At 67.8% G+C, this 50,227-nt stretch carries 49 protein-coding genes and 5 tRNA genes; 37 read left to right on the forward strand and 17 right to left on the reverse strand.

Annotated elements, in window-relative coordinates:
* Nucleotides 1–231, forward strand: a 231-nt coding sequence (locus tag G510_RS16460; RefSeq protein ID WP_211219181.1) for a transposase, incomplete at its 5' end; no start/stop codon positions are given.
* A gap of 79 nt (nucleotides 232–310) precedes the next feature.
* On the opposite strand, the gene G510_RS0110265 is transcribed toward G510_RS16460, so the two are convergent.
* A complete protein-coding gene (locus tag G510_RS0110265; protein WP_342664731.1) occupies nucleotides 311–1,264 on the reverse strand; it encodes a LysR family transcriptional regulator in 954 nt (317 codons plus the stop codon).
* A 71-nt stretch (nucleotides 1,265–1,335) separates the two neighbouring features.
* Between G510_RS0110265 and G510_RS0110270 the strand changes: the two genes are divergently transcribed.
* A complete protein-coding gene (locus G510_RS0110270) occupies nucleotides 1,336–3,099 on the forward strand; it encodes an FAD-binding protein (RefSeq protein WP_029153562.1) in 1,764 nt (587 codons plus the stop codon).
* 53 nt (nucleotides 3,100–3,152) lie between these two features.
* On the opposite strand, the gene G510_RS0110275 is transcribed toward G510_RS0110270, so the two are convergent.
* From G510_RS0110275 to G510_RS0110285, 3 genes are all read right to left on the reverse strand, one after another.
* Nucleotides 3,153–3,228, reverse strand: a tRNA-His gene (locus G510_RS0110275).
* A 39-nt stretch (nucleotides 3,229–3,267) separates the two neighbouring features.
* On the reverse strand, nucleotides 3,268–3,891 hold the full coding sequence (gene orn / locus G510_RS0110280; protein WP_029153563.1) for an oligoribonuclease: 624 nt from the start codon (nucleotides 3,889–3,891) through the stop codon (nucleotides 3,268–3,270).
* 37 nt (nucleotides 3,892–3,928) lie between these two features.
* Nucleotides 3,929–4,000, reverse strand: a tRNA-Arg gene (locus tag G510_RS0110285).
* A 180-nt stretch (nucleotides 4,001–4,180) separates the two neighbouring features.
* Here G510_RS0110285 and G510_RS16465 point away from each other — a divergent pair.
* The 3 genes from G510_RS16465 (at nucleotide 4,181) to ettA (ending at nucleotide 7,753) form a co-directional block, all read left to right on the forward strand.
* On the forward strand, nucleotides 4,181–4,708 hold the full coding sequence (locus tag G510_RS16465) for a single-stranded DNA-binding protein (protein ID WP_051216671.1): 528 nt from the start codon (nucleotides 4,181–4,183) through the stop codon (nucleotides 4,706–4,708).
* Between the two features lie 137 nt (nucleotides 4,709–4,845).
* Complete coding sequence (locus tag G510_RS16470; protein WP_051216672.1) at nucleotides 4,846–5,931, forward strand: ThuA domain-containing protein; 1,086 nt, start codon at nucleotides 4,846–4,848, stop codon at nucleotides 5,929–5,931.
* A gap of 139 nt (nucleotides 5,932–6,070) precedes the next feature.
* Nucleotides 6,071–7,753 (forward strand): energy-dependent translational throttle protein EttA, encoded by a 1,683-nt coding sequence (gene ettA / locus G510_RS0110300; RefSeq protein ID WP_029153564.1) that lies wholly within the window; start codon nucleotides 6,071–6,073, stop codon nucleotides 7,751–7,753.
* A gap of 64 nt (nucleotides 7,754–7,817) precedes the next feature.
* On the opposite strand, the gene G510_RS0110305 is transcribed toward ettA, so the two are convergent.
* From G510_RS0110305 to G510_RS0110320, 4 genes are all read right to left on the reverse strand, one after another.
* Complete coding sequence (locus tag G510_RS0110305; protein WP_029153565.1) at nucleotides 7,818–8,714, reverse strand: glycine betaine ABC transporter substrate-binding protein; 897 nt, start codon at nucleotides 8,712–8,714, stop codon at nucleotides 7,818–7,820.
* 93 nt (nucleotides 8,715–8,807) lie between these two features.
* Entirely contained in the window at nucleotides 8,808–9,719 is a 912-nt protein-coding gene (locus G510_RS0110310) for a glycine betaine ABC transporter substrate-binding protein (RefSeq protein ID WP_029153566.1), read from the reverse strand.
* A gap of 101 nt (nucleotides 9,720–9,820) precedes the next feature.
* Entirely contained in the window at nucleotides 9,821–10,792 is a 972-nt protein-coding gene (locus tag G510_RS16475; RefSeq protein ID WP_051216673.1) for an ABC transporter permease, read from the reverse strand.
* Nucleotides 10,792–12,108 (reverse strand): quaternary amine ABC transporter ATP-binding protein, encoded by a 1,317-nt coding sequence (locus tag G510_RS0110320; protein ID WP_029153567.1) that lies wholly within the window; start codon nucleotides 12,106–12,108, stop codon nucleotides 10,792–10,794. The genes G510_RS16475 and G510_RS0110320 overlap by 1 nt, the downstream gene beginning before the upstream one ends.
* 290 nt (nucleotides 12,109–12,398) lie before the next feature.
* On the opposite strand from G510_RS0110320, the gene G510_RS0110325 reads away from it, so the two are divergent.
* Complete coding sequence (locus G510_RS0110325) at nucleotides 12,399–13,652, forward strand: SufS family cysteine desulfurase (RefSeq protein ID WP_029153568.1); 1,254 nt, start codon at nucleotides 12,399–12,401, stop codon at nucleotides 13,650–13,652.
* On the forward strand, nucleotides 13,649–14,083 hold the full coding sequence (gene sufU, locus G510_RS0110330; RefSeq protein WP_029153569.1) for a Fe-S cluster assembly sulfur transfer protein SufU: 435 nt from the start codon (nucleotides 13,649–13,651) through the stop codon (nucleotides 14,081–14,083). Before G510_RS0110325 ends, sufU begins: the two co-directional genes overlap by 4 nt.
* Here the strand turns inward: sufU and G510_RS0110335 are convergent.
* On the reverse strand, nucleotides 14,080–14,910 hold the full coding sequence (locus G510_RS0110335; protein ID WP_036322875.1) for an acyl-CoA thioesterase: 831 nt from the start codon (nucleotides 14,908–14,910) through the stop codon (nucleotides 14,080–14,082). The genes sufU and G510_RS0110335 overlap by 4 nt on opposite strands.
* Nucleotides 14,911–14,964: 54 nt before the next feature.
* Between G510_RS0110335 and G510_RS0110340 the strand changes: the two genes are divergently transcribed.
* Nucleotides 14,965–15,630 (forward strand): DUF8185 domain-containing protein, encoded by a 666-nt coding sequence (locus G510_RS0110340; protein WP_029153571.1) that lies wholly within the window; start codon nucleotides 14,965–14,967, stop codon nucleotides 15,628–15,630.
* A gap of 24 nt (nucleotides 15,631–15,654) precedes the next feature.
* Here the strand turns inward: G510_RS0110340 and G510_RS0110345 are convergent, their stop codons facing one another.
* Nucleotides 15,655–16,053: a globin gene (locus tag G510_RS0110345; RefSeq protein WP_029153572.1), complete on the reverse strand. Its 399-nt coding sequence runs from the start codon at nucleotides 16,051–16,053 to the stop codon at nucleotides 15,655–15,657.
* A gap of 2 nt (nucleotides 16,054–16,055) precedes the next feature.
* The gene (pepN, locus tag G510_RS0110350; protein WP_029153573.1) at nucleotides 16,056–18,614 is read right to left on the reverse strand and encodes an aminopeptidase N; all 2,559 of its coding nucleotides are present in this window, start codon (nucleotides 18,612–18,614) and stop codon (nucleotides 16,056–16,058) included.
* Nucleotides 18,615–18,787: 173 nt separating this feature from the next.
* Between pepN and G510_RS0110355 the strand changes: the two genes are divergently transcribed.
* From G510_RS0110355 to G510_RS0110370, 4 genes are read left to right on the forward strand one after another with little or no spacing between them, the layout of a single operon-like run.
* Nucleotides 18,788–19,978, forward strand: coding sequence for a ferrochelatase (locus G510_RS0110355; protein WP_036322855.1), 1,191 nt, complete (start codon nucleotides 18,788–18,790; stop codon nucleotides 19,976–19,978).
* Nucleotides 19,979–19,988: 10 nt separating this feature from the next.
* Nucleotides 19,989–20,489 carry a ribose-5-phosphate isomerase gene (locus tag G510_RS0110360; protein WP_029153575.1) on the forward strand — a complete coding sequence of 167 codons (501 nt, stop codon included), beginning with the start codon at nucleotides 19,989–19,991 and terminating at the stop codon, nucleotides 20,487–20,489.
* 3 nt (nucleotides 20,490–20,492) lie between these two features.
* Complete coding sequence (locus tag G510_RS0110365) at nucleotides 20,493–21,479, forward strand: Fpg/Nei family DNA glycosylase (protein ID WP_029153576.1); 987 nt, start codon at nucleotides 20,493–20,495, stop codon at nucleotides 21,477–21,479.
* Nucleotides 21,458–22,978 (forward strand): amidohydrolase, encoded by a 1,521-nt coding sequence (locus G510_RS0110370; RefSeq protein WP_245563307.1) that lies wholly within the window; start codon nucleotides 21,458–21,460, stop codon nucleotides 22,976–22,978. Before G510_RS0110365 ends, G510_RS0110370 begins: the two co-directional genes overlap by 22 nt.
* Nucleotides 22,979–23,045: 67 nt before the next feature.
* On the opposite strand, the gene G510_RS0110375 is transcribed toward G510_RS0110370, so the two are convergent.
* Entirely contained in the window at nucleotides 23,046–23,525 is a 480-nt protein-coding gene (locus G510_RS0110375) for a Dps family protein (protein ID WP_029153578.1), read from the reverse strand.
* A 181-nt stretch (nucleotides 23,526–23,706) separates the two neighbouring features.
* On the opposite strand from G510_RS0110375, the gene G510_RS0110380 reads away from it, so the two are divergent.
* The 7 genes from G510_RS0110380 (at nucleotide 23,707) to clpX (ending at nucleotide 28,810) form a co-directional block, all read left to right on the forward strand.
* The gene (locus G510_RS0110380) at nucleotides 23,707–24,237 is read left to right on the forward strand and encodes a gamma carbonic anhydrase family protein (protein ID WP_029153579.1); all 531 of its coding nucleotides are present in this window, start codon (nucleotides 23,707–23,709) and stop codon (nucleotides 24,235–24,237) included.
* 61 nt (nucleotides 24,238–24,298) lie between these two features.
* A tRNA-Gly gene (locus G510_RS0110385) sits at nucleotides 24,299–24,369 on the forward strand.
* A gap of 117 nt (nucleotides 24,370–24,486) precedes the next feature.
* Nucleotides 24,487–24,560: transfer RNA gene (locus G510_RS0110390), tRNA-Pro, on the forward strand.
* Between the two features lie 73 nt (nucleotides 24,561–24,633).
* On the forward strand, nucleotides 24,634–25,962 hold the full coding sequence (gene tig, locus G510_RS16480; protein WP_051216674.1) for a trigger factor: 1,329 nt from the start codon (nucleotides 24,634–24,636) through the stop codon (nucleotides 25,960–25,962).
* Nucleotides 25,963–26,117: 155 nt separating this feature from the next.
* On the forward strand, nucleotides 26,118–26,711 hold the full coding sequence (locus G510_RS0110400) for an ATP-dependent Clp protease proteolytic subunit (RefSeq protein WP_029153580.1): 594 nt from the start codon (nucleotides 26,118–26,120) through the stop codon (nucleotides 26,709–26,711).
* A gap of 14 nt (nucleotides 26,712–26,725) precedes the next feature.
* Entirely contained in the window at nucleotides 26,726–27,382 is a 657-nt protein-coding gene (locus G510_RS0110405) for an ATP-dependent Clp protease proteolytic subunit (RefSeq protein WP_029153581.1), read from the forward strand.
* 156 nt (nucleotides 27,383–27,538) lie between these two features.
* Nucleotides 27,539–28,810: an ATP-dependent Clp protease ATP-binding subunit ClpX gene (clpX, locus tag G510_RS0110410; protein ID WP_029153582.1), complete on the forward strand. Its 1,272-nt coding sequence runs from the start codon at nucleotides 27,539–27,541 to the stop codon at nucleotides 28,808–28,810.
* A gap of 92 nt (nucleotides 28,811–28,902) precedes the next feature.
* Here the strand turns inward: clpX and G510_RS0110415 are convergent, their stop codons facing one another.
* Together G510_RS0110415 and valS are read right to left on the reverse strand one after the other, a co-directional pair.
* Nucleotides 28,903–29,127: a hypothetical protein gene (locus G510_RS0110415; RefSeq protein ID WP_029153583.1), complete on the reverse strand. Its 225-nt coding sequence runs from the start codon at nucleotides 29,125–29,127 to the stop codon at nucleotides 28,903–28,905.
* Nucleotides 29,128–29,172: 45 nt separating this feature from the next.
* Nucleotides 29,173–31,740, reverse strand: a complete 2,568-nt coding sequence (gene valS, locus G510_RS0110420) for a valine--tRNA ligase (protein ID WP_029153584.1) — start codon at nucleotides 31,738–31,740, stop codon at nucleotides 29,173–29,175.
* 129 nt (nucleotides 31,741–31,869) lie between these two features.
* Here valS and G510_RS0110425 point away from each other — a divergent pair, with 129 nt between their 5' ends.
* From G510_RS0110425 to ndk, 6 genes are all read left to right on the forward strand, one after another.
* A complete protein-coding gene (locus G510_RS0110425) occupies nucleotides 31,870–32,214 on the forward strand; it encodes an ArsR/SmtB family transcription factor (protein WP_036322857.1) in 345 nt (114 codons plus the stop codon).
* Between the two features lie 2 nt (nucleotides 32,215–32,216).
* Entirely contained in the window at nucleotides 32,217–33,188 is a 972-nt protein-coding gene (locus tag G510_RS0110430) for an SRPBCC family protein (RefSeq protein ID WP_029153586.1), read from the forward strand.
* Between the two features lie 240 nt (nucleotides 33,189–33,428).
* Nucleotides 33,429–36,803 carry an isoleucine--tRNA ligase gene (ileS, locus tag G510_RS0110435; RefSeq protein ID WP_029153587.1) on the forward strand — a complete coding sequence of 1,125 codons (3,375 nt, stop codon included), beginning with the start codon at nucleotides 33,429–33,431 and terminating at the stop codon, nucleotides 36,801–36,803.
* Nucleotides 36,800–38,146: a bifunctional folylpolyglutamate synthase/dihydrofolate synthase gene (locus G510_RS0110440; protein ID WP_029153588.1), complete on the forward strand. Its 1,347-nt coding sequence runs from the start codon at nucleotides 36,800–36,802 to the stop codon at nucleotides 38,144–38,146. Before ileS ends, G510_RS0110440 begins: the two co-directional genes overlap by 4 nt.
* The gene (locus tag G510_RS0110445; RefSeq protein ID WP_029153589.1) at nucleotides 38,143–38,553 is read left to right on the forward strand and encodes a DUF4233 domain-containing protein; all 411 of its coding nucleotides are present in this window, start codon (nucleotides 38,143–38,145) and stop codon (nucleotides 38,551–38,553) included. The genes G510_RS0110440 and G510_RS0110445 overlap by 4 nt, the downstream gene beginning before the upstream one ends.
* A gap of 9 nt (nucleotides 38,554–38,562) precedes the next feature.
* Entirely contained in the window at nucleotides 38,563–38,979 is a 417-nt protein-coding gene (gene ndk, locus G510_RS0110450; protein WP_029153590.1) for a nucleoside-diphosphate kinase, read from the forward strand.
* A gap of 50 nt (nucleotides 38,980–39,029) precedes the next feature.
* On the opposite strand, the gene G510_RS0110455 is transcribed toward ndk, so the two are convergent.
* Entirely contained in the window at nucleotides 39,030–39,632 is a 603-nt protein-coding gene (locus G510_RS0110455; protein WP_029153591.1) for a vitamin K epoxide reductase family protein, read from the reverse strand.
* 238 nt (nucleotides 39,633–39,870) lie between these two features.
* Between G510_RS0110455 and G510_RS16485 the strand changes: the two genes are divergently transcribed.
* A complete protein-coding gene (locus tag G510_RS16485) occupies nucleotides 39,871–42,213 on the forward strand; it encodes an Rne/Rng family ribonuclease (protein ID WP_084644315.1) in 2,343 nt (780 codons plus the stop codon).
* Nucleotides 42,214–42,218: 5 nt separating this feature from the next.
* On the opposite strand, the gene G510_RS0110465 is transcribed toward G510_RS16485, so the two are convergent.
* A complete protein-coding gene (locus tag G510_RS0110465; RefSeq protein WP_029153592.1) occupies nucleotides 42,219–42,482 on the reverse strand; it encodes a DUF4031 domain-containing protein in 264 nt (87 codons plus the stop codon).
* 258 nt (nucleotides 42,483–42,740) lie between these two features.
* Here G510_RS0110465 and rplU point away from each other — a divergent pair, with 258 nt between their 5' ends.
* The 11 genes from rplU to G510_RS0110520 all read left to right on the forward strand — a co-directional run bounded on the left by rplU (nucleotide 42,741) and on the right by G510_RS0110520 (nucleotide 50,047).
* Nucleotides 42,741–43,049, forward strand: coding sequence for a 50S ribosomal protein L21 (rplU, locus tag G510_RS0110470; RefSeq protein WP_029153593.1), 309 nt, complete (start codon nucleotides 42,741–42,743; stop codon nucleotides 43,047–43,049).
* A 15-nt stretch (nucleotides 43,050–43,064) separates the two neighbouring features.
* Complete coding sequence (gene rpmA / locus G510_RS0110475) at nucleotides 43,065–43,322, forward strand: 50S ribosomal protein L27 (protein WP_029153594.1); 258 nt, start codon at nucleotides 43,065–43,067, stop codon at nucleotides 43,320–43,322.
* 93 nt (nucleotides 43,323–43,415) lie between these two features.
* On the forward strand, nucleotides 43,416–44,933 hold the full coding sequence (obgE, locus tag G510_RS0110480) for a GTPase ObgE (RefSeq protein ID WP_029153595.1): 1,518 nt from the start codon (nucleotides 43,416–43,418) through the stop codon (nucleotides 44,931–44,933).
* On the forward strand, nucleotides 44,930–45,781 hold the full coding sequence (gene proB, locus G510_RS16490; RefSeq protein WP_036322861.1) for a glutamate 5-kinase: 852 nt from the start codon (nucleotides 44,930–44,932) through the stop codon (nucleotides 45,779–45,781). The genes obgE and proB overlap by 4 nt, the downstream gene beginning before the upstream one ends.
* Nucleotides 45,778–47,031 carry a glutamate-5-semialdehyde dehydrogenase gene (locus G510_RS0110490; protein WP_029153596.1) on the forward strand — a complete coding sequence of 418 codons (1,254 nt, stop codon included), beginning with the start codon at nucleotides 45,778–45,780 and terminating at the stop codon, nucleotides 47,029–47,031. The genes proB and G510_RS0110490 overlap by 4 nt, the downstream gene beginning before the upstream one ends.
* A gap of 66 nt (nucleotides 47,032–47,097) precedes the next feature.
* Entirely contained in the window at nucleotides 47,098–47,292 is a 195-nt protein-coding gene (locus tag G510_RS0110495; protein ID WP_029153597.1) for a hypothetical protein, read from the forward strand.
* A 4-nt stretch (nucleotides 47,293–47,296) separates the two neighbouring features.
* Nucleotides 47,297–47,896 carry a nicotinate-nucleotide adenylyltransferase gene (gene nadD / locus G510_RS0110500; protein ID WP_036322863.1) on the forward strand — a complete coding sequence of 200 codons (600 nt, stop codon included), beginning with the start codon at nucleotides 47,297–47,299 and terminating at the stop codon, nucleotides 47,894–47,896.
* Complete coding sequence (locus tag G510_RS0110505; protein ID WP_029153599.1) at nucleotides 47,893–48,825, forward strand: hypothetical protein; 933 nt, start codon at nucleotides 47,893–47,895, stop codon at nucleotides 48,823–48,825. Before nadD ends, G510_RS0110505 begins: the two co-directional genes overlap by 4 nt.
* A gap of 17 nt (nucleotides 48,826–48,842) precedes the next feature.
* The gene (gene rsfS / locus G510_RS0110510; RefSeq protein ID WP_029153600.1) at nucleotides 48,843–49,205 is read left to right on the forward strand and encodes a ribosome silencing factor; all 363 of its coding nucleotides are present in this window, start codon (nucleotides 48,843–48,845) and stop codon (nucleotides 49,203–49,205) included.
* A 57-nt stretch (nucleotides 49,206–49,262) separates the two neighbouring features.
* Nucleotides 49,263–49,335, forward strand: a tRNA-Ala gene (locus G510_RS0110515).
* A 298-nt stretch (nucleotides 49,336–49,633) separates the two neighbouring features.
* Nucleotides 49,634–50,047: a hypothetical protein gene (locus tag G510_RS0110520; protein ID WP_029153601.1), complete on the forward strand. Its 414-nt coding sequence runs from the start codon at nucleotides 49,634–49,636 to the stop codon at nucleotides 50,045–50,047.
* On the opposite strand, the gene G510_RS16495 is transcribed toward G510_RS0110520, so the two are convergent.
* Nucleotides 49,993–50,227, reverse strand: a 235-nt coding sequence (locus tag G510_RS16495; RefSeq protein WP_157560548.1) for an integrase core domain-containing protein, incomplete at its 5' end; no start/stop codon positions are given. The two genes, G510_RS0110520 and G510_RS16495, sit on opposite strands and share 55 nt — an antisense overlap.

A 50,227-nucleotide genomic window follows, 5' to 3' on the forward strand; every position in this document is an offset into this window, starting at 1 on the left:
GGCTACTTCGTCCAGATCGCGAACATGCCCGAGGCCACGAAGCTCTACGACACCGTCGTGACCTGGTGGGACGCCATCGAGGTCCTCATCGTCACCGGCGCAACCACCGCGAAGGTCGAAGCGGGCAACACCGGCATCAAGAACATCAAACGCACCGGCCGCGGATTCCGCAACGCGGAGAACTACCGGACGCGTATCCTGCTCACCAGCGCCGCGAGAACCGTAGCGTGAATACCCGCCACAGCAGGGTCATTCACCACGAACCGCGAAGAGCCCGTTTGTCGGGCAACCTCGGTTCGTAGCCGGAGGGTCACCCCTCGGACGCGCTGGAGACGAACGGCGCGAGCGGGGATTCGGGCGCCGTGGCCCGGGCCGTCACCTCGCGAATGAGGTCGCGCAAAGCCGCGGCTGCGTGGGTCAGCGGCATGTCGCCGCGCCGCGCGAGCGAGATGGTGCGCGTCAGCGCGGAGTCTGAGAGACGGGTCGTGCGCAGCCCCGGGCGCCCGGTCGCGACCATGGCGGGCACGACCGTGACGCCGATGCCCCGCTCGGCGAATGTGAGCGCCGCGTCCATCTCGGCGCCCGTGACGGCGACCGGCGGCTGCAGGCCTGCTGCGTCGAAGGCCGCGTCCATGGCGGTGCGCAGGTCGTAGTCGTCGGCGAGTTCGACGTACGGCTCCGCCGCGAGGGACGCGAGTGAGATCGCATCGGCTCCGGCGAACGGATCCGGTCCGGCCGCGGACGTGACGGCGACGAGTCGCTCGGTGAGCAGCGGCTCGCGATCGAGCACGGCGCGCGCCGGCGCTGACGAGACCGTCGTGACGATCAGTGCGAGGTCGAGTCGGCCCTCCGACAGGTCGTTGATCAGGGTGCGCGAGCCGCGCTCGACGACCTCGATGTCGACGCCCGGATAGCGCTCGCGGTACGCGGCGAGCACGTCGGCGACGATGCTCGTCCCGAGAGTGGGCGTCATTCCGAGGCGGGCGGTGCCGCGCGTGAGGCCCGCGAGCTCGGCCATCTCCGCGTGGGCGGTGGCCGCGTCGGCGAGCATCCGTCGGGCGATCGGAAGGAGGTGTGCGCCGGCCGCGGTCAGCGAGATGTTGCCGCGGGCGCGATGGAACAGGTCGACCCCGAGAGCCCGTTCGAGTGCCGAGATCTGCCTGCTCAGGGACGGCTGCGCGAGGTGGAGGCGTTCCGCGGCGCGCGTGAAGTGACCGGTGCGCGCGACCTCGACGAAGCCGCGCAGCTGCTCGAGGGTCATCATGTCTACAGGCTATCGACACGACAGGAAGAATGCATTGGAGTAATGATGAAGATCTTCGTAGCGTGAAGGACATGAACGCGACGATTTCTTCACCCGAGCGGATCCTGTCCGCATCCGTCCTCGTCATCGGCACTGGGGGCGCCGGCCTTCGCGCATCGATCGAGCTCGCCGAGCGCGGCGTCGATGTGCTCGCTGTCGGTAAGCGTCGTGCACACGATGCGCACACGACGCTCGCGGCGGGCGGCATCAACGCGGCCCTCGGCACGATGGATCCCGAGGACAGCTGGCAGCAGCATGCGGCCGATACGCTCCGCGAGTCGTACTTCCTCGCGGATCCGGCCATCGTCGAGACTGTCGCACGCGGCGCGGAGCGCGGCATCGAGGACCTCGAGGGGTGGGGGATGCCGTTCGCCCGGGAGGACGACGGCCGGATCAGCCAGCGGTTCTTCGGCGCCCACACCTACCGGCGCACGTGCTACGCCGGTGATTACACGGGTCTCGAGATCCAGCGCACGCTCATGCGCCGCGCGGCGGAACTGCGGGTTCCGATCGTCGACACCGTGTACATCACGCGGCTGCTCGTGAGCGAAGGACGGATCTTCGGGGCGTACGGCTTCGACATCGTCGACGGCACGCCCGTCGTCATCCATGCCGACGCCGTGATTCTCGCGGCGGGCGGGCACACTCGGATCTGGCGCAACACCTCGTCGCGCCGCGACGAGAACACGGGCGACTCGTTCCGCCTCGCCGCACTCGCCGGGGCGCGGATCCGCGATGCCGAGCTCGTGCAGTTCCACCCGTCGGGCATCCTCGAACCGACGGACGCCGCAGGCACGCTGGTCTCGGAGGCGGCGCGCGGCGAGGGCGGCATCCTGCGGAACGCGTTGGGGGAGCGGTTCATGGAGCGCTACGATCCGGAGCGCATGGAGCTGTCGACGCGCGATCGTGTCGCGCTCGCGAGCTTCACCGAGATCGCGGAGGGACGCGGCACGGCGAACGGCGGCGTGCTGCTCGACGTCTCGCATCTGCCGCGCGAACAGATCCTCGACAAGCTGCCGCGCGTGTATCGAACGCTCATCGACCTGCAGATGCTCGACATCACGGAACAGCCGATCGAGATCGCACCGACCGCGCACTATTCGATGGGCGGCGTGTGGGTGCGCGCCGACGATCACGGCACCGGCGTCGATGGGCTCTATGCGATCGGCGAGGCCTCGAGCGGGCTGCACGGCGCGAACAGGCTCGGCGGCAACTCGCTCATCGAGCTGCTGGTGTACGGCCGCATCACGGGAGAAGAAGCGTCCGACTACGTGCGCGGGCTGACCGACGTGCGTCGGGATCCGGCTGCCATCGCCGAAGCACGCGCGGAGGTCTCGGGCCTGCTCGCCGCGGACAGCGACGGTGCGCGCACCGAGACGCCCCGGCGCCTGCAGCGGGCGCTGCGCGACCTCATGACGGAGTACGCGGGAGTCGTGCGAAATGAGCGGGGACTGGTTGCGGGACTCGAGAAACTCGCGGTGCTCGAAGAACGCGCGACGCGGATCACGGCGCACCCGGACATCGCGGGGTTCGATGACGTGGCGCACGCCTTCGACCTTTACGGATCCCTTCTGGCGGCGCGGGCGACGCTGGAGTGCGCGCTCGAGCGCCGCGAGACCCGCGGCTGCCACAACCGCTCGGATTTCCCGGAGGAGAGCGGCGACCTGCGCGGAAACTTCGTGTGGACGCCGACCGCGGGACCGGTCTTCGAGCCGCTTGCCGAGGCCCCGGAGTCGTTCCGCGATCTCGCCGCCGTCGTGGCGGACGACTCAGTCGACGGCAAGCTCGTGGAGTGAGGAGACGATCCAGCGTGAAAAGGCCCCAGCATCGAAATGCTGGGGCCAGAGCCTGGGGTGGCTGACGGGGTTTGAACCCGCGACCCCCGCGACCACAACGCGGTGCTCTACCTGCTGAGCTACAGCCACCATGCTTCCCGGCATCGCCGGGGCAACCCATCTAGTCTGTCACAGGTTCGAGGCGAACCCGTTCACGACATTCTCAGCTATGGCCTTCGCCTCGTCGCTGGTCGGGCCGGGCTCTGCCACGAACGCCGCCTCGCGGTAATAACGCAGCTCGCGGATCGATTCGAGGATGTCGGCGAGCGCGCGATGGCCGCCGTTCTTCTCGGGCGACTGGAAGTACACGCGGGGGAGCCACCGGCGCGAGAGCTCCTTGATGCTCGACACATCGACGTTGCGGTAGTGCAGGTACCCATCGAGCTTGGGCATATACCTCGCGAGGAACATCCGGTCGGTGCCGATGGTGTTTCCCGCGAGCGGAGCCTTCCGCTCCTGCGGCACGAACTTTTTGATGTAGTCGAGCACGCGCTTCTCGGCGTCCGCGAGCGCGACGCCGTTCGGGATCTCGAGGTCGAGCCCGCTCGTCTTATGCATGTTCGTGACGAACTCGCCCATGTGCTCGAGGGCGGCACCGGACGGCTTGATCACGATCTGCAGACCCGGATCCAAGATCTCGAGGTTGAAGTCGGTGATGACCACGGCGATCTCGACGAGCTCATCGATCGAAGGGTCGAGCCCGGTCATCTCGCAGTCGATCCAGACGAGTCTGTCGTTCTCAGCTGCGCCCACGTTCGACACTCTTCTTTCTCTTTGCGTATCTTCTTCGTCCCCCAGGGGCGAATCGAACACCCGACCAAAGGATTAGAAAGCCTCTGCTCTTCCTCTGAGCTACTGGGGGCAGCCCATCCAGATTAGCGCGTGATGCGCTCCGATGCCGACTCAGGGTGGGTCAGCGCGCTCACTTCCGCGGATCGTGCAGATTTATCCACAATCGGGCCGTTCCGAGCGCCGGCGGATCCGCGAGTGAGCAAGTCTGTCTGCACCGGCCGAATCCGGCCGCGTGGAGAAAGGACGAATCATGACCGAATACACCGCGATCACCGGCAACGTCGCAACAGAGCCGACGGTGCAGAAGACGCAGGCGGGAGCCACCATGACGCGGTTCCGCGTCGCGTGCCCGAATCGGCAGCGCGACGCGCAGACCGGCGAGTGGGTCGACCGCGAGTCGAGCTGGTTCACCGTGTTCGCATACGGATCGCTCGCCGAGAACGCGATGAAGACGCTGAGCAAGGGCATGCGCGTGATCGCGGCGGGCCAGCTCAAGGTCCGGGACTGGGCGAAGGACGACCGCTCGGGCACGAGCGCTGAGGTGCATGCCGATTCACTCGGCCTCGACCTGCGCTGGGGCAAGTCGACGTTCGAACGCACGGCGGGCGGCGGGCGCAAGAGCGACGAGAACTCGCCGCACCAGGACGAGCAATGGATGTCGGCCGTCGAGGCGGATGGAGCAGGGGAGGGTGCGGCTGTCTCGGCCGGAGACGAGGTGCCTATCGAAGCCGATGGGGTGCAGTCTGCCGACGCTGACGCGGTGCCGACACCGTTCTGATCGGTTCGACGCGCGATCGTTGACACCCCGTGGAAGCTCCCCTAGAGTCACCTCGACTGGATATGTCGCTGCCTCCAACTTATGTCGAGGCGGTGAGAACCCAATCACGAAGGTTCCGCTCAACGAGGAGAAGCCACATGAATAAGCACGTTCAACGCTCGGTCACCTGTCTGACGGCGATCGGTATGACGGTCGGGCTGGCGGCTCTCGCCGCACCCGCACATGCTGATGACGACGACTACAAGGTGCTCGTCGTCGGCGAGACGCTCGAATTCCGCCACTCGCACATCGATGACACGACGCTCGCCATGATAAAGCTCGGTGAGGAGAACGGCTTCAGCGTCGACGTGTGGGATTCGCAGCAGGCCGACCTCACGCTGACGAGCACGCCGTTCACCTCGGCGGAGGACCTTGACCAGTACGCGACGATCATCTTCGCGTCGCCGGTCGACGCGACGAACGACCTCGATCCCGAACGCCCTCGCCTGCTCGACGACAGCGAGCTCGAGGCGTTCCAGGGGTACATCCACGGCGGCGGGGGCTACGTCGGTCTGCATGCGGCGACCGACTCGATGCACACGGTGCCCTGGTACAGCGAGCTCACCGGCGGCGGCGCTCGCTTCATCGCGCACCCCCAGCAGCAGACCGCGACGATGCGGGTGGAGAGCCCGAACCACCCGTCGACGTCGATGCTCCCGGCAGAATGGGAACGCTTCGACGAGTGGTACAACTTCTCCACGAACCCGCGCGACGACGTGCACGTCCTCATCACGCTCGACGAGTCGACCTACGAGCCCGGCCGCGGCGCGATGGGTGAGGATCACCCGCTCGCGTGGTGCCAGAACTTCGAGGGCGGACGCTCCTGGTACGAGGGCGCGGGCCACACGGACGAGTCCTGGAGCGACCCGGTGTTCCTCGAGCACATCCTGGGCGGTATCGAGTGGACCGCGGGTCTCGTCACGGGCGGTGGAGACTGCGTCACCTTCAGCGAGGTCGATGAGATTCTGACCGACTTGGATGACGGCTCGATGAAGTACTCGAAGCTCTCCATGCAGCTGATGGCGTACTTCGATCAGGCGGAAGCTGCCGCCGATGCGGGCAGGCATTTCGCCTCGGCCCAGACGCTCCGCAAGGCACAGGGCAAGGCGCACGGCCTGCAGGACGATATTCTGGTCGACAAGATCGGCGACCTCATCACCTGGCAGAAGGGCCTCACCTCCTGACCTGAAACGGGTTCGGGCGCACCCTCTGCGGAGAGTGCGCCCGAACCCGTTTCATGCCCGCTCACCATCGGCAGACAGCCGGGCCGCGTAGTCTGGAGGCTAGCGTTCGAACTCCTAGCTCGAGAGGTTACTGAATAGAGTGGCTGAGTACATTTACCAGATGGTGCGCGCCCGCAAAAAGGTGGGCGACAAGCTGATTCTCGACGACGTCACGATGTCGTTCCTGCCGGGAGCGAAGATCGGCATGGTCGGCCCGAACGGCGCGGGTAAGTCGACGATCCTCAAGATCATGGCCGGCCTCGACACGCCGTCGAACGGCGACGCAATGCTCACGCCGGGGTTCTCGGTCGGGATCCTCATGCAGGAGCCCGAGCTCGACGAGTCGAAGTCGGTGCTCGAGAACGTGCAGGACGGCGTTCGCGACATCAAGGCGAAGGTCGACCGGTTCAACGAGATCTCGGCCCTCATGGCCGAGCCCGATGCCGACTTCGATGCGCTTCTCGCGGAGATGGGCACGCTGCAGGAGGCCATCGACAGCGCCGATGCGTGGGACCTCGACGCCCAGCTCGAGCAGGCGATGGATGCCCTCCGCACGCCGCAGGGCGATGCTCGCATCGAGAACCTGTCGGGTGGTGAGAAGCGCCGCGTCGCGCTCTGCAAGCTGCTCCTCGAGAAGCCCGACCTGCTTCTCCTCGACGAGCCGACGAACCACCTGGACGCCGAGAGCGTGCTGTGGCTCGAGCAGCACCTGAAGTCCTACGCCGGCGCCGTTATCGCGATCACTCACGATCGGTACTTCCTCGACCACGTCGCCGAGTGGATCGCCGAGGTCGACCGCGGTCGCCTCTACCCGTACGAGGGCAACTACTCGACGTACCTCGAGAAGAAGGCTGCGCGTCTCGACATCCAGGGCAAGAAGGACGCGAAGCTGCAGAAGCGTCTCAAGGACGAGCTCGAGTGGGTGCGCTCGAACACGAAGGGCCGTCAGGCCAAGTCGAAGGCGCGCCTCGCCCGTTACGAAGAGATGGCGAATGAGGCCGAGCGCACCAAGCGGCTCGACTTCGACGAGATCCAGATTCCGGCGGGCCCGCGTCTCGGCAGCCTCGTCATCGATGCGAAGAACCTCAACAAGGGCTTCGACGATCGCACGCTCATCGACGGTCTCAGCTTCTCGCTTCCGCCGAACGGCATCGTCGGTGTGATCGGCCCGAACGGCGTCGGCAAGACGACGCTGTTCAAGACCATCGTCGGCCTCGAGCCGCTCGACGGCGGCGAGCTGAAGATCGGCGAGACCGTCAAGCTCAGCTACGTCGACCAGACGCGCGGCGGCATCGACCCCGAGAAATCGCTCTGGGAAGTCGTCTCCGACGGGCTCGACATCATGATGGTCGGCAAGACCGAGGTGCCCTCGCGCGCCTACGTGTCGAAGTTCGGCTTCAAGGGGCCGGACCAGCAGAAGAAGGCGGGGATCCTGTCGGGCGGCGAGCGCAACCGACTGAACCTCGCGCTCACGCTCAAGCAGGGCGGCAACGTGCTGCTCCTCGACGAGCCGACGAACGACCTCGACGTCGAGACGCTGCAGTCGCTCGAGAACGCGCTGCTGGAGTTCCCCGGCTGTGCGGTGGTCGTCACCCACGATCGCTGGTTCCTCGACCGCATCGCGACCCACATCCTCGCCTATGAGGGCACCGAGGAGAACCCGGCGAACTGGTACTGGTTCGAGGGCAACTTCGAGGCGTACGAAGAGAACAAGATCGAGCGTCTCGGCCCGGACGCGGCCCGTCCGCACCGCGCCACGCACCGCAAGCTGACGCGCGATTGAGCCGAACCGATGAGAAGTGCCCCGAGGAGAACTCCTCGGGGCACTTCTTCTATCACCGAGCGCGCTACTCGATGATCCAATCGAACTCGTCCGCGTGGTCGGCGACCCACTGGTCGATCGCTTCCGGCTGTTCGTCATCGCCGAACTCGTTCACGACCGCGTTCTCGAGCGCGCCGTACTGCGCGTCATCGAGTCTGATCTGCTGAATCAGCTCGGTGGCCTCCGGGAAATCCTCGCTGAAGCCCTTGTGCGCCATGAAGTGGAGGCCCTCGGTCGCACCCATGCCTTCCTTCGGGTCGTCGAGGTCCTTGAGACCGAGCGCGTCGTACGCCCAGAACGGACGCCACAGGGTGACGACGATGTCCTCTTCGTCCGCGATCGCGCTCTCGAGGGTTGCGAGCATGGCCGCGAGCGACGAGGGAGTGAGCTCGTATTCGTCGCCCAGATCGTAGGCGGGGAACAGGCTCTCTTCCGCCATGGTCGCGGTCCCGGAACCGGGCTCGATCGTGTAGATCTTGCCGTCGAAGCGGTCGGCCTGACCGTGCAGATCCTCGACCGAGTCGATGTCGACGTACTCGGGCACGGCGAGCGTGCCGTGTGCGTTCTCGTAATACGCTCCGAGATCCTCGAGGTCATCGCCGTACTTCTCGACGTAGGCGGCCTGCGAGATGTCGGACCATGCCGAGGGATAGATGTCGACCTCGCCCTCGGCGAGCGCCGTGTACAGCACCGCCGGAGAGTTGAGCGCCTCCAGCTCGACCGTGTACCCGAGCTTCTCGAGCTGATCCTCCAAGAGGTACGCGTTGTTGACGGCGTCCGTCCACGAGGGGAGGAAGCCGACGGTGACCGTACCCAGATCCCCTTCGCCGCCTTCGGCGTCCTGGCCTGCGCAGCCGACGAGTGATGCGCACGCGACGGCCCCGAGGCTCGCGATAGCGGCAATGCGTGTGGGGTGATTCATACGTTTCCTTTCATCCAGGGACAGTGGGTGCACAGCACTGAGGGGGCCGCGGCAACGCCGCGGCCCCCTCAGACTCGCGTCAGCGAGAAACGGTTACTTCTGGACCCAGTCGAACTGGTCGCCGTTCTCCTCGAGCCATGCGTCGACGGCATCTTCCGTCTTGTTCTCGTAGTCCTCGCTCGTGACGAGGCCCTCGAGGGCGCCGTACTGGTCGTCGTCGAGCTTGATCTGCGACATGAGTTCTGCGGCCTCGGGGTACTCCTCGGCGAACCCGGCGTGACCGACGAAGTTGAGCGTCTCGGGCTCGCCCATCGCGCCCTTAGGGTCCTCGAGGTCCTTCACGTCGTACTCGTTGTAGGCCCAGAACGGACGCCAGAGCGTCACGACGATGTCCTCTTCCGAGGCCATCGCGGTCTCGAGCGATGCGAGCATGCCAGCCGTCGACGAGGTCGCGAGCTCGTACTCGCCGTCGAGACCGTACTCGGGCATCATCGATTCCTGAGTCTGCTTGGTGAGGCCGGCGCCCGGCTCGATGCCGGTGATGGTGCCATCGAAGCGGTCGCCCTGACCCTTGAGGTCCTCGATCGAGTTGATGTCGTCCATGTAGGACGGCACCGCGATCGTGAGCACGGCGCCCTCGTAGTACGCGCCGAGGTCCTCGAGGTCGTCCTGGTACTGCTCCATGTACGCCGCGTGGGTGACCTGGGGCCATGCCGACGGGAACACGTCCACGTCGCCACCGGCGAGCGCGGTGAACAGGGGACCCGCCTCGGAGAGCTCCTCCATCTCGACGGTGTAGCCGATCTTCTCGAGCTGGTCCTTGGTGAGGTAGGCCATGCTGAGACCATCGGTCCAGGACGGAAGGTATCCGAGCGTGATCTCGCCCAGGTCGCCCGAGCCCTCGTCGCCGGCGTCTCCGCCGTCTCCGTCTGACGAGCAGCCCGCCAGTACGAGTCCTCCGATGGCGCTGATGCCGACAATCGTGAGCAGCTTGTGCTTCTTCATCATGCTGGTCTTTCCTTTCTTCCGGCACTCTCGGTGCCGGGCGTTCATCTCTTGGGGAGTTCGGCCGCGTTCGCACAGCGGACGCGACCGGAAACTATGGGTCAGTAGGGCTGGCGATTGCCTCGGGCGACGGCGACGTCCGCATCCTGGCGCGCGGCGACCGCCGCCGCTTCCGCGTCCGCCGCGGCAGCGCGCCGCTGTGCGCGTCGGCGGCTGAGGATCCCGAGGAGGGACGAGCGATAGTCGCTCGGCGTTCCGGCCGCGGCCGTGACGCGGTCGAGGTAGACGGCGATGAACACGACGCTGAGGCCTGCGTCGACGCCCTTTGCGACGTCGATCGTCGACAATGCGGCGACGACCTCCTTACCAAGACCATCCGCGCCTGCCATACCGGCGATGACGGCCATGGACAGGGCGAGCATGATGACCTGGTTGACACCCGTCATGATGGTCGGCATGGCCTGCGGCAGCTGGATGCCGCGCAGGACCTGGCTCGGAGTGGCTCCGAACGCGTGGCCGGCCTCGACGGTCTCTGCGTCGACTCCGCGAATGCCGAGCTCGGTGAGCCGGACTCCTGGCGGGAAGGAGAAGATGACCGTCGCGATGACGCCGGGTACGAACCCGATGCTGAAGAACACGATGACCGGGATGAGGTACACCAGTGCGGGCATCGTCTGCATGAAGTCGAGAATCGGCTTCACGATCGCGCTGACGGTGTCGTTGCGGGCCGCCCAGATCCCGACGGGAATGGCGATGACGATCGTGACGAGCGTTGCGATCAGGACCAGCGCGAGCGTCTGCATCGCCGTGTCCCATTGATCGACGCCGATGATCAGGACGAACATCACCACGGTGCCGACCGCGAGCTGCCAGGAGCGCACGGCCCAGGCGATCAGCGCGAAGATCAGGATCATCACGATGGCGGGCGGCGCGATCAGGAGATCTGCGAGGCCCTCCACCAGGAAGCCGACGACCGTCGAGATGAGATCGAGGAGACCCTTGAGGTTGTCGCGGATCCAGTCCACGACGACCGACACCCAACTGCCGATGGGGAAGCTGAAGTTCTCGAACATCAGAAGGCCTCCTTGCTGTCGACGGTCCGCGCTTCGAAGGGCTGACCGTCCTCGCTATCGGCGAGCACCTGGTCGACGACAGTCGACGGAACAGGCTGCAGGGGCAGCGTGATCTCTTCGGTCGATCCCGGGCCGGGACCGAGCGCCGCCAACAGCGTCACGCGGGGGATCACGCCGACCAGCTTTTCGTTCTCGTCGGTCACGGCGACCGCGAGCTTCGACTCGACGGCCGGCACGAACAGATCCATGAGCACGTCGTCGGCGTTCACGGTCGTGGCGTCCTTCTTGATGACGCCCATGATCGATCGCTCGCCCTTGCGCACGAGCTTCAGCGCGTCGCGATCCTCGATCGTGCCGAGCAGCGTGCGCTCGCGGTCGATGACGTACGCGGCGCTCGAATACGCGTCGCGCATGGTCTTGAGTGCGGTGCGCGGGCCGGCGGTCGACGAGACGACCGCGACCGGCTTCTCCATGACGTTCGACGCGGTGAGCACGCGGGCGCGATCGACGTCCTGCACGAACTGCTCGACGTAGTCGTTGGCGGGATCCGTGAGGATGTCCTCGGGCGTGCCGATCTGAACGATGCGACCGTCTCGCATGACCGCGATGCGGTCGCCGAGGAACATCGCCTCGTTCAGGTCGTGCGTGATGAAGATGATCGTCTTGTGCAGCTTCTCCTGCAGCTCGACGAGCTGCTCCTGCATCTCGCGGCGGATCAGCGGATCGAGCGCGCTGAACGCCTCGTCCATGAGGAGGATGTCGGTGTCGGCCGCGAGCGCGCGGGCGATGCCGACGCGCTGCTGCATGCCGCCCGACAGCTCGCTCGGGAGCTTTTCGCCCCAGCCCGTGAGACCGACGAGATCGAGGATCTCGTTCGCCTTCGCGACGCGCTGAGACTGCGCAACGCCCTGCAGCTCGAGCGGGTAGGCGACGTTGTCGACGACCGTGCGGTGGGGGAGGAGGGCGAAGTGCTGGAACACCATCGACATGTGGTTCCGGCGGATCTCGCGGAGCTCCTTGTCGGAGATCTTCGTGATGTCCTTGTCGCGGATCGTGAGCGATCCGGCGGTCGCCTCGTGGAGGCCGTTGATCATGCGGATGAGCGTGGACTTACCGGAGCCCGACAGGCCCATGACGACGAATATCTCGCCGCGGCGCACCTCGAACGATGCGTCGATGACGGCGGCGGTGACGCCGTCGAGGCCATCTCGCGGGGTCCCGGCGCGGAGTTTCTCCACTGCGTCATGTGTGCGGCGGCCGAACACCTTATACAGGCCTTCGGCGCGTACCAGCACCTCGTTTTCATTTTCGGTCACGTTGTGATGCTGCGGGCGCGCCCTGTGACGCAACTTGCGCGCTCTGCCCTCGGTAGGTGTATCGAGAAGTGTTCTTCATCCGGCGGCCGTGTCTGACGCGTCACCGCGGGCGGGAGCGAAATGTCGGGTTGCGTGTCAACATTTCTACAGTCCCAGGTTACTCATATCTGCATGAAGGTTCGATGAACGGGCGAGTGCGCCCCGTGCCGTTACGGAATCGTGAGGGCGCGCCGCGCCGTCCGCAGATGCGAGAAGATGGAAGCATCCCTCATCGATACCGGAGGATTCGCATGCCCACACCCCTCGGTGCTCCGCTCAGAGCAGACTTCCCGTTCTTCCAGGCGCACCCCCGCACGGCCTACCTCGACACGGGGGCGACGAGCCAGCGCCCGGAGACGGTCATCGCGGCAGAAGCCGACTTCGTGCGCCACGATTACGCGGCCGTACACCGGGGATCCTCGATGTCGACGGGCGAGGCCACGTCGGTGTTCGAGACGGCTCGCGAACGGGTGGCGAGCTTCATCGGCGCGGGCGAGCGCGAGATCGTGTGGACGCAGGGCGCCACCGACGCGCTCAACATGATCGCGCTCGGGATCGGGGATGCGTCGGTCGGCCTCGGCGGCGACCGCTTCGCGCTCCGCGCGGGCGACGAGATCGTCGTGACCGAGGCCGAGCACCACGCGAACCTGATCCCGTGGCAGCGGCTGGCCGCCCGAACGGGCGCAGTGCTGAAATGGGCGCGCGTCGACGAACGAGGCCTCTGGACGATCGAAGGGATCCGCGAGCAGGTCACAGGCCGCACGCGTCTGATCGCGTTCGCGCACGTGTCGAACGTAACCGGACAGATCGCCCCCGTCGCGGACGTCGTGGCGATCGCGCGCTCCGTCGGTGCGCTCACCGTACTCGACGCGTGCCAGTCGGTGCCGCACATGCCGATCGACGTCGCCGCCCTCGGCGTCGACTTCGCGGCATTCTCCGCGCACAAGATGCTGGGCCCGAACGGCATCGGCGTTCTGTACGGACGGGCGGAGCTGCTCGACGAGCTGCCGCCGGCGCGCACGGGCGGCTCGATGATCAAGGTCGTGACGATGGAAGAGGCGACGTTCCTGCCCGCCCCGAACCGGTTCGAGGCGGGAACTCAGCCCGTCAGCCAGGTCGTCGGATTCTCGGCCGCGATCGACTACCTCGAGCGCCTCGGAATGGATCAGGTCGCCGCTCACGAGCACGAGATCGGCCAGGCGCTTGTCGAGGCCGTCGTGCGCATCCCCGGCGTGCGCCTGGTGGGGCCGGCGGAGGGCGAGCCTCGCGGCGCCCTCGTGAGCGTCACGGTCGACGGCGTGCACGCGCACGACGTCGGCCAGTTCCTCGATGACCGGGGCATCACGGTGCGCACCGGGCACCATTGCGCCCAGCCGCTGCACCGCGCCCTCGGCACGCCGTCGTCGACGCGGGCGAGCGCGGGCGTCTACTCGACGCGGGACGACGTCGCGGCGTTCGGCGCCGCGCTGGCAGAAGTACGAGCATTCTTTGGAGCGGATAGATGAGCGGCGAGCTGGAGCAGATGTACCAGGAACTGATCCTGGATCACGCGAGGACCCCCGAGGGCAAGGGCGACCCGTCGGTGCACCCGTTCACGCACCACGAACTGAACCCGTCGTGCGGCGATGAGATCACCGTCGGCATCACGGTCACCAACGGCGCGATCGCGGGCCTGGCCTGGGAGGGCGACGGCTGCAGCATCTCGATGTCGTCGGCCTCGATCATGAGCGGCCTGGTCGACGGGATCACGCGCGAGGAGGCGCTCGCCCTCATCGGCGAGTTCCGCGAGATGATGCGCTCGCGCGGATCCGTTGAGCCGTCCGAGGCGCTCGGCGACGCCGCGGCGTTCCAGAACACCGCGAAGTACGTCATGCGCGTCAAGTGCGCGATGCTCGCCTGGGTCGCCCTCGAGGCCGACCTGAAGGCGTCTGCCTAGTAGCCGGGCACGCGCAGCATGATCTCCTGCGCGGTGGAGGCGACGAGCGTGCCGTCCTGCGCGAAGATCCGGCCCGAGCTGAGGCCGCGGCCGCCCTGGGACGACGCCGACTCCGAGACGTAGAGCAGCCATTCGTCGACGCGCGCGAACCGGTGCCACCAGATCGCGTGGTCGAGGCTCGCCGACTTGAGCCCCTCGTCGGCCCACGACACGCCGGTCGCGAGGAGCGACGGCTCCTGCACGGTGAAGTCCGACATGTACGCGAGGGCGACGCGGTGCAGGTCGGGATCGTCGGGCAGCCGATCCTTGATGCGCATCCACGTGGCGCGATGCGGTGCCTGGGACGACGCGCGCGGCAGGATGTCGCCCGTGACCGAGACGGCCTCGATCGGATTCGAGCGCATCCTGCGGAACTTGTCGTGGTTGTCGCCCGTGTCGGCGACGAGCTCGTCCGGCCCCGGAACGTCGGGCATCGTCACCTGGTGCGTCGGACCGGAATCGATCTGCTGGAACGAGATGATGCCGCTGAAGATCGGCGTGCCCTTCTGATAGGCCTGCACCCGGCGCCGGGCGAAGGACCGGCCGTCGTGGATGCGGTCGACGCCGAACGTGATCGGCAGGTCGAAGTCGCCCGGGCGCAGGAAATAGCCGTGCAGCGAGTGCGGGAGCCGCTCGTCGTCGAGCGTGTTGACCGCGGCCGCCACGCACTGGGCGACGACCTGGCCGCCGTAGACGCGCCCCGTCGGCATGGGGTGCGATCGGCCGACGAAGATGTCTTCGCTCGTGCGCGCGCCGGTGGGCTCGAGCCTCAGCACGTCGAGCAGCATCTCGACCGGGTTCTTCGGGTACTCGTTGTCTGCCACCCGCCTAGTCTAGAGAGGATGAGCGAGCGACTGATATTGGCGGATCCGGGTTCGGCGCGCGACGCCCTCACCTTCGCGGGCCGCGCCGGTCGCATCGGCGACGAGGGGATCCGTCTGCAGGCCGCGCGCGGGACGCTCGTGATGACGGCTGCCGCCCTCGCGCCCCGCGGGCTGCTCGACCGCACGCCGACGGTGCTCGCGATGCGGATCCTGCACGCGGATCCCGAGGTCGAGTGCGATCTCGTCGTCGCCTCGCTCACGCCGTCCGAGCGCGAGGACGCCGTCGCTCTTCCCGACGAGGCGATCTCGCCGGCCTGGGCGGGCGTCTCGCCGCCGCAGGGCGGGTGGTCGCGAACCGCCGAGCTCGATTCGGCCGTGCTCGCGTCGCGGGCCCAGTGGGGGATCGCCGCGGTCGCGCGTCAGGTTCCGACCGACGCGGGGGAGGATGCGGTGCGCGCCGTGCGCGGATCCGTGTGGGGGCAGCCGGACGACGACCTCGGCGGCCTGCCGCTGGGCGTGGCGTTCGCCGCGCTGTCGTTCGGGTTCATCTCGGGCTCGGAGGTCGCGCCGGTGTACACGGCCGGTCGGTGGACCCGCATCTCGTTCAGCCGCGGGCACGTGCTCTCGCGGGGCCCCGCGGTGTCGGGCCTCACGGCCGTGCGCTCCACGGGCCAGTCCGCCTGACCGGTTCTCAGCTGGGACTGCGGCTCAGTCCTCGAACGTGTTGACCATCGCGTGCGCGGCGCGATCGAGGTAGTCCCAGAGCGTCTCGCGGTGCATAGGGGACAGCTCCGCCTCGTCGACCGCGATGCGCATGCAGGAAAGCCATCGATCGCGCGCGTCGGGGTTCACCTTGAACGGCATGTGCCGCATCCGCAGCCGCGGGTGGCCGCGCGTCTCGCCGTAGGTCGTCGGGCCGCCCCAGTACTGCTCGAGGAAGAGCAGCAGGCGCTCGGCCGCCGGGCCGAGATCCTCTTCGGGATACATCGGCTTCAGCACGTCGTCGAGCGCCACCTCGCGGTAGAACGCGTCGACGATCCGCTGGAACGTCTCTCGCCCGCCCACCTGCTCGTAGAACGAGGGGGCGGGCTCCGTCGCGGCGGCCATCATCAGTCGTCTTCTTCGGCGTCTCGCGACTGCGCCGCCAGCGCGCGCTCGACGCCCGCGAGGTTCTCGGCGATGATGCGGCGCAGCGCGGCGGGCTCCTCGGCGTTGTCGCGCAGCCACTGCCGGGTCGCGTCGCGCAGCTCGACGCTCGCGAGGGACGCCGGATACATGCCCTCGAGGATGTACGACGCGATCTGGAAGGTGCGCTCGTTCCACACCCGCGTCGCGGAGGCGAAGTAGCGCTCGGCGTAGGGCGCCAGCTCATCGACGTTCGCGGCGTTCCGGAAGCCGACCGTTGCCGCGCGCAGCACGGTGTTCGGCAGGTCGGTGCGATCGACGACCGACGTCCAGGCCGCCTCCTTGTTCTCGGCGCCGGGCAGGGCCGCGCGTGCGCGTGCCGCCATCTCGCCGCCGGTGGCCGTGTTGTCGGCCTCGAGCGCGCGATCGATGTCTGCAGACGCGACGAGGCCGCCGTTCGCGAGCGAGACCAGCAGCTCCCACTCGAGATCCGTGTCGACGTCGAGGCCCGGAATCGTCACCGAACGGTTCTTCAGCGTCTTCACGCGCTCCCACTGGGCCGGCGTGGATGCGGCCGCCGCATAGGCGCTCGCGAGCTGCAGCTGCAGGTCGCTTCCCGGAGCGGATCCGAGCAGCAGGTTCCACAGGCCGTCGGCGAGCTTCGCGCGCTGCGCCGAGCGCGTATCGCGGGCGACGTAGTCGTTCGCGGCGAGGCGCGCCTGGGCGAGGGTCGTGCGGATCGTCGTCGACTCGGTCTCGGTGCCGATACCGGCCAGCACGAGGTCGAGGTAGTCGCGCGTGGCCATCTCGCCGTCGCGCGTCATGTCCCACGCGGCGCCCCAGACCAGCGAGCGGGCGAGCGGATCCTCGATCGCCGCGATGTGCGTGATCGCGGTCTCGAGGCTCGGCGCGTCGAGGCGGATCTTCGCGTACGCGAGGTCGCCGTCGTTCAGCAGCACGAGCGCCGGGCGGCGGACGCCGACCAGGTCGGGGATCTCGGTGAGGTCGCCGTCGATGTCGACCTCGATGGCGTGCGTGCGCACGAGGGATCCGCCCTCGAGGTCGTAGAAGCCGATGCCCATGCGGTGCGGGCGGATCGTCGGGTAGTCCGACGGCGCCGTCTGCATGACGGCGAACCGGCGGATCTTGTCGTCGACGTCGGTGTCGATCACCGGCGAGAGGGTGTTGACGCCGGCTGTCTCGAGCCACTTCGCGCTCCACGCCGACAGGTCGCGGCCGCTCGTGGCCTCGAGCTCGACGAGCAGGTCGCTGAGGGTCGTGTTCTGGTAGGCGTGCGCACGGAAGTACGCGCCGACGCCCGCGAAGAACTCATCGATCCCCACGTACGCGGCGAGCTGCTTCAGCAGCGATCCGCCCTTCGCGTACGTGATGCCATCGAAGTTGACCTGCACGTCGTCGAGGTCGTTGATGGTCGCGACGACCGGGTGCGTCGAGGGGAGCTGGTCCTGCTTGTAGGCCCAGGTCTTCTCCATGGCGTTGAACGTCGTCCACGCGCCGGTCCACTCGGTGGCCTCGGCGGTGGCGATCGTCGACGCCCACTCGGCGAACGACTCGTTCAGCCACAGGTCGTTCCACCACTTCATCGTGACGAGGTCGCCGAACCACATGTGGGCGAGCTCGTGCAGGATCGTGACGACGCGCCGCTCCTTGACCGCGTCGGAGACGTTGCCGCGGAAGATGTAGGTCTCGGTGAAGGTGACGCAGCCCGCGTTCTCCATGGCGCCCGCGTTGAACTCGGGCACGAAGAGCTGGTCGAACTTCGCGAACGGGTACGGCACCCCGAACTTCTCCTCGTAGTAGGCGAAGCCCTGCTTCGTCTTCTCGAAGATGTAGTCGGCGTCGAGGTACTCCCAGAGGCTCTTGCGCGCGAACACGCCGAGCGGGATCGTGCGGCCCTCGTTGTTCACGAGCTCATCGCGGACCTCTTCGTACGGCCCGGCGACGATGGCCGTGATGTACGACGAGATGCGCGGGGTCGGCTCGAATCCCCAGGTCTCGGATTCGCCGCCCTCGTGCGAGATGGGCTCGGGCGCCGGCTGGTTGGAGACGACCTTCCAGCCCCGGGGCGCGGTCACGGTGAACTGGAATGTGGCCTTGAGGTCGGGCTGCTCGAACACCGCGAACACGCGCCGCGAGTCGGGCACCTCGAACTGGGTGTAGAGGTAGACCTCGTCATCGACCGGGTCGACGAAGCGGTGCAGGCCCTCGCCCGAGTTCGTGTATTCGCAGTCGGCGTCGACGACGAGCTCGTTCGATTCCTCGAGCTGGTCGAGCACGATGCGCGAGTCGGCGAACACCTCGGCCGGGCTGAGCTCGCGGCCGTTGAGCGTGACCTCGCGCACCTCGCGCGCGATGAGGTCGATGAACGTCGTGGATCCGGGCGTCGCGTCGAATCGCACCACGCTGCGCGATCCGAAGACCTCGGATCCCTTCGTGAGGTCGAGCGCGATCTCATAGCCGCGGGTATCGACGAGGGCGCGGCGTTCCTCCGCCTCGACTCGAGTGAGGTTCTCTCCAGGCACTTCGACTGCTCCCATGTGTTGTTCGGGGAATCCCGCCCGCGCGCGGTTGGCGCCGCAGGCAACCTGTACAGCCTACGTCGCCGGTATGAGGTGTGGGTGAATGGCGGGTGAGAGGCGATTCTGAGAGTCGTCTTCTACAGAGGTGCGAAGATGGTGGCGTGACCACAGCTGACATGACCTCATCTGTCCTCTACGGTTCGGCGGCTGCCCAGAGCGGCGCCGAGCACATCGAGACTCCGGTCGCGTACGACGCGATCCTCCTCGCCGGATTCGGCGGCCCCGAAGGCCAGGACGACGTGATTCCGTTCCTGCGCAACGTGACGCGCGGGCGCGGGATCCCCGACGAGCGCCTCGAGGAAGTGGCCACACACTACCGGCACTTCGGCGGTGTCAGCCCGATCAACGAGCAGAACCGCGAGCTGCTGCGCGCCCTTCAGGCCGAGGCGGATCGGCGCGGCCTCGGGCTGCCCGTGTACTGGGGCAACCGCAACTGGGCGCCGATGCTCGACGAGGCCGTCACGAGCGCGTACGAGGACGGTCATCGCACGGTGCTCGCGATCGCCACCAGCGCGTACAGCTCGTATTCGAGCGACCGCCAGTACCGCGAGGACTTCGCGCGCGTGCTGGGAACCGAATCCGGCACGGGCCTCGGCGAGGGCGATGATCCGATGACGATCGACAAGGTGCGCCTCTTCTTCGACCACCCGGGCTTCGTCGAGCCGTTCTACGAGGGCGTGCGCGACGCGGTGACCGCCTGGCTCGAGTCGGGACTGAAGGCGAACGAGGTCCGGGTGCTGTTCTCGACGCACTCGGTACCGATGGCCGACGCCGAGCGATCCGGCCCGCGCGACCGCGACTTCGGCGAGGGCGGCGCGTATTCCGCGCAGCACCGTGCCGTGGCGCAGTACCTCATGACGCGCCTCGCCGACGAGTTCGCGGGCGCCGCCGACGTCGACTGGTCGCTCGTGTTCCAGTCGCGCTCGGGTCCGCCCACGCAGCCGTGGCTCGAGCCGGACGTCAACGACGTCATCGCCGACCTGCCCGCCCAGGGCGTCAAGGCGGTGGCCGTGGTGCCGCTCGGGTTCGTGAGCGACCACATGGAGGTGCTCTGGGATCTCGACAACGAGGCGAAGGAGTCGGCAGATGAAGCCGGCCTGGCCTTCGCCCGCACGCGCACGCCCGGGGTGCACCCCGCGTACGTCGCGGGCCTCATCGACCTCGTCGAGGAGCGGCTGAACGGCACGCCCGCATCCGAGCGCCCGCACGTGACCGATCTCGGCCCGTGGTTCGACGTCAGCAGGCCCGGCAGCGACGAGAACGTGCGCCTCGGTTTCAAGCCCGCCGCCGCCGGTGTGGCCCCGTAGGATCGTGCCCATGCGCATCCACATCGCGACCGATCACGCCGGCCTCGAGTTCTCGACTCAGCTCCAGCGCCACCTCACCGACCAGGGCCACGAGGTCATCGACCACGGGCCAGAAACATACGACGCGCTCGACGACTACCCGGCCTTCTGCATCCGTGCGGCCCAGGCCGTCGTCGACGACCAGCGCGCGGGTCTGGACGCCCTCGGCGTCGTGTTCGGCGGCTCGGGCAACGGCGAGCAGATCGCCGCGAACAAGGTCGAGGGCATTCGGGCGGCGCTCGTCTGGAACCTGTCGACCGCCGAGCTCGCGCGCGACCATAACGACGCCAACGTGATTTCGATCGGCGCGCGCCAGCACCCGGTCGAGGACGTGTTCTCGTTCGTCGACGCCTTCGTCGCGCACCCGTTCTCGGGCGACGAGCGCCACGTGCGCCGCATCGGCCAGATCGCCGCGTACGAGCGGGACGGATCGCTCGTCGACGGCCCCGCACCCCGCACAGCGACGGCGTAACGTATGCCAGAGGGTCACTCCGTCCACCGCATCGCTCGGCAGTTCGATCGCAACTTCGTCGGGCACCGCGTTGCCGTCTCGAGCCCGCAGGGCAGGTTCGTCGAGGGCGCTGCGCTGATCGACGGCCTCGAGATGCGTCGAGCCATGGCCGTGGGCAAGCAGATGTTCCTCGAGTTCGACGGCGAGGCCTGGCTGCGCGTGCACCTCGGCCTGTACGGCGCGTGGGACTTCTCCGGCGAGATCCTCGTGGATCCGACGATCGCCTCGGCCAACGGCCGCATGGGACAGACGAACCAGCGCGGCACGGATCCCGTCTATGACGAGGCCGGCGAGAATTCGCTGGCCTCGATCGGCGCTCCTCGCAAGGCTCGTGCGCACGTGCGCATGTCCGAGCAGACGAACGAGCTCGACGACGGCGACGAGTGGCCGCCGCCGGTCGTCGGGCAGGTGCGCGCCCGGCTGATGACCGAGTCGACGTGCGCAGATCTGCGCGGCCCGACCGCGTGCGCCGTCGAGACACCGGATCAGATCCAGACGGTGCTCGATCGTCTCGGTCCGGATCCGCTCGTCGGCGATCCCGCCGCGAACGAGCAGCGATTCGTGGACGCGGTGTCGAGGCGCGGCGTCGCGATCGGCCAGCTGCTCATGGACCAGTCCGTCGCCAGCGGAATCGGCAATGTGTACCGGGCGGAGATGCTGTTCCGCGCGAACCTCGATCCGCACGTGCCGGGGAAGATGATCCCCGAAGAGATCGTGCGCGAGCTGTGGCGCGATTGGTCGCGCCTGCTCACGATCGGGGTCGACACCGGGCAGATGATGACGATCGACGGGCTCGAGGGCGACGAGTGGCGCCGCGCGATGGCGAGCCGCGACGACCGGCACTGGGTCTACCACCGCGCAGGTCTGCCGTGCCGCGTGTGCGGCACCGAGATCCTGCTCGAGGAGATGCAGGCCCGCAAGCTGTACTGGTGCCCGACGTGCCAGCGCTGAGCGTGTCGTCGCGCGTCGACGTCATCGCGAACGCACGGATCGGCGGGGAGGGGCGCGAGCTGCTCGCGCACCCCGACGTCGAGAAGGATGGGCTCGTCGATCTCTGGATCTCCGGCGGCCGCATCTCCGACATCGCGCCCGCCGGCAACCTGCGCCACCGCGGCACGGTGCTCGACGCCGAGGGCGCGTGGGTCGTGCCCGGCCTGCGCGACCACCACGTGCACGCGCTGCAGGCCGCCCTGTTCCAGGACCGCGCGTCGATCGGGCACGCCGCGGGCGCGTCCGAGGCGGCGCGCGTCGCGGCATCCGTGCCGGTCGAGCAGAGCGGTCGCCGGGTGCTCGTCGGCATGCGGCACGCTTTCTGGCCGGATCTGCCCACGCTCGACGCGCTCGATGAGGCGACGGGCGAGGTTCCGACCTACATCGTCAACGCCGATCTGCACTCGATCTGGATGAACAGCGCGGCGTTCCGACGCGAGCAGATCGCACCGGATCCGTCCGGGTTCGTGAGCGAGCACGCGGCGTTCGACGTGGCGAACACGCTGAACGACGTCGACGCCGCGGACGCGGACGCCGCCTTGGAACGGGCCGCCGCCCGCAGCGCCGCACGGGGGCTCGTGGCGTTCAGCGATCTCGAGATGGGGTGGCAGACCGACGCGTGGCGGCGCCGCGGGGCGGCCGGATGGAACCTGCTGCGCGTGGCGAGCGCCGTGTACCCCGAGCACCTCGACCGCGTCGTCGCCGAGGGGCTCGAGACGGGCGATCGGCTCGACGAGTCGGGCCTCATCACGGTCGGCGCGCTGAAGTTCGTGGGCGACGGCTCCCTCGGGACCCGCACGGCCGCGACGACGGCGCCGTATCTCGACGGCGAGCGCGGGGCGATGAACTTCGAGCTGGACCGCCTCGTCGCGACGATCACGCGGGCGGCAGGCTCAGGCCTCGCTTCGACGGTGCACGCGATCGGCGACATCGCGGTGGCAACGGCGCTCGATGCGTTCGCCCTCGCGGGGGTGCCGGGACGCATGGAGCACGCCCAGCTCGTCGCCGCGAGCGACATCCCGCGGTTCGCGCGGCTCGGCATCGAGGCGAGCGTGCAGCCGCAGCACGCCGTTGACGATCGGGACCTGACCGATTCGCTGTGGGCGAGTCAGACGGCCACGCCGTACCCGCTCCGCGCGCTCAACGACGCGGGTGCGAATCTGCTGTTCGGATCCGACGCACCGGTGTCGATCCTCGACCCTTGGGTGCAGATCGCGGCGGCGGTCGCGCGGACCGACGACGATCGCGCCGCGTGGCAGCCGGAGCAGGCCGTCGACGCCCGCACGGCGCTCGCGGCCTCGACAGGGGGCGGATCCGCGGATCCGCAGGTGATCGAGCCGGGCGCGGTCGCGGACCTCGCGATCATCGCCGTCGACCCGCTCGCGGCCTCGGCGGAGCAGCTGCGTGCCATGCCGGTGCACGCCACCCTTCTCGCGGGCAGAGTCACCCACATATCGTGAGTTGCGGCGAGGCGGAAAACGATAGTGGCCCCGACGTCCGGAGACGTCGGGGCCACTATCGCGAGGCTCACTCAGCGATGTGAGCGAAGAGGAACCAGCGGTCCTTCTCGATGCCCGCCTTGATGCCGATGACGACGTCCTGGCTCACGAGGTCGGTCTCGTCGAGGCCCTCGATCGCGGCGTCGAGGTCGACGATCACGGCATCCATGTCGGAGATGATGCCCTTGATGACATCCGTCGACTGGGCGAACCCGGCCGGGGCGCCGGTGTTCGAGACCTTCTCGGCCACGCGCTGCACGCGGGCGTCGATCGGAAGGCCGAGGGCGACGATGCGCTCCGCGACCTCATCGGCCCATCCGCCGGCGTTCGCCACGACGGTGTCGAGGAACTCGTGCACGCCGATGAAGTTGGCGCCGCGCACGTGCCAGTGCGCCTGCTTGCCGTTGATCGTGAGGGCCTGGAGACCGAGGACGACGGGGGAGAGGAACTGCGAGCTGCTCGAGGCGGCGGTGGCGTTCGATGCGGTGGTTGCGACGGTGGTGGTCATCGGTATCCCCTTCTTCTGGATGGTGCGGGAGCGTTGCCCCCGCCGGTGATAACAAAGCTACTCCGAAATTTATGCCGCGCAAGCAAGGTGAGGCTCGTCTGAAAAGCACCGTGATCAGCCATTAGATAGCCTTGCCTAAGTCGTTTCCGGTCGTTCGTGGGTCGGCTGTATGCTCTCCGGCATGACGATCTCCCGCGATGCCACGATCCGCCCGCTGCCCGGGGCCGAGCCCCACATCGACGACGACGTGTTCGTCGCGGAGGGGGCCCGGATCCTGGGCGCCGTCACGCTCGAGAGCCGATCGAGCGTGTGGTGCAACGCCGTCCTGCGCGCCGACGTCGCGCCGATCACCGTCGGCCGCGGCAGCAACGTGCAGGACAACGTCTCGGTGCACGTCGACGCGAGCCATCCCACCGTGATCGGCGAGGGCGTCTCCATTGGGCACAACGCCGTCGTGCACGGATGCGAGATCGGCGACGGATCGCTCATCGGAATGAACGCCACGGTCCTGTCCGGCGCGCGGATCGGGGAGTCCTGCCTGATCGCCGCCGGCGCCGTCGTCCTCGAGGGCACCGTCGTTCCGCCGCGTTCGCTGGTGGCAGGAGTGCCCGCGAAGGTGCGTCGCGAGCTGAGCGACGAAGAGGTCGCGGGGATCCGTGCCAACGCGGATCGCTACCTCGCGTACTCGACCACGCACGCGCAGTCCATGTGACGCGCCCGGGAACGCCCGGTTCCGACGTCGCGTTCGGGATCAGATAGACTTGCCGGGTTCCGGGGATGTAGCTCAATGGTAGAGCCCCAGTCTTCCAAACTGGTCACGCGAGTTCGATTCTCGTCATCCCCTCCGAATTGCAACGGGCGGCCTCGGCCGCCCGTTGTTCGTTTCCGGGGTGTGCATCGGGCGGGGGATTGTCGGATAGACTCGCCTAGGCCGTTTCGTGTTCCCACCGCGTGGAACCCGCGGGGCGTAGCTCAGCTTGGTAGAGCGCCCGCTTTGGGAGCGGGAGGTCGCAGGTTCAAATCCTGTCGCCCCGACATCGGCCCCCCCCAGACCTCAGCCCGTGGCGCAGCTCGTCGTGGGTCACGCAATAAGGAGAAGCGAACCAACATGGTGAACACCACCGTTGAGAAGCTGAGCCCGACCCGGGTCAAGCTGCACATCACCGTCACGCCGGACGAGCTCAAGCCGAGCATCGATCACGCCTACTCGCACATCGCGAAGGACATCGAGATCCCGGGCTTCCGCAAGGGCAAGGTGCCGGCTCCGATCATCGACCAGCGCGTCGGCCGCGGCGCCGTCATCGAGCACGCCGTCAACGACGGCCTCGACCGCTTCTTCCGCGAGGCCGTCGCGGAGAACGAGCTGCAGGTCCTCGGTCAGCCGCAGGCCGACATCACGACCTGGCCGGCCGAGAAGGACTTCTCCGGCGACCTCGAGGTCGACATCGAGGTCGACATCGCGCCCGAGTTCGAGGTGCCGGATCTTGAGAACCTCAAGGTCACGGTCGACCCGATCGAGGTCGACGACGAGGCCATCGACCACGAGCTCGAGGCGCTCCGTGCGCGCTTCGGCACGCTCGTGCCGGTCGAGCGTCCCGCCGCGAAGGGCGACTTCGTCGAGCTCGACCTCATCGCGAAGGTCGATGACGCCGAGGTCGACCGCGCTGAGGGCGTGTCGTACGAGATCGGCTCGGGCCAGCTGCTCGAGGGCACCGATGAGGCGCTCGACTCGCTGACCGCGGGCGAGGAGACCACGTTCCGCACCAACCTCGTCGGCGGCGAGCACGCCGGCGAAGAGGCCGAGGTCACGATCACGGTCAAGGTCGTCAAGGAGCGCGAGCTGCCCGAGGCCGACGACGACTTCGCCCAGATGGCGAGCGAGTTCGACACGATCGCCGAGCTGCGCGAGTCCCTCGCGGAGCAGGCCAAGGAGAAGGGCGCGTTCGCGCAGGGATCCGCCGCGCGCGACAAGCTCGTCGAGCAGCTCCTCGAGACCGTCGAGCTTCCCGTCCCGCAGAGCCTGATCGACGACGAGGTGCACCGCCACCTCGAGCAGGAGAACCGGCTCGAGGACGACGAGCACCGCGCCGAGGTCGCTGAGGCGAGCGAGAAGCAGTTCCGTACGCAGCTGCTCTTCGACCGCATCGCGAAGGACCTCGACGTCCAGGTCTCGCAGGAGGAGTTCACGCAGTACCTCATGCAGGCCTCGGGCCAGTACGGCATGAGCCCGCAGGACTTCATCCAGGCGCTGCAGCAGGGCAACCAGCTGCAGGCGGTCATGGGCGACGTGGCGCGCAACAAGGCGATCGCCGTCGTCCTCGGCAAGGCCGAGGTCGTCGACACCGCAGGTGACCCCGTCAACCTCGAGGGCTTCGCCGCCGTCGAGGGCGACGACGCGGAGACCACCGAAGAGGAGTCGGCCGACAAGGCCGAGTGACCCACGGATCCGCATGCTCGAGAGGGCCGTTCGCCAACAGGCGGGCGGCCCTCTCGCCGTATCCGCGGATCGGTCGTATGCCCACGGCGAACACGGCCGAGCGGCGCCCTGGGCGCCGGTAATGTCATATCGACGCCACACCGAATGGAGTGAGAATGCCTGAACCCTTGATGGCACAGAACGTCTTCGACCAGCTGCTGAAGGATCGCATCATCTGGCTGGGCTCGGAGGTTCGAGACGAGAACGCGAACGAGATCTGCGCGAAGATCCTGCTTCTCGCCGCGGAGGACTCGACGAAGGACATCTACCTCTACATCAACTCGCCCGGCGGATCGATCACCGCGGGCATGGCCATCTACGACACGATGCAGTTCGTTCCGAACGACATCGTGACGGTGGGCATCGGCATGGCCGCCTCGATGGGGCAGCTGCTGCTGACGAGCGGCACGAAGGGCAAGCGCTACATCACGCCCAACGCGCGCGTTCTGCTGCACCAGCCGCACGGCGGGTTCGGCGGCACGGCCAGCGACATCCAGACCCAGGCCGAGCTCATCGTGTCGATGAAGAATCGCCTGGCCGAGATCACGGCCGCTCAGACGGGCAAGTCCGTTGAGCAGATCAACGCCGACGGTGACCGCGACCACTGGTTCACCGCCGAGGAAGCCCTCGAGTACGGCTTCGTCGACCACATGCGCGCGAGCGCGAGCGACGTCGCCGGCGGCGGCGGCACCGAGCGCGAGTCGAAGTAAGGAAGTCACCCACGATGCACACTCCGTACACCACCACGCCGCAGGGCTTCCAGACCCCGTCGAGCCGCTACATCCTCCCGCAGTTCGAGGAGCGCACGGCCTACGGCTTCAAGCGCCAGGATCCGTACAACAAGCTGTTCGAGGATCGCGTCATCTTCCTCGGCGTGCAGGTCGATGACGCGTCGGCCGACGACGTCATGGCCCAGCTCCTCGTGCTCGAGGGGCAGGATCCCGACCGCGACATCACGATGTACATCAACTCGCCGGGCGGTTCGTTCACCGCGATGACGGCGATCTACGACACGATGCAGTACATCTCGCCGGACATCCAGACCGTCGTGCTCGGCCAGGCCGCATCCGCGGCGTCGGTTCTGCTCGCCGCGGGCGCACCCGGCAAGCGCCTCGCGCTGCCGAACGCGCGCATCCTGATGCACCAGCCCGCCGTCGGCGAGTCGGGACACGGTCAGGCGTCCGACATCGAGATCCAGGCAGCCGAGATCATGCGCATGCGCACGTGGCTCGAGGAGACCATGGCGAAGCTCACGAACAAGACCGCGGAGCAGGTCCACAAGGACATCGACCGCGACAAGATCTTGGGCGCCGCTGAGGCCGTCGAGTACGGCGTCGTCGATCAGGTGCTGTCGTCGCGCAAGCGCGGCGTCATCGAGTGATCCACGCGTGACCGCGCGCCCCGTCCGGAGATCTCGGGCGGGGCGCGCGGTGTGTGTGGCGGCGGCTTTCCGCCACGCCGATGGTCGTGGACACGCGTGTCAGTGGTTCCGACTAGCCTGATAGAACACTGCGACCAGACCCCGAGGAGTGATCGCATGGCGCGAATCGGCGAGAGTGCCGACCTGTTCAAGTGTTCTTTCTGCGGAAAGAGCCAGAAGCAGGTGCAACAGTTGATCGCGGGCCCCGGCGTGTACATCTGCGATGAGTGCGTCGAGCTGTGCAACGAGATCATCGAAGAGCGCATGGCCGAGCAGACGCCCGACGGCGCGGTCGCAGACCTCGATCTTCCGAAGCCGCGCGAGATCTTCGACTTCCTCGACGAGTACGTCGTGGGGCAGGAGCCGGCGAAGAAGTCGCTCGCCGTCGCGGTCTACAACCACTACAAGCGCGTGCGCGCGAAGGGCGAGCTCAAGTCGGCCGACGACAAGGTCGAAGACGTCGAGATCTCGAAGAGCAACATTCTGATGCTCGGCCCGACCGGTTCCGGCAAGACCTACCTCGCGCAGACGCTGGCGAAGCGGCTCAACGTACCGTTCGCCGTTGCCGATGCGACCGCGCTGACCGAAGCGGGCTACGTCGGCGAAGACGTCGAGAACATCATCCTGAAGCTGTTGCAGGCCGCCGACTTCGACGTGCAGCGCGCCGAGCAGGGCATCATCTACATCGATGAGATCGACAAGATCGCGCGCAAGGCCGAGAACCCCTCGATCACGCGAGACGTCTCGGGTGAGGGCGTGCAGCAGGCGCTGCTGAAGCTGTTCGAAGGTACGGTCGCCCAGGTGCCGCCGCAGGGCGGCCGCAAGCATCCGCACCAGGAGTTCATCCAGGTCGACACGACGAACGTGCTGTTCATCGTCTCCGGCGCGTTCGCCGGGCTCGACGACATCATCTCCTCGCGCGTGGGCCGGGCCGGCGTCGGCTTCGGCGCCCCGTTGCAGTCGAAGCGCGACAACGAGGGCCTCTTCTCCGAGGTGCTGCCGGAAGACCTGCACAAGTTCGGTCTCATTCCCGAGTTCATCGGGCGCCTGCCGGTGATCGCGACGGTCGAGCCGCTCGATCAGGACGCGCTTGTCGACATCCTGACGGTGCCCCGCAACGCGCTCGTGAAGCAGTTCCAGCGCATGTTCGAGATCGACGGGGTCGACCTGTCGTTCGAGGACGACGCGCTGCGATCGATCGCCGACCTCGCCTCGAAGCGCAAAACGGGCGCCCGCGGGCTGCGCGCGATCCTCGAGGATGTGCTCGGGCCGATCATGTTCGAGATCCCGTCGAACGAGGATGTCGCGCAGGTCGTCGTCACGCGTGCGGCCGTCGACGACGGCGCGCCCCCGACGGTCGTGTTCCAGGAGCGGCGCAAGAGCGCATAGCCCGACCCAGAACGACGGAAAAGAGCCGTATCTCCGGACGATTCTCGCGAATCGTCCGGAGATACGGCTCTTCTCCTTCTGAGGAGCTCGCTCTAGTCCTCGAGATCGAAGGGCTCGACGACGGGTTCGCCGTCGGCGTCGAGCGTGACCTCCCACCCGGCATCGAGCTCGGCGATCGGCCGCCCCTCGAGCCAGGTGAGGGTCCAGTGCGCGGCCCCGTCGACCTGCGCCTCGGCCTCGCGGATCGCGGGCACGAGTGCGCGGGGGACGGACGCCGGCGGTTCTCCGCCCGCGGCCCAGCGCGTTCCCAGTTGCATGTCTGCTCCTTCTGTTGCGGTGCCGGTCACCGGCGGAGGATCGGGTCAGCCCTCGGCGGGCGCGAGCTCGATCTCGGTGATCTCGAGTTCGGCGCCCTCGACGATCGTGAGCTCCTCGATGCGGCCCACGGCCTTGAGATCCGCGGCCGCGAGCTGCAGCAGAGCGAGCTGCGAGCCGGGGGCCGTGATCGTCGCGGATGCGACCGGCGTACGCTGCGAGGCCTTCGCCTCGGTCTTCGCGCGCCGCACGCCGATGAGCGCCTGCGACGCGATCTCGAGCACGGCCGGATCTCCCGCGGCTCCCGACGAGACCGGCCAGGCAGCCGTGTGCACGGATCCGTCCTGGAACCAGCTCCAGGCCTCCTCGGTCGCGAACGAGATGACGGGCGCGAGGAGGCGCAGCAGCGTCGACAGCGCCGTGCGCAGGGCGACGGCGGCCGATGCGCCGGCCGGGCCGCCCTCGTAGGCCCGCTCCTTGACGAGCTCGAGGTAGTCGTCGCAGAACGTCCAGAAGAACGACTCCGAGACCTCGAGCGCGCGGGCGTGATCGTACGCGTCGAGCGAGGCTGTCGCCTGGTCGATCACGCGATCGAGCGCCGCGAGCATCGCGAGGTCGAGCGGCTCGGTGACCTCGGATCCCTCGGGCGCGTCGAAGCCGAGCGCGAACTTCGCCGCGTTCAGCACCTTGATCGCGAGCCGGCGACCGATCTTGATCTGCGTCGGGTTCTGCGGGTCGAACGCCGCGTCCGTTCCGAGGCGGCTCGACGCGGCCCAGTATCGAACGGCGTCGGATCCGTGCTTGTCGAGGATGTCGGCGGGCGTGACCACGTTGCCCTTCGACTTCGACATCTTCTTGCGGTCCGGATCGACGATGAAGCCCGAGATCGCGGCGTGGCGCCATGCCGGACGGTCGTCCTCGAGCACGCTGCGGAGCATCGTCGAGAACAGCCAGGTGCGGATGATGTCCTGGCCCTGCGGGCGCACGTCGAACGGCGCGACGAGGTTCCAGAGCTCGTCGTCGCGCTGCCAGCCGCCAGCCAGCTGCGGGGTCAGCGACGAGGTGGCCCACGTGTCGAGGATGTCGCTCTCGGCCTCGAAGCCGCCGGGAACGCCGCGCTGCTCAGCCGTGTAGCCGTCCGGCACGTCGCTCGTCGGATCCACGGGGAGCGACTCGAGCGCGGGCGTGAGCACGCGCGAATAGTCGCGTTCGCCGTTGTCGTCGAGCCCGTACCAGAGCGGGAACGGCACGCCGAAGAAGCGCTGGCGCGAGACGAGCCAGTCTCCGGTGAGGCCGCCCACCCAGTTCTCGTAGCGCACGCGCATGAACTCGGGGTGGAACGCGACCTCGCCTCCGACCTCGAGCAGCTTCTGACGCAGGTCCTCGCCGCGCGCACCGTTGGTGATGTACCACTGGCGCGTCGAGACGATCTCGAGCGGGCGGTCACCCTTTTCGAAGAACTTCACGGGGTGCTGGAACGTCTCGCCGACGTTCAGCAGCTCGCCGGATTCGCCCAGCAGCTCCACGACGCGCTTCTGCGCGCTGAACACGGTCTTGCCCGCGATCTCGGCGTACGCGGCCTGGCCTGACTCGCTCGTGATGACGTCCGGCGCGTCCGCGAGAACGCGGCCGTCCTTGCCGATGATGGTGCGGTTCGGCAGGTCGAGCTCGCGCCACCAGATGATGTCGGTCATGTCGCCGAAGGTGCAGATCATCGCGATGCCCGACCCCTTGTCGGGCTGGGCGGCGGTGTGCGCGAGCACGGGCACCTCGACGCCGAACAGCGGCGTCGTGACGGTGGATCCGAAGTACGGCTGGTAGCGCTCGTCATCGGGGTGCGCGACGAGCGCGACGCATGCGGCGAGCAGCTCGGGCCGCGTCGTCTCGATGTGGATGTCGCCGGATCCGTCGGTCTTGTGGAACGCCAGCCGGTGGTACGCGGCCGGGCGGTCGCGGTCCTCGAGCTCGGCCTGCGCGATCGCCGAGCGGAAGTCGACGTCCCACAGGGTGGGCGCCATCGACTGGTAGGCCTCATCACGGGCGATGTTGTTCAGGAACGCGAGCTGGCTCGTGCGGATCGTGTCGGCCGAGATCGTGCGGTAGTTCTGTGTCCAGTCGACCGACAGGCCGAGCTGGCGCCACAGCTCCTCGAACTTCGTCTCGTCCTCGAGCGTGAGCTTCTCGCAGAGCTCGGTGAAGTTGCGGCGGCTGACCGGCACTTGGTCGGCGGCCTTGATGTTCTTGGTCGTGCCCTCGAACGGCGGCACGAAGTCTGCGTCGTACGGCAGCGTGGGGTCGCACCGGACCCCGTAGTAGTTCTGCACGCGGCGCTCGGTCGGCAGGCCGTTGTCGTCCCAGCCGATCGGATAGAAGACTTGCTTGCCGCGCATGCGCTCGAAGCGCGCCTTCACGTCGGTGTGCGTGTAGCTGAAGACGTGGCCGATGTGCAGCGAACCGGACGCCGTCGGCGGGGGAGTGTCGACGGAGAACACGCCTTCGCGGCCGACCTGCTGAGCGGCCTGACGGTCGAAGCGGTACGTTCCGTCGTTCTCCCACGTGTCACCCCATTTCGCTTCGAGTCCTTCGAGCTTGGGCTTGTCCGGCATATCAGCCATCGCGAACTCCTTCAGCGATATGGGCGGCACGGTGTGTACGTGCCAGATGTGGTGGGTTCGACAAGTGTACCGGGGCGGATGTGCGAAAGGGGTTGTGCCGTCCGCTCGCCGGCGTTAATGTACAACCAAATGGTTGCACAAGTGGAATTGAGCGAGGCCGAGGTCGACCGGATCTTCCGGGCCCTGGCTGACCAGACGCGGCGCGACATCATGCGGCGCGTGCTGACCGAAGAAGCGGCCGTGAGCGAGCTCGCGGCCGTATACGACATGTCGTTCGCGGCCGTGCAGAAGCACGTCGCCGTTCTCGAGGAGGCGGGTCTCGTGACGAAGCACCCGCGCGGCCGTCACCGGATCGTGCGGGGCGAGCCCGAGCGGATCCGTCGTGCGCAGCTGCTCCTCGGACAGTACGAAGACATCTGGCGGGCGCGCATCGGCAGGCTCGATGCGCTGCTCGGCGAACCGAAAGGAACCTGACGATGCCCATCACCTCGGTCGACACCGACCACGACAATCTCACCCTCACGATCGTGGCGGACTTCGCCGCGTCGAAGGAGCGGCTCTGGGAGGCATACGCCGACCCGCGCCTCGTCGAGCAGTTCTGGGGGCCCGAGACCTACCCCGCAAGATTCTTCCGGCACGACATGTACCCCGGCGGGCACAGCCGGTACGAGATGACTGGCCCGGAGGGCGACAAATCCCGCGGCTACTGGGAGTTCCTCGCCGTCGATGCGCCGAACTCGTTCGAGGTGCTCGACGGCTTCAGCGGCGACGACGGCGAGCCGAATCGCGATCTGCCCAGCATGCGGATGGTGTTCGCCTTCGACGAGACGGCTGATGGATCTCGGCTCACGATGACCACCCATTTCAACAGCCTCGAGGAGCTCGAGGAACTGGTGAGCATGGGCATGATCGACGGCACGAAGTCGGCGATGAGTCAGATCGACGCGGTGCTCGCCGACCTCGCGCGGTTCGCGGCCGACATTCCGGCGCAGCTGCAGCTGCTGTCGGACACTCGCGTGCGGATCTCGCGCGTGATCCGCGGATCCGTCAGCGACGTGTGGCGCGCGCATCACGATGCGGATCTGCTCGCGAAATGGCAGCTCGGCCCGGACGGGTGGGAGATGACCGAGGTCACGCCGCCCGCGGGGCCCGGATCCGCATTCCGCTACCGGTGGGCGCCGCTGGCCGACACCGAGGGCGAGGCGTTCAGCATCGGCGGCGAGGTGCAGGAGTCGCACCCCGAGTCGCGGATCGTGCACACCGAGCGCATGGAGGGCTTTCCGGGGGAGACGCTCAACGAGGTGACGCTCACGCCCGTGCCCGAGGGAACCCTGCTGTCGTACGTCATCACGTACGCCAGCGCGGAGGAGCGCGACATGATCCTCGCCACCGGCATGGTCGACGGAATGGAGGCCAGCTACGCGCGGCTAGAGCGGATCCTCGCCTGACGATGTTCGACCGCGGCGCTCCCAGGTCGAAAGGGGTAGTATCGGCGCATCAGGCGCTGATCCGGCCATCACCGGGGAGCCCGCGGAAGAACGGCTGTTCGCAGCTCATTAGAACCGCGCGGGGCAGGCCCGTCACAGCCGCTGTGAAAGAGGCGTTCGTCACTGAATGCAAGCGGGGTGGTACCGCGGCTGGCAGCAGTCGTCCTCGCAGTTCGAACCATTACGAACTGCTGGAGTGAGATGACCTACCCGAAGAGCGCATTCGGATCCGCCGCCGATGCCGTCACGCCGTCCCCGAGCTTCCCCGCCATCGAGCGCGAGATCCTCGACTTCTGGAAGAACGACGACACGTTCCGCGCCTCGATCGCCCAGCGCGAGGGCGCGGACGAGTGGGTCTTCTACGACGGCCCCCCGTTTGCGAACGGTCTGCCGCACTACGGGCACCTGCTCACGGGCTACGCGAAGGATCTCTTCCCGCGGTTCCAGACCATGCGCGGCAAGAAGGTCGACCGCGTCTTCGGATGGGACACCCACGGCCTGCCCGCAGAGCTCGAGGCGATGAAGCAGCTCGGCATCACGGAGAAGAGCGAGATCGAGGAGATGGGCGTCGGCGCGTTCAACGCGAAGGCCCGCGAATCGGTGCTCGCCTACACGCGCGAGTGGCAGGCCTACGTCACCCGCCAGGCGCGTTGGGTCGACTTCGAGCGCGGCTACAAGACGCTCGACATCACGTTCATGGAGAGCGTGCTGTGGGCCTTCAAGCAGCTGCACGACAAGGGGCTCGCCTACGAGGGCTACCGGGTTCTGCCGTACTGCTGGCGAGACCAGACGCCGCTGTCCAACCACGAGCTGCGCATGGACGACGACGTCTACAAGGACCGCCAGGACCCGTCGGTGACGGTCGGATTCCCCCTCGTCGGCGAGAAGGCCGCGTCGCTCGGCATCGAGGGCGTCTCGGCGCTCGCGTGGACGACGACGCCCTGGACCCTGCCGACGAACAGCGCGCTCGCCGTCGGCCCCTCGATCGACTACGTTGTGCTGCCGGCCGGCCCGCTCGGCGCGAAGGAATCGTTCGCGAGCGGATCCGTGCTGCTCGCGGCCGATCTCGTCGACGGCTATGCGAAGGACCTCGGCTACGAGGACGCCGACGTGGCCCGCGCGGCCGTCACCCGCACGATCAGCGGGTCCGAGCTCGCCGGCGTGCGCTACGAGCCGCTCTTCGACTATTTCGCGGACACCGAGACGTGGGGCACCGAGAACGCGTGGCAGGTGCTCACAGACGACTACGTGTCGACCAGCGACGGCACGGGGATCGTGCACCAGGCGCCCGCATACGGCGAGGACGACAAGCGAATCTCGGACGCGGCTGGAATCCCGACGATCGTCTCGGTCGGCGATGACGGCACGTTCCTCCCTCTCGTGCCGGACTTCGAAGGTCAGCTGTGGCTCGACGCCAACATGGACATCGTGCGTCGTCTGCGCGGCGACGGACGCCTGCTGAGGCTGCAGTCGTACGAGCACAGCTACCCGCACTGCTGGCGGTGCCGCAACCCGCTCATCTACAAGGCGGTGTCGAGCTGGTTCATCCGCGTCACCGACGTCAAGGACGACATGCTCGCGAACAACGAGCAGATCACGTGGGCCCCCGAGAACGTCAAGCACGGACAGTTCGGCAAGTGGCTCGAGGGTGCTCGCGACTGGTCGATCAGCCGCAACCGCTACTGGGGATCGCCGATCCCGGTGTGGAAGTCGGACGATCCGAACCACCCGCGCGTCGACGTGTACGGCTCGCTCGACGAGCTCGAGCGCGATTTCGGCACGCTGCCGACGAACGACTCTGGGGAGGTCGACCTGCACCGCCCGTACATCGATGACCTGACCCGGCCGAACCCCGATGATCCGACGGGCCGCTCGACGATGCGCCGCATCGAGGACGTCTTCGACGTGTGGTTCGACTCCGGCTCGATGCCGTTCGCGCAGGTGCACTATCCGTTCGAGAACAAGGACTGGTTCGACACCCACGCGCCGGCCGACTTCATCGTCGAGTACATCGGCCAGACCCGCGGCTGGTTCTACGTGATGCACGTGCTGTCGACGGCGCTGTTCGATCGACCGGCGTTCACGGGCGTGAGCTGCCACGGCATCGTGCTCGGCAACGACGGCCAGAAGATGTCGAAGTCGCTGCGCAACTATCCCGACGTCTCCGAGGTGCTCGACCGCGACGGATCCGACGCGATGCGCTGGTTCCTCATGTCGTCGAGCGTGCTGCGCGGCGGCAACCTGTCGGTCACGGAGGAGGGCATCCGCCAGGGCGTGCGCGAGTTCATGCTGCCGCTGTGGAACTCGTGGTACTTCTTCTCGACGTACGCGAACGCCGCCGGCGGCTACGAGGCCGAGTGGCGCACCGACTCGTCGAACGTGCTCGACCGCTACATCCTCGCCCTCATGGGCGACCTCGTGCGCGATGTCGCGGCCGACCTCGAGCGGCTCGACTCCACGACCGCCGCAGAGCGCCTCCGCGACTTCTCCGAGGCGCTGACCAACTGGTACATCCGCCGCTCGCGCGACCGGTTCTGGGGCAACGTCACGGAGGATCCCACCAGCCGCGAGGCGTTCGACACGCTCTACACGGTGCTCGAGACGCTCTGCCGCGTCGCCGCGCCGCTTCTCCCCCTCGTCACCGAGCGCGTGTGGCAGGGGCTCACGGGCGGCCGCAGCGTGCACCTGACCGAGTGGCCCGACGCCGAGGAGTTCCCGCAGGCCGCCGACATCCGCACGGCCATGGACGCCGTGCGCGAGGTCTCGTCCGTCGCGAACGCGCTGCGCAAGAAGGAGAAGCTGCGCGTGCGCCTGCCGCTCGCGAAGCTCACCGTCGTCGTCGAGGGATCCGCGGCGCTCGGCCAGTTCGAGGAGATCCTCCGCGACGAGCTGAACGTGAGGTCCATCGAGCTCGACGAGCTGACCGACGACACCGGCGAGCGGTACGGCATCTCGCACCGCTTGACGGTGAACGCTCGGGCCATCGGCCCGCGGCTCGGAAAGCAGGTGCAACAGGTCATCAAAGCGTCCAAATCGGGCGACTGGACCGAGTCCGACGGCACGGTCGTCGCCGGCGGCATCGAGCTGATGGCGGGGGAGTACGCGCTCGCGCTCGACACCTCCGCGCGTCCGGAGGGCGAGGCGATCGCCACGCTGTCTGGCGGTGGATTCGTCATCCTCGACACCGTGACCACGCCGCAGCTCGAGGCCGAGGGCCTCGCCCGCGACATCATCCGCGCGGTCCAGGAGACGCGCAAGCAGGCCGACTTCGATGTGTCAGATCGGATCGAGCTGTTCATCGCGTTCGACAGCGCGGACGAGCACCGGACGTTCGAGCAGGCGGGCTTCGCGCCGTTCGCGTCGCTCAGCGATCTCGTCGAGTCGGAGACGCTGTCGAGCTTCACCCCCGTGTTCAGCGATTCCGAGGAGCGCGGGCATGAGGACCTCTCGAGCATCGACGCGTGGACCAGCGCGCACGGATTCCGGCCGGAGCACGTGAACGTCGTCCCGGCCGGCACCTACGCCAACACCGCCGACTTCACCGTCGCCGTGGCACGCCGAGGAGCAGACCGATGACCGGTTCCGATATCGCACGCGCCGACGCCGTGTACGAGAAGCTGATCGCCCGCGCGGGAGAGGCATGGGTCGAGCCCCGGCTCGAGCGCACCGCGCGGATCCTCGACTACCTCGACAACCCGCAGCGCACCTACCGCGTTGTGCACGTCACCGGCACGAACGGCAAGACGTCGACGGCGCGCATCATCGAGTCGCTGATCCGGGCGCACGGGCTGCGCACGGGCCTGTTCACGAGCCCGCACCTCGTGCGCTTCACCGAGCGGATCCTGATCGACGGCGAGCCGATCGCGGACGAGAAGGTCGCCGACGCGTGGGACGAGATCGAGCCGTTCATCGCGCTCGTCGACGCCGAGCTCGAGGCGGAGGACCAGAACCCGCTGACGTACTTCGAGCTGCTGACGGTGCTCGCCTTCGTGGCGTGCGCCGATGCGCCGGTCGACGTGCTCGTGCTCGAGGTCGGAATGGGCGGCTCGTGGGACTCGACCAACACCGCCGACGGCGACGTCGCGGTGATCGCGCCCATCGATGTCGACCATGCGAACCGACTGGGGGACACCCCAGAGCAGATCGCCGAGGTCAAGGCTGGCATCATCAAGGACGGTGCGCGCGTCGTGTCCGCGCGACAGTCGCCCGAGGTGGCCGCCGTGCTGCGCCGCGTCGCGGGCGAGCGCGGGGCCGCGATCGCGTTCGCGGGCGGCGAGTTCGCGCTGGAGGAGGCGAAGCTCGCGGTGGGCGGCCAGCTCGTGCGGATCCGCGGCCTGGCGACCTCGTACGACGAAGAGTACCTGCCGATGTACGGGCGCCATCAAGGCGAGAACGCCGCGCTCGCCATCGCGGCCGTCGAGTCTCTGATCGGAGGCGGCACGCAGAAGATCGCCGATGACGTGCGCACGGACGGGTTCGCCGGCGCGACCTCGCCCGGGCGCCTGCAGCTGGTCGGAACCGAGCCGACGATCCTCGTCGACGGCGCGCACAATCCGCACGGCGCGCGCGCCCTCGTCGCCGCCCTCGGGGAGTACTTCGATTTCGATGAGTGGGGCGTCGTGCTCGGCACGATGTCCGACAAGGACATCCCGGGGATCATCCGCGAGCTCGCGCCCGTGACGACGCACCTGTTCGCCACTGAGGCCGATTCGGAGCGGTCGGCATCCGCCGACGAGATCGCCGATGCCGCCGAGCTCGCGGGCCTGCGCCCGACGGCGCACCCGAACATCGTCGATGCGGCTGAGGCTGCGCGCGAGTGGGCCGCCGAGGGCGAGAAGCGTGCGATCGTGATCGCCGGATCCATCATCCTCGGCGGCGAGGCGATCGCACTGGCGCGTGTGGAAAGCTGGAAGCGATGACCGATGACGCACTGAACGCGCCCGAGGTGCCGCGCCCTGCGCGCTACCGCTCGCTGCCTGAGAAGGTCGGTTCGGTCGTGCTCGGCTTCGAATCGATCGTCGTCTTCCTCGCGGGCCTCGTCATCTACGGGCTCGGCGCGCTCGACGGCCGTCTGCCCGACTGGTGGGGCGTCGTCGCCGGCGCCGTGATGTTCGTCATCACGCTCGCCGCGTGCGGCACGCTGCGGTGGCGCTGGGGGCGGATCCTCGGCTGGGCGATCCAGGTCGTCGTCGCGCTGGGCGCGTTCTTCGTGCCAGCGATTCTGCTGATCACGATGGTGTTCGGCGGGCTGTACGCGTACGCGATGATCGGCGGGTCGAAGGTCGAGCGCCGCCTCGCGGCACAGCGCGCGTCGCGGGACGGGTAGATTTGAGGCATGACCTCTGAACAGACTCTTGTCCTCGTCAAACCCGATGGTGTCAAGCGCCAGCTCACCGGCGAGATCCTCGCGCGCATCGAGCGCAAGGGGTACGAGATCGTCGACATCCGCAAGTTCACGCCCGAGCGCGCGCTGCTCACGCAGCACTACGCCGAGCACGAGGGCAAGCCGTTCTTCGAGCCGCTCGTCGAGTTTATGATGTCGGGCGATGTCGTGGCGGTCCGCGTCGCGGGCAACGCCGTCATCGAGGGCTTCCGCTCGCTCGCGGGCACCACGGACCCCACGAGCGCCGCCCCCGGCACGATCCGCGGCGACCTCGGACGCGACTGGGGCCTGAAGGTGCAGCAGAACCTCGTGCACGGATCCGACTCGACCGAATCCGCCGAGCGCGAGCTCGCCCTCTGGTTCGACTGATCGAGAACGACGAAGGCGCCCGGTACCGCACCGGGCGTCTTCTCTGTTCCTCAGCCGAGGAGCGACGAGAACAGGTCGAGCCGGATGACGGCGGCGATCGCAATGATCAGGAACGACACGGTCACGAGCAGCGGCAGCCACCCCATGAGGGTGTCGGCGAGCTTGCGTCCGCCGCGGCCGAGGGGGATCGCCCCGATCCGTACGGCGTGCAGAACCACCGCGTAGAACGACGGGATCGTCACGACCCAGGTCACCATGCACCAGGGGCACAGCGTGCCGATGCGGAAGATGCTCTGGAACGCGAGCCAGCACACGAACCCGAAGGCGAGCGTGTGACCGATTGCGTAGAGCGCCCAGAACCACTTGGAGAAGCGCGCGCCCGAGAGGATCGCCATGCCCACGACGATGGGCGCCATCCAGCACACGAGCCCGATGAGCGGGTTCGGGAACCCGAACGCCGATCCCTGCCACGACTCGAGGTTCGCTGAGCACTGGAAGATCGGCGAGAAGTTGCACGCCGGGTTGAACGTGTCGTCCTCGAGGCTGCGGATGTCGTCCATCGTCAGGGTGAACGCCGCGATGAGCCCGACGACGCCGGCGAAGATGAGCCAGATGGCGAGGGCAGTGGGCCGTTTCGTCGTCGCGACTGTCATGGATACAGTCTGGCACCGGTTCGCTGAGAGCGACGCGCCACGTCGCTCTCGGACATATAGATGCGTGATCCGGCGCGGATGATGCGATAATGGCCGTAGAAGACTTCGGAGCAATGGATGCTCCGCGCGGCACGAGTCCCCGAGATCTGTCGCTGATCAATGAAACGCTGCCTCGCTACACGACGGGCAGCACGATTTTCACGGGCGAGAAACCGCCCGTGCAGGGAGTTTGCCAGAAATGGCCGAAGAAAAAAACGACACCAGCACACCTACCCAGGACGTCCGACCCGACGAGTCGGATGAGCAGGCGCGCGAGCAGGAAGCTGCGACCGCGGCGGCCGAGCAAGCGGGGAAGACTCAGGACGACTCCGGCGAGCCGGAGATCCCCACGGCGGTCGGGCTCGGCCTGATCGAGAAGGACTTCGTCTCGCGCGTCTCGACCGTCCTCAACTTCTACGCGCCCGATCCCCGGCTCTTCCCGCCGGTGACGTCGTTCGATGACCACTTCCGCGACGACCGCTATCGCGATAACGACAACGACTTCGACGACCGCCGCAGCGACGGCAATCGCTCCTCGCGCCGGCGTCGCCGTCGTGGCGGACCGGCCTCGGAGGAGCGCGAGCACGACGAGCCGCGCGAACAGCGCAGCCGGGGGCGCGTCGCCGAGGTCATCACCGAGCCGCAGAGCATCAAGGGATCCACGCGGCTCGAGGCGAAGAAGCAGCGCCGTCGCGACGGCCGCGATGCGGGCCGCCGCCGCACGGTCGTCACCGAGGCGGAGTTCCTCGCGCGCCGCGAGTCCGTCGACCGCCAGATGATCGTGCGGTCGAAGCAGAACCGCACCCAGATCGGTGTGCTCGAGGACGGCGTGCTCGTGGAGCACTACGTCGCGCGGGCGCAGGAGGCGTCGCTGATCGGCAACATCTACCTCGGCCGCGTGCAGAACGTGCTGCCGTCGATGGAGGCCGCGTTCGTCGACATCGGCCGCGGCCGCAACGCGGTGCTGTACTCGGGCGAGGTCGACTGGGACGCGGTGGAGACCGGAAACCAGCCGCGACGCATCGAGCTCGCGCTGAAGCCGGGCGACAAGGTGCTCGTGCAGGTCTCGAAGGACCCGGTGGGCCACAAGGGCGCGCGGCTGACGAGTCAGATTTCGTTGCCGGGCCGCTACCTCGTCTACGTGCCGGGCGGATCCATGAACGGCATCTCGCGCAAGCTTCCGGACACCGAGCGCGCGCGCCTGAAGAAGATCCTGAAGAAGGTTCTTCCGGAGCACGCCGGCGTGATCGTGCGCACGGCAGCCGAGGGCGCGACGGAGGAGCAGCTCACGCGCGACGTGAACCACCTCGCGCAGCAGTGGGAGCACGTCCGCCAGCAGGTCGAGAAGGGCGCCGCGCCCAAACAGCTCCACAGCGAGCCCGATCTGCTCGTGAAGATCGTGCGCGACGTCTTCAACGAGGACTTCCAGAAGATGGTCATCCAGGGCGCCGAGTCGCTCGAGACCATCAAGGGTTACCTCGAGTCGGTCGCGCCCGACCTGCTCGAGCGCATCGTGTCGCACGAGGGCGACGCCGATCCGTTCGACGAGCACCGCATCACCGAGCAGATCGAGAAGGCGCTCGACCGCAAGGTCTGGCTGCCCTCGGGCGGTTCGCTCGTCATCGACCGCACCGAGGCGATGACCGTCGTCGACGTCAACACGGGCAAGTTCGTCGGATCGGGCGGCAACCTCGAAGAGACGGTCACGAAGAACAACCTCGAGGCGGCCGAAGAGATCGTGCGCCAGTTGCGCCTGCGCGACATCGGCGGCATCATCGTGGTCGACTTCATCGACATGGTGCTCGAGTCGAACCGCGATCTGGTGCTGCGCCGCCTCATCGAATGCCTGAGCCGCGACCGCACGAAGCACCAGGTAGCGGAGGTCACCTCGCTCGGGCTCGTGCAGATGACCCGCAAGAAGATCGGTCTCGGCCTGCTCGAGACGTTCAGTGAGCCCTGCGAGGTGTGCGCCGGCCGCGGCGTCGTCGTGCACCACGACCCCGTGATGAAGCACCGCACGACGACGTCATCGAACGGGCGCCGCTCGCGGGGTTCGTCATCGAACGGCGGATCCGGGGGAGGACGTTCGCGTTCGCAGAAGCCCGACCGCACGCCTGAGTCGGACGATGCCGGTGCGCCTGTGAACACCGAGGGTGCGAAGAATGCGCTCGCGAAGATCGCGGCATCGACCATCGTCGGCCACGACCACGACGCCCCCGCGGCACAGCCGGAGAAGTCGCCGGTCGTTCAGCCGTCGTCGCTCGACCAGCTCGCGACGGTCCTTCCCGAGGGGCCTCGCGGAGTGGACAAGCCTGCCGAGAAGACCGACGAGCGCGCGCGCAAGCCGCGTCGTCGCCGCGCGAACGACGCGGGCAGCAAGCCCGCGAACGGATCCGCCGGCACGAACGACCTGCTCGACTCCGTGCTGAGCGCTCTGCCCGAGCCGAAGGCACCGGGTCAGGGTCGCTCGCGTCGTCGGGTGTCGACGGCCGCTCTGCAGGGCACCGCCGTGACGGTGACCCCGCAGTCGGACGAGGGCTGACGCCCTCAGCGATCCTTCGCGCGCACGCGCAGCCCTGACGCGATCAGGGCGCGCGTGAGCTCGCCGGAGGTGACCCTGACGGCGCCGGCCGCGACCAGCGCGTCGATCCGCTCTTCGGGGACGTCGTAATGGTCGAGGTCGAACGCCCGGCGCGGGATCTGGCAGCGCGCCGCGAACGCGTGCAGTTCCTCGAGGTCGGCGTCGCTGACGAGGTGGGCCCAGTAGCGCCCGTGGGCAGGCCACATCGGGGTATCCACGAGAATCGTCATGAGAGCAACCCTATGCGCGACGCGCCGCCAGGCGGATTGGGCGCATTCAGGAATGTTCCGGTAGAGTTAACCGCTGGTGCGTCTTCGGTCGCGCGCTCTCCCACTGGCGGCGCGGCTCACACCATTCAGACGCATCCCGCACACCCAGTGCGGTGAGAAGGTCAGCGTCCGGCCCTGTTTCCCTCAGGGAAGGTCGCCCCAGATTTCCCGTGAGGCTCGGACGTTCGAGAGAACGTCCCCAACGAAACAGGTATCAACGTGGTTTACGCAGTTGTTCGCGCCGGTGGCCGGCAGGAGAAGGTTGAGGTCGGTACGACCATCACCCTCGACCGTGTTCGCGCTGCCGAGGGCGAGTCGATCAAGCTGCCCGCCGTCCTCTTCGTCGACGGCGACAACGTGACGACCGCAGCCGACGCGCTGTCGAAGATCACGGTCACCGCCGAGGTCATGAACGACCTCCGCGGCCCGAAGATCGTCATCCAGAAGTACAAGAACAAGACCGGCTATAAGAAGCGCCAGGGGCACCGTCAGGACCTCACGCGCGTCAAGGTCACCGGAATCAAGTAAGGCGGAGAGAGACACATGGCATCTAAGAAGGGCGCAAGCTCTACCCGCAACGGTCGCGACTCGAACGCACAGCGCCTCGGCGTGAAGCGCTTCGGCGGCCAGGACGTCAACGCCGGCGAGATTCTCGTCCGCCAGCGCGGAACGCGTTTCCACCCCGGTACCAACGTGGGCCGCGGAGGCGACGACACACTGTTCGCTCTCGCGACCGGCGCCGTCGAGTTCGGCAGCAAGGGCGGCCGCAAGGTCGTCAGCGTGGTCGCCGCAGCCGAGTGATCCTCGGTCGCAGCGAGCGATCTGCATCCAGAACGGGGCGGGCTGAGGCCTGCCCCGTTCTTGCGTATCAACACCAATCAACGAAGAGGCACCATGGTCACGTTCGTCGACGAGGTCACCCTGCACCTGAAGGCCGGCAGCGGCGGAAACGGCTGCGTGTCGGTTCGCCGTGAGAAATTCAAGCCGCTCGCCGGGCCAGATGGCGCGAACGGCGGCAACGGCGGCGACATCGTGCTCGTCGCCGATTCGCAGACCACCACGCTGCTGCCGTACCACCACCTGCCGCACCGCAAGTCGGACAACGGCGGGTTCGGAATGGGCGACATGCGCTCGGGCGCGCACGGCGCGACCCTCGAACTTCCGGTGCCGGTCGGCACGGTCGTGAAGTCGCCCGACGGCGAGGTGCTCGTCGACATGATCGAGCCCGGCATGACCTTCGTCGCCGCGCAGGGCGGCCTCGGCGGCCTCGGAAACGCCGCGCTGTCGTCGCCCAAACGCAAGGCCCCGGGGTTCGCTCTGTTCGGCACGTCGGGCGACGAGCGCCGCGTCATCCTTGAGCTCAAGACGCTCGCCGACGTCGCGCTCGTGGGGTTCCCGTCGGCCGGCAAGTCGAGCCTCATCGCGGCGATCTCTGCGGCGAAGCCGAAGATCGCCGACTACCCCTTCACGACGCTGCACCCGAACCTCGGCGTCGTGCAGGCGGGAGACACCCGATACACCGTCGCCGACGTTCCCGGCCTCGTCGAGGGCGCGAGCGAGGGGCGCGGGCTGGGGCTCGAGTTCCTGCGCCACGTCGAACGATGCACCGCTCTCGTGCACGTGCTCGACTGCGCCACGCTCGAGCCGGGGCGCGACCCGCTGAGCGACCTCGAGATCATCCGCACCGAGCTCGCGCGCTATCCGGTGCCCGAGGGCCAGACGCCCCTCATCGAGCGCCCGCAGATCGTGGTGCTGAACAAGATCGACGTGCCCGAGGCCGAGGAGCTCGCCGCCTTCGTGCGCGCCGACATCGAAGCACTCGGATACCGCGTGCTCGAGATCTCGACCGTGGCGCACCGCGGGCTGCGCGAGCTGACGTTCGCGCTGGCCGAGCTCGTCAAGGCCGAGCGCGAACGCATCCCTGAGGTCGCACCCGCTGAGCGCGTCGTGATCCGGCCGACGTCCAGCGCACCGGAGTTCACGGTCAAGGCCGAGGGCGGCTCGTACGGCACGCTCTACCGCATCCTCGGTGCGAAGCCGGAGCGGTGGGTCGAGCAGACCGACTTCAAGAACGACGAGGCGGTCGGGTACCTCGCCGACCGGCTCGACAAGCTCGGCATCGAGAACGCGTTGGCGCGCGCGGGCGCAACCCCCGGTTCGCCCGTTGTGATCGGTGGGGGCGACGGCGTCGTCTTCGACTGGGATCCGGCGATCAGCTCGGCCGCCGAGCTGACGCAGGCACCGCGCGGATCCGATGCGCGCCTCGAGGGCAACCAGCGCCGCACGACGCACGAGCGCCGCGACGCGTACAAGGCGCGCCAGGACGCCCGTACGATCGAGCGCGCACTGGAAGACGAGCGCCGCATTGCGGGCAGCGCCGCGGAGGCCGAGAACCCGGATGTGACCGAGTGACGGCATACGCGCGGCACGACATCTTGTCGGCCCGTCGTATCGTCGTCAAGGTCGGATCGTCGTCGATCAGCGGCAATGCCGAATGGCGCATCGACATGCTGGTCGACGCGATCATCGAGGCGCGTGCGCGAGGCCAGGAGATCATCCTGGTCTCGTCCGGTGCCATCGCGACGGCGCTGTCGCTGATGGACTTCAGCGCGGGCCGCCCGACCGATCTCGCGACCCAACAGGCGGCGGCCGCCGTCGGACAGAACGTGCTGCTGTGGCGGTGGCAGTCGAGCCTCGCGCGCTTCGACGTGCTGGCGGGACAGGTGCTGCTGACGCTGACCGACATGCAGAACGACACCCCGCGGTCGAACGCGCGTCGCGCCCTCGACCGCCTGCTCACGCTCGGCGTGCTGCCGATCGTGAACGAGAACGACACGGTCGCAACCCACGAGATCCGCTTCGGCGACAACGACCGGCTGTCGGCGCTCGTGGCGCACCTCATGAAGGCCGACGCCCTCATCCTGCTCAGCGACATCTCCGCGCTGTACACCGCGCCGCCCGACCGCGACGGCGCCCGCCCGATCGATACGATCGGTCCGGACGAGGACATGCGCCAGTACGAGTTCGGCGACAAGGTCGTCAACAGCGTCGGAACAGGGGGAGCGGCCACGAAGGCGTCCGCCGCCCGTCTGGCGCAGGATAATGGGGTGGGAGCGCTCGTTACGGGCGCGGACAACATCGCCGACGCCCTCGCAGGGCGCCAGGTGGGCACGTGGTTCGCGCCGGCGCCGACGAGCGAGCCGAAGACCGACACGCTGTCGGTGATCCTGAGTGATGACGACCACGAGGTGACGAGATGACCGCCGACGCCCCCGAGATCAGGTTCGCGCGCGCGAAGGCCGCGGCGAAGCAGATCGCGAGACTCACGAGCCGCGAGAAGGCCGACGCGCTCGGCGCGATCGCGGACGCTCTCGTCGCGGGATCGGCTCGGATCGTCGAGGCGAATTCCGAGGACCTCGATCGCGGGCGCGCGAACGGTATCGGCGACTCGCTGCTCGACCGCCTGGCGCTTACGACGGAGCGCGTGGGCGCGCTGGCGGACGCGACGCGCGACGTCGCCCGCCTGGCGGACCCGGTGGGCGAGGTGGTGCGCGGACAGCGCCTGCCGAACGGACTGCGCCTCGAAGAGGTTCGCGTGCCGTTCGGCGTCGTCGGCGCGATCTATGAGGCGCGGCCGAACGTCACGGTCGACATCGCATCGCTCGCGCTGCGCTCCGGCAACGCGGTCGTCCTGCGCGGGGGGAGCGCCGCGGCGTCATCGAACACCGTGCTGGTCGACATCATGCGCGAGGCGCTCCGATCGTGCGGTGTCGACCCCGAGGCGATCCAGACCGTCGACGAGTTCGGCCGCGTCGGCGCGAATGCGATGATGACCGCGCGCGGCCTCATCGACGTGCTCGTGCCGCGCGGATCCGCGAACCTCATCGAGACGGTCGTCACGAGCTCGACGGTGCCCGTGATCGAGACCGGCGCCGGCAACGTGCACGTCGTGTTGGATTCGAGCGCGCCGGAGGAGATGGCGCGCGAGATCACCGTGAACTCGAAGACGCATCGCCCGAGCGTGTGCAACTCGGCCGAGAGCGTTCTCGTGCTGCGCGACGCAGCCGAGCGCCTTGTTCCCGGCGTCGTGGCGGCTCTCCAGCAGGCGGGCGTCACGGTGCACGGCGACCAGACGGTTCAGGACCTCGCGAATGGCGTTGTTCCGGCGACCGACGACGACTGGGCGACCGAGTACCTCACGCTCGATATCGCCATGCGCGTGGTCGATACGCTCGACGATGCGCTCGATCACATCGATCGCTACAGCACGCACCACACCGAAACGATCGTGACCAGCGACGTCGCCAACGCCGAGCGGTTCCTCGCCGAGGTCGATTCGGCGGCTGTGTACGTGAACGCCTCGACGCGGTTCACCGATGGCGGCGAGTACGGCTTCGGCGCGGAGGTGGGCATCTCGACGCAGAAGCTCCACGCCCGCGGCCCGATGGGGCTGCCCGAGCTGACGAGCACGAAATGGATCGGACGCGGCGCCGGCCAGGTGCGCGCGTAACAATCATCACAGGCCCTTCACGATAGGCTGGAGGGCACCGACAGATTTTCTTCGAACGGAGTCAGGATGCATATCGCCGCCTCGATCGTCACCCTCGCAGCTGAGGCGGAGCATCACGGAAATGTGATGCTCGAGACGCTGCCGATCGCGTTCATCGCCGTGGCGATCTTCGGTGTGCTCGCGCTCGTGACGGCCTCGTACACGAACGTAGCTCACCGCCACGCCGACCCGGCCGAGCGCAACGACGAGTCGTCGCACTGAGCGCGTGACACTTTCGTCGGGGCGCGCTCGCATCGGAGTGATGGGCGGGACGTTCGATCCCATCCACCACGGCCACCTGGTGGCCGCGAGCGAAGTCGCGACGAGCTTCGGCCTCGACGAGGTCATCTTCGTTCCGACCGGCCAGCCGTGGCACAAGAACGATGTCTCGGGGGCGCAGGAGCGCTACGAGATGACCGTCATCGCAACGGCGTCCAACCCGGGCTTCACGGTCAGCCGGGTCGACATCGACCGCACGGGTGCGACTTACACCGTCGATACCCTGCGCGATCTGCAGAACGCGCGTCCCGAGGCCGAGCTCTTCTTCATCACGGGCGCCGATGCGATCGCGCAGATCGTGGGCTGGCGAGATCATGATGAGCTGTGGGATCTTGCGCATTTCGTTGCAGTATCGCGCCCGGGGCATACGCTGGACATCGGCGACCTGCCGAGTGACAGGGTGAGCCGGCTCGAGATCCCGGCCCTCGCGATTTCGTCGACGGATTGTCGAGAACGCGTCGCGGGCGGGCTTCCGGTCTGGTACCTCGTGCCCGACGGCGTCGTTCAGTACATCGCCAAACACCATCTTTATCGGAGCAAGGAATGAGCACTTCTGGCGAGCAGGAGAATCGTCCGCTGACGAGGCGCGAGCTTCGCGAGCTGCGCGCGCGAGGCGGCTCCGTGCCCGTTCGCGGCACGGAGGCCTCCGAGAAGGATACCGTCGTCGAGCCCGCTCCCGCGGCCGATCAGGACGCCGTCGATCAGGACGCTGCCTCCGTGCGGGGAGCGGTCGCGGAAGCGGGTCCGGCCGTCGAGCAGGAGCCTGCCGCCGAGGCTCCCGAGGCTCGCGGTCCGAACGTGGTTGCGACCTCCGCGCAGGAGGGCTCCGAGGTTCCCCCGCTCACGCGCCGCGAGCTGCGCCGCCTGCGCACGAACGAGATGCCCGTCATCGAGATCGATGACGACCCGTCCGATTCGCCGTCCGCCGCCGTCGACGACCCCGACGTGGCGATCAACGTGATCTCCGAGGTGCGCACGGACCCGGATGAGGCGACCGCTGCGCAGTCGTCGCCTGCCGACGACGACGCGGAGCCGAACACGACGGTCATCCCGGCGCTGAGCCCGACGTTCGGAGCGGGTGTCGGGAACGCCGTGTGGGCGCCCGACGAGTCGGCGTCGTTCGACGACATCATGGAGCGTCACGCCACGACGTCGCCCAGCTCGATCATCATGACGAGCTCGCACCGGCTCGCCGACGGCATCGGATCCACCGGCGCCGCGAAGGGCACGACCGACGGTCGCGACGTCGACGCTGTCCTCCTCGACGGCGAGCTGCCGCCGAGCTCGTCACCGACGCCCATCGCGGCGTCTTCAGCCATCTCGACTCAGAAGGCTGCGCACGAGGTCATTCGCCCTCCGACGCCCGACAAGGGGCGCGGCCTGCTGATGGTACTCGGCATCACGGCGGGCGGCCTCGGCATCGTCGCGATCGGAACCCTTATCACCCTCTATTTCACGGGAGTCTTCAACCAGTGAGCCCTTCGTCAATCGACATGCTGCAGACCGCAGCGACCGCCGCCGACAAGCTTGGGGCGGAGGAGCTGGTTGCTCTCGACGTGTCTGAGCCCATGCCGCTGGCAGACATCTTCCTCATCGCCTCGGGCCGCTCCGAGCGTGCCGTGAGCGCAATCTCGGACGAGGTCGAGCGCGCGCTGCTCGAGACCGGGCACAAGCTGCTGCGCCGTGAGGGCAAGGGCGGCGGTCGCTGGGTGCTGTGCGACTTCGGCGACCTGATCGTGCACATCTTCCACCGCGAGGAGCGCGAGTTCTACGCGCTCGAACGCCTGTGGAAGGATTGCCCCGCGGTTCCCTTCGAGCTGCCGACACGCCCGTCTGCATCGCCGGATTTCGCGTGATCCCAGAGCTCGATGTAAGCTGGATGAGTTGCCCGCGAGGGTAAGGAAATCTCATTCGGGCCCATGGCGCAGCTGGTAGCGCACCTGCATGGCATGCAGGGGGTCGGGGGTTCGAGTCCCCCTGGGTCCACGTAAAGTTGAACGTTCGAACCTTGCCCCGCGTGATCGCGGGGCAAGGTTCTTTCGTTGCGTGGCCTGGGGATGGCCTCGAGGATCGTCGCGATCGTCCGGGCTGGTTCGAGGGCGGCTTGGTCTTCTTCATCGATGGTGATGCGGTCGAATAGTGCCCGGTTGAGCATCCGTCGTTCGGCGGGTTCGGCCTTCGCGTACACGTCACCGATGTCGGTGAGGAGGCCGAGGATCGCGCCGAGCCCGATCCTCGCGTTGTCGTAGGTCGTCGCGAGGGTGTCGAGCCGGTTCGTGATGGCGTGGAGGCTCGCGCGGATGCGGTCCTGTTCGGTTTTGAGGAGGTCGATGGGGATCGCGTCGGCGTAGTGGGCTTGGAGGAGTTTGACCTGTTCGGCTTCGAGCTTGGCCTTCTGCCCGGCAAGCAGAGTCCGTTCGTCGCTGGTCGATTCGGCGAGGGCGTCGAAGACCTGCCCGAGCACGGCCTTGATCTGTTCGGCTTCGTCGTCGGTGACGGAGACGTGCTGGTAGCGGTTCTCGATGCTCTGCTCGACGCGGTGGACGAGGATGGCGGTGCGCTGGCAGTCGTTGCGCTTGAACCGGCGGCCGGTGCAGGTGAAGTAGTCGTAGGCGACGCCCTGAATCGGCCTGACTTTCGTTCCTATCGGGAGCCTTGTCCGGCAGTTGCTGGATTGGCTGATTCGAGGTCAGCGTAGTACGCGTTCTCGACCTCGGTGGGTGTGCGCATGTCGAGCTCGCCGTGGAGGCGCTGATTGTTCCACCACCACACCCACTCGAGCGTCGCCAGCTCGACCTGCTCGACCGTTCGCCAGGGCCCTTGCTGACGGATCAGCTCGGTCTTGTAGAGGTTGTTGACGGCCTCGGCCATCGCGTTG

The sequence above is a fragment of the Microbacterium gubbeenense DSM 15944 genome (genome assembly GCF_000422745.1).
Taxonomy (GTDB): domain Bacteria; phylum Actinomycetota; class Actinomycetes; order Actinomycetales; family Microbacteriaceae; genus Microbacterium; species Microbacterium gubbeenense.

Excerpts from the sequence above, each read along its gene's own strand:
- G510_RS0110415 (WP_029153583.1), bottom strand. The coding sequence starts at position 29,127 with ATGCAACTGGGAACGCGCTGGGCCGCGGGCGGAGAACCGCCGGCGTCC.
- G510_RS16475 (WP_051216673.1), bottom strand. The coding sequence starts at position 10,792 with ATGTTCGAGAACTTCAGCTTCCCCATCGGCAGTTGGGTGTCGGTCGTC.
- G510_RS0110335 (WP_036322875.1), bottom strand. The coding sequence starts at position 14,910 with ATGCTGCTCGACGTGCTGAGGCTCGAGCCCACCGGCGCGCGCACGAGC.
- G510_RS16465 (WP_051216671.1), top strand. The coding sequence starts at position 4,181 with ATGACCGAATACACCGCGATCACCGGCAACGTCGCAACAGAGCCGACG.
- G510_RS0110405 (WP_029153581.1), top strand. The coding sequence starts at position 26,726 with ATGCACACTCCGTACACCACCACGCCGCAGGGCTTCCAGACCCCGTCG.
- G510_RS0110265 (WP_342664731.1), bottom strand. The coding sequence starts at position 1,264 with ATGATGACCCTCGAGCAGCTGCGCGGCTTCGTCGAGGTCGCGCGCACC.
- rsfS (WP_029153600.1), top strand. The coding sequence starts at position 48,843 with ATGCTGCAGACCGCAGCGACCGCCGCCGACAAGCTTGGGGCGGAGGAG.
- G510_RS0110505 (WP_029153599.1), top strand. The coding sequence starts at position 47,893 with ATGAGCACTTCTGGCGAGCAGGAGAATCGTCCGCTGACGAGGCGCGAG.
- clpX (WP_029153582.1), top strand. The coding sequence starts at position 27,539 with ATGGCGCGAATCGGCGAGAGTGCCGACCTGTTCAAGTGTTCTTTCTGC.
- G510_RS0110445 (WP_029153589.1), top strand. The coding sequence starts at position 38,143 with ATGACCGATGACGCACTGAACGCGCCCGAGGTGCCGCGCCCTGCGCGC.
- G510_RS0110355 (WP_036322855.1), top strand. The coding sequence starts at position 18,788 with ATGACCTCATCTGTCCTCTACGGTTCGGCGGCTGCCCAGAGCGGCGCC.
- valS (WP_029153584.1), bottom strand. The coding sequence starts at position 31,740 with ATGGCTGATATGCCGGACAAGCCCAAGCTCGAAGGACTCGAAGCGAAA.
- G510_RS0110325 (WP_029153568.1), top strand. The coding sequence starts at position 12,399 with ATGCCCACACCCCTCGGTGCTCCGCTCAGAGCAGACTTCCCGTTCTTC.
- ndk (WP_029153590.1), top strand. The coding sequence starts at position 38,563 with ATGACCTCTGAACAGACTCTTGTCCTCGTCAAACCCGATGGTGTCAAG.
- G510_RS0110495 (WP_029153597.1), top strand. The coding sequence starts at position 47,098 with ATGCATATCGCCGCCTCGATCGTCACCCTCGCAGCTGAGGCGGAGCAT.
- G510_RS0110345 (WP_029153572.1), bottom strand. The coding sequence starts at position 16,053 with ATGGCCGCCGCGACGGAGCCCGCCCCCTCGTTCTACGAGCAGGTGGGC.
- sufU (WP_029153569.1), top strand. The coding sequence starts at position 13,649 with ATGAGCGGCGAGCTGGAGCAGATGTACCAGGAACTGATCCTGGATCAC.
- G510_RS0110340 (WP_029153571.1), top strand. The coding sequence starts at position 14,965 with ATGAGCGAGCGACTGATATTGGCGGATCCGGGTTCGGCGCGCGACGCC.
- G510_RS16485 (WP_084644315.1), top strand. The coding sequence starts at position 39,871 with ATGGCCGAAGAAAAAAACGACACCAGCACACCTACCCAGGACGTCCGA.
- G510_RS0110310 (WP_029153566.1), bottom strand. The coding sequence starts at position 9,719 with ATGAAGAAGCACAAGCTGCTCACGATTGTCGGCATCAGCGCCATCGGA.
- G510_RS0110375 (WP_029153578.1), bottom strand. The coding sequence starts at position 23,525 with ATGACCACCACCGTCGCAACCACCGCATCGAACGCCACCGCCGCCTCG.
- G510_RS0110425 (WP_036322857.1), top strand. The coding sequence starts at position 31,870 with ATGGTTGCACAAGTGGAATTGAGCGAGGCCGAGGTCGACCGGATCTTC.
- obgE (WP_029153595.1), top strand. The coding sequence starts at position 43,416 with ATGGTCACGTTCGTCGACGAGGTCACCCTGCACCTGAAGGCCGGCAGC.
- G510_RS0110360 (WP_029153575.1), top strand. The coding sequence starts at position 19,989 with ATGCGCATCCACATCGCGACCGATCACGCCGGCCTCGAGTTCTCGACT.
- G510_RS0110305 (WP_029153565.1), bottom strand. The coding sequence starts at position 8,714 with ATGAATCACCCCACACGCATTGCCGCTATCGCGAGCCTCGGGGCCGTC.
- G510_RS0110465 (WP_029153592.1), bottom strand. The coding sequence starts at position 42,482 with ATGACGATTCTCGTGGATACCCCGATGTGGCCTGCCCACGGGCGCTAC.
- tig (WP_051216674.1), top strand. The coding sequence starts at position 24,634 with ATGGTGAACACCACCGTTGAGAAGCTGAGCCCGACCCGGGTCAAGCTG.
- G510_RS0110490 (WP_029153596.1), top strand. The coding sequence starts at position 45,778 with ATGACCGCCGACGCCCCCGAGATCAGGTTCGCGCGCGCGAAGGCCGCG.
- G510_RS0110365 (WP_029153576.1), top strand. The coding sequence starts at position 20,493 with ATGCCAGAGGGTCACTCCGTCCACCGCATCGCTCGGCAGTTCGATCGC.
- G510_RS16470 (WP_051216672.1), top strand. The coding sequence starts at position 4,846 with ATGAATAAGCACGTTCAACGCTCGGTCACCTGTCTGACGGCGATCGGT.
- ileS (WP_029153587.1), top strand. The coding sequence starts at position 33,429 with ATGACCTACCCGAAGAGCGCATTCGGATCCGCCGCCGATGCCGTCACG.
- G510_RS0110430 (WP_029153586.1), top strand. The coding sequence starts at position 32,217 with ATGCCCATCACCTCGGTCGACACCGACCACGACAATCTCACCCTCACG.
- rpmA (WP_029153594.1), top strand. The coding sequence starts at position 43,065 with ATGGCATCTAAGAAGGGCGCAAGCTCTACCCGCAACGGTCGCGACTCG.
- G510_RS0110270 (WP_029153562.1), top strand. The coding sequence starts at position 1,336 with ATGAACGCGACGATTTCTTCACCCGAGCGGATCCTGTCCGCATCCGTC.
- G510_RS0110400 (WP_029153580.1), top strand. The coding sequence starts at position 26,118 with ATGCCTGAACCCTTGATGGCACAGAACGTCTTCGACCAGCTGCTGAAG.
- G510_RS0110380 (WP_029153579.1), top strand. The coding sequence starts at position 23,707 with ATGACGATCTCCCGCGATGCCACGATCCGCCCGCTGCCCGGGGCCGAG.
- G510_RS0110455 (WP_029153591.1), bottom strand. The coding sequence starts at position 39,632 with ATGACAGTCGCGACGACGAAACGGCCCACTGCCCTCGCCATCTGGCTC.
- G510_RS0110440 (WP_029153588.1), top strand. The coding sequence starts at position 36,800 with ATGACCGGTTCCGATATCGCACGCGCCGACGCCGTGTACGAGAAGCTG.